The sequence below is a fragment of the Streptomyces sp. NPDC033270 genome (assembly GCF_055576575.1).
On record NZ_JBVIRA010000006.1, the window covers coordinates 1 to 55,013 of the forward strand.

At 73.1% G+C, this 55,013-nt stretch carries 56 protein-coding genes and 1 tRNA gene (1 of these 57 running past the window's edge); 40 read left to right on the forward strand and 17 right to left on the reverse strand.

Annotation, left to right across the window (positions count from 1 at the left end; genetic code table 11):
* The first annotated feature begins 162 nt into the window (after window positions 1–162).
* Together ACZ5XZ_RS11480 and ACZ5XZ_RS11485 are read left to right on the forward strand one after the other, a co-directional pair.
* Window positions 163–597 carry a hypothetical protein gene (locus ACZ5XZ_RS11480; RefSeq protein WP_468976636.1) on the forward strand — a complete coding sequence of 145 codons (435 nt, stop codon included), beginning with the start codon at window positions 163–165 and terminating at the stop codon, window positions 595–597.
* A gap of 16 nt (window positions 598–613) precedes the next feature.
* Complete coding sequence (locus ACZ5XZ_RS11485; RefSeq protein ID WP_468976637.1) at window positions 614–1,339, forward strand: helical backbone metal receptor; 726 nt, start codon at window positions 614–616, stop codon at window positions 1,337–1,339.
* Window positions 1,340–1,592: 253 nt separating this feature from the next.
* Here the strand turns inward: ACZ5XZ_RS11485 and ACZ5XZ_RS11490 are convergent, their stop codons facing one another.
* Window positions 1,593–1,865 (reverse strand): hypothetical protein, encoded by a 273-nt coding sequence (locus tag ACZ5XZ_RS11490; protein WP_468976639.1) that lies wholly within the window; start codon window positions 1,863–1,865, stop codon window positions 1,593–1,595.
* 197 nt (window positions 1,866–2,062) lie between these two features.
* Between ACZ5XZ_RS11490 and ACZ5XZ_RS11495 the strand changes: the two genes are divergently transcribed.
* The gene (locus ACZ5XZ_RS11495; RefSeq protein WP_468976641.1) at window positions 2,063–2,719 is read left to right on the forward strand and encodes a maleylpyruvate isomerase N-terminal domain-containing protein; all 657 of its coding nucleotides are present in this window, start codon (window positions 2,063–2,065) and stop codon (window positions 2,717–2,719) included.
* Window positions 2,720–2,755: 36 nt separating this feature from the next.
* Here the strand turns inward: ACZ5XZ_RS11495 and ACZ5XZ_RS11500 are convergent, their stop codons facing one another.
* Window positions 2,756–3,886, reverse strand: a complete 1,131-nt coding sequence (locus ACZ5XZ_RS11500; RefSeq protein ID WP_468976642.1) for a TDT family transporter — start codon at window positions 3,884–3,886, stop codon at window positions 2,756–2,758.
* An 86-nt stretch (window positions 3,887–3,972) separates the two neighbouring features.
* Between ACZ5XZ_RS11500 and ACZ5XZ_RS11505 the strand changes: the two genes are divergently transcribed.
* Both ACZ5XZ_RS11505 and ACZ5XZ_RS11510 read left to right on the forward strand, forming a co-directional pair.
* Entirely contained in the window at window positions 3,973–4,896 is a 924-nt protein-coding gene (locus ACZ5XZ_RS11505; RefSeq protein WP_468976643.1) for a LysR family transcriptional regulator, read from the forward strand.
* Between the two features lie 114 nt (window positions 4,897–5,010).
* A complete protein-coding gene (locus ACZ5XZ_RS11510) occupies window positions 5,011–5,370 on the forward strand; it encodes a hypothetical protein (protein ID WP_468976645.1) in 360 nt (119 codons plus the stop codon).
* A gap of 5 nt (window positions 5,371–5,375) precedes the next feature.
* Here ACZ5XZ_RS11510 and ACZ5XZ_RS11515 read toward each other — a convergent pair whose 3' ends face one another.
* The 3 genes from ACZ5XZ_RS11515 to ACZ5XZ_RS11525 all read right to left on the reverse strand — a co-directional run bounded on the left by ACZ5XZ_RS11515 (window position 5,376) and on the right by ACZ5XZ_RS11525 (window position 8,513).
* Window positions 5,376–6,074, reverse strand: a complete 699-nt coding sequence (locus ACZ5XZ_RS11515) for a gamma-glutamyl-gamma-aminobutyrate hydrolase family protein (RefSeq protein WP_468976647.1) — start codon at window positions 6,072–6,074, stop codon at window positions 5,376–5,378.
* 78 nt (window positions 6,075–6,152) lie between these two features.
* Window positions 6,153–7,640 (reverse strand): ethanolamine permease, encoded by a 1,488-nt coding sequence (gene eat, locus ACZ5XZ_RS11520; RefSeq protein WP_468976648.1) that lies wholly within the window; start codon window positions 7,638–7,640, stop codon window positions 6,153–6,155.
* A gap of 141 nt (window positions 7,641–7,781) precedes the next feature.
* A complete protein-coding gene (locus ACZ5XZ_RS11525; protein ID WP_468976650.1) occupies window positions 7,782–8,513 on the reverse strand; it encodes a FadR/GntR family transcriptional regulator in 732 nt (243 codons plus the stop codon).
* Window positions 8,514–8,586: 73 nt separating this feature from the next.
* Between ACZ5XZ_RS11525 and ACZ5XZ_RS11530 the strand changes: the two genes are divergently transcribed.
* From ACZ5XZ_RS11530 to ACZ5XZ_RS11545, 4 genes are all read left to right on the forward strand, one after another.
* Window positions 8,587–9,954 carry a glutamine synthetase family protein gene (locus tag ACZ5XZ_RS11530; RefSeq protein WP_468976651.1) on the forward strand — a complete coding sequence of 456 codons (1,368 nt, stop codon included), beginning with the start codon at window positions 8,587–8,589 and terminating at the stop codon, window positions 9,952–9,954.
* 11 nt (window positions 9,955–9,965) lie between these two features.
* A complete protein-coding gene (locus tag ACZ5XZ_RS11535) occupies window positions 9,966–11,342 on the forward strand; it encodes an aldehyde dehydrogenase family protein (protein WP_468976652.1) in 1,377 nt (458 codons plus the stop codon).
* Window positions 11,343–12,143 (forward strand): 3-oxoacyl-ACP reductase, encoded by an 801-nt coding sequence (locus tag ACZ5XZ_RS11540; RefSeq protein ID WP_468976654.1) that lies wholly within the window; start codon window positions 11,343–11,345, stop codon window positions 12,141–12,143.
* 113 nt (window positions 12,144–12,256) lie between these two features.
* Window positions 12,257–13,525: a haloacid dehalogenase-like hydrolase gene (locus ACZ5XZ_RS11545; protein ID WP_468976655.1), complete on the forward strand. Its 1,269-nt coding sequence runs from the start codon at window positions 12,257–12,259 to the stop codon at window positions 13,523–13,525.
* A 34-nt stretch (window positions 13,526–13,559) separates the two neighbouring features.
* Here ACZ5XZ_RS11545 and ACZ5XZ_RS11550 read toward each other — a convergent pair whose 3' ends face one another.
* Window positions 13,560–14,783 carry an amino acid deaminase/aldolase gene (locus ACZ5XZ_RS11550; protein ID WP_468976656.1) on the reverse strand — a complete coding sequence of 408 codons (1,224 nt, stop codon included), beginning with the start codon at window positions 14,781–14,783 and terminating at the stop codon, window positions 13,560–13,562.
* A gap of 247 nt (window positions 14,784–15,030) precedes the next feature.
* Between ACZ5XZ_RS11550 and ACZ5XZ_RS11555 the strand changes: the two genes are divergently transcribed.
* The 4 genes from ACZ5XZ_RS11555 to ACZ5XZ_RS11570 all read left to right on the forward strand — a co-directional run bounded on the left by ACZ5XZ_RS11555 (window position 15,031) and on the right by ACZ5XZ_RS11570 (window position 19,235).
* The gene (locus ACZ5XZ_RS11555; RefSeq protein WP_468976659.1) at window positions 15,031–16,401 is read left to right on the forward strand and encodes a hypothetical protein; all 1,371 of its coding nucleotides are present in this window, start codon (window positions 15,031–15,033) and stop codon (window positions 16,399–16,401) included.
* Window positions 16,398–17,558, forward strand: coding sequence for a type VII secretion-associated serine protease mycosin (gene mycP / locus ACZ5XZ_RS11560; RefSeq protein WP_468976660.1), 1,161 nt, complete (start codon window positions 16,398–16,400; stop codon window positions 17,556–17,558). Before ACZ5XZ_RS11555 ends, mycP begins: the two co-directional genes overlap by 4 nt.
* A 49-nt stretch (window positions 17,559–17,607) precedes the next feature.
* A complete protein-coding gene (locus tag ACZ5XZ_RS11565) occupies window positions 17,608–18,339 on the forward strand; it encodes an SseB family protein (RefSeq protein WP_468976662.1) in 732 nt (243 codons plus the stop codon).
* Window positions 18,340–18,452: 113 nt separating this feature from the next.
* The gene (locus ACZ5XZ_RS11570) at window positions 18,453–19,235 is read left to right on the forward strand and encodes an MIP family channel protein (RefSeq protein ID WP_468976663.1); all 783 of its coding nucleotides are present in this window, start codon (window positions 18,453–18,455) and stop codon (window positions 19,233–19,235) included.
* A gap of 85 nt (window positions 19,236–19,320) precedes the next feature.
* Here ACZ5XZ_RS11570 and ACZ5XZ_RS11575 read toward each other — a convergent pair whose 3' ends face one another.
* Window positions 19,321–19,701 carry a DUF1844 domain-containing protein gene (locus ACZ5XZ_RS11575; RefSeq protein ID WP_468976664.1) on the reverse strand — a complete coding sequence of 127 codons (381 nt, stop codon included), beginning with the start codon at window positions 19,699–19,701 and terminating at the stop codon, window positions 19,321–19,323.
* 344 nt (window positions 19,702–20,045) lie between these two features.
* Between ACZ5XZ_RS11575 and infC the strand changes: the two genes are divergently transcribed.
* The 8 genes from infC to ACZ5XZ_RS11615 all read left to right on the forward strand — a co-directional run bounded on the left by infC (window position 20,046) and on the right by ACZ5XZ_RS11615 (window position 29,373).
* Window positions 20,046–20,732: a translation initiation factor IF-3 gene (gene infC, locus ACZ5XZ_RS11580; protein ID WP_468976666.1), complete on the forward strand. Its 687-nt coding sequence runs from the start codon at window positions 20,046–20,048 to the stop codon at window positions 20,730–20,732.
* A gap of 121 nt (window positions 20,733–20,853) precedes the next feature.
* Window positions 20,854–21,048, forward strand: coding sequence for a 50S ribosomal protein L35 (gene rpmI / locus ACZ5XZ_RS11585; RefSeq protein WP_016576627.1), 195 nt, complete (start codon window positions 20,854–20,856; stop codon window positions 21,046–21,048).
* A 104-nt stretch (window positions 21,049–21,152) separates the two neighbouring features.
* Window positions 21,153–21,536: a 50S ribosomal protein L20 gene (rplT, locus tag ACZ5XZ_RS11590; protein ID WP_384428642.1), complete on the forward strand. Its 384-nt coding sequence runs from the start codon at window positions 21,153–21,155 to the stop codon at window positions 21,534–21,536.
* A gap of 131 nt (window positions 21,537–21,667) precedes the next feature.
* Window positions 21,668–22,522 carry a TrmH family RNA methyltransferase gene (locus tag ACZ5XZ_RS11595; protein WP_468976668.1) on the forward strand — a complete coding sequence of 285 codons (855 nt, stop codon included), beginning with the start codon at window positions 21,668–21,670 and terminating at the stop codon, window positions 22,520–22,522.
* 82 nt (window positions 22,523–22,604) lie between these two features.
* Entirely contained in the window at window positions 22,605–23,753 is a 1,149-nt protein-coding gene (locus ACZ5XZ_RS11600; protein ID WP_468976670.1) for a sensor histidine kinase, read from the forward strand.
* 237 nt (window positions 23,754–23,990) lie between these two features.
* Window positions 23,991–25,115, forward strand: coding sequence for a phenylalanine--tRNA ligase subunit alpha (gene pheS / locus ACZ5XZ_RS11605; protein ID WP_468976672.1), 1,125 nt, complete (start codon window positions 23,991–23,993; stop codon window positions 25,113–25,115).
* Complete coding sequence (gene pheT, locus ACZ5XZ_RS11610) at window positions 25,115–27,640, forward strand: phenylalanine--tRNA ligase subunit beta (RefSeq protein WP_468976674.1); 2,526 nt, start codon at window positions 25,115–25,117, stop codon at window positions 27,638–27,640. Before pheS ends, pheT begins: the two co-directional genes overlap by 1 nt.
* Window positions 27,641–28,122: 482 nt before the next feature.
* Window positions 28,123–29,373 (forward strand): PP2C family protein-serine/threonine phosphatase, encoded by a 1,251-nt coding sequence (locus tag ACZ5XZ_RS11615; protein ID WP_468976676.1) that lies wholly within the window; start codon window positions 28,123–28,125, stop codon window positions 29,371–29,373.
* A gap of 76 nt (window positions 29,374–29,449) precedes the next feature.
* Here ACZ5XZ_RS11615 and ACZ5XZ_RS11620 read toward each other — a convergent pair whose 3' ends face one another.
* On the reverse strand, window positions 29,450–30,385 hold the full coding sequence (locus tag ACZ5XZ_RS11620) for an oxidoreductase (RefSeq protein ID WP_468976678.1): 936 nt from the start codon (window positions 30,383–30,385) through the stop codon (window positions 29,450–29,452).
* 81 nt (window positions 30,386–30,466) lie between these two features.
* Between ACZ5XZ_RS11620 and ACZ5XZ_RS11625 the strand changes: the two genes are divergently transcribed.
* From ACZ5XZ_RS11625 to ACZ5XZ_RS11635, 3 genes are all read left to right on the forward strand, one after another.
* Window positions 30,467–31,144 (forward strand): TetR/AcrR family transcriptional regulator, encoded by a 678-nt coding sequence (locus tag ACZ5XZ_RS11625; protein WP_468976680.1) that lies wholly within the window; start codon window positions 30,467–30,469, stop codon window positions 31,142–31,144.
* Between the two features lie 95 nt (window positions 31,145–31,239).
* A complete protein-coding gene (locus ACZ5XZ_RS11630) occupies window positions 31,240–32,577 on the forward strand; it encodes a transcriptional regulator (RefSeq protein ID WP_468976682.1) in 1,338 nt (445 codons plus the stop codon).
* 48 nt (window positions 32,578–32,625) lie between these two features.
* Complete coding sequence (locus tag ACZ5XZ_RS11635; RefSeq protein ID WP_393488131.1) at window positions 32,626–33,156, forward strand: NUDIX domain-containing protein; 531 nt, start codon at window positions 32,626–32,628, stop codon at window positions 33,154–33,156.
* Between the two features lie 63 nt (window positions 33,157–33,219).
* Here ACZ5XZ_RS11635 and ACZ5XZ_RS11640 read toward each other — a convergent pair whose 3' ends face one another.
* Both ACZ5XZ_RS11640 and ACZ5XZ_RS11645 read right to left on the reverse strand, forming a co-directional pair.
* Window positions 33,220–33,477 carry a hypothetical protein gene (locus ACZ5XZ_RS11640; protein ID WP_468976685.1) on the reverse strand — a complete coding sequence of 86 codons (258 nt, stop codon included), beginning with the start codon at window positions 33,475–33,477 and terminating at the stop codon, window positions 33,220–33,222.
* 343 nt (window positions 33,478–33,820) lie between these two features.
* Window positions 33,821–34,690, reverse strand: coding sequence for a 3-hydroxybutyryl-CoA dehydrogenase (locus ACZ5XZ_RS11645; RefSeq protein ID WP_468976687.1), 870 nt, complete (start codon window positions 34,688–34,690; stop codon window positions 33,821–33,823).
* A gap of 159 nt (window positions 34,691–34,849) precedes the next feature.
* On the opposite strand from ACZ5XZ_RS11645, the gene ACZ5XZ_RS11650 reads away from it, so the two are divergent.
* Window positions 34,850–36,082, forward strand: a complete 1,233-nt coding sequence (locus ACZ5XZ_RS11650) for a glycoside hydrolase family 10-like protein (RefSeq protein ID WP_468976688.1) — start codon at window positions 34,850–34,852, stop codon at window positions 36,080–36,082.
* Between the two features lie 42 nt (window positions 36,083–36,124).
* Here ACZ5XZ_RS11650 and ACZ5XZ_RS11655 read toward each other — a convergent pair whose 3' ends face one another.
* Together ACZ5XZ_RS11655 and ACZ5XZ_RS11660 are read right to left on the reverse strand one after the other, a co-directional pair.
* Complete coding sequence (locus tag ACZ5XZ_RS11655) at window positions 36,125–36,334, reverse strand: DUF1918 domain-containing protein (protein WP_384428818.1); 210 nt, start codon at window positions 36,332–36,334, stop codon at window positions 36,125–36,127.
* Window positions 36,335–36,623: 289 nt separating this feature from the next.
* Window positions 36,624–37,610, reverse strand: coding sequence for a DMT family transporter (locus ACZ5XZ_RS11660; protein WP_468976690.1), 987 nt, complete (start codon window positions 37,608–37,610; stop codon window positions 36,624–36,626).
* On the opposite strand from ACZ5XZ_RS11660, the gene ACZ5XZ_RS11665 reads away from it, so the two are divergent.
* The 5 genes from ACZ5XZ_RS11665 to ACZ5XZ_RS11685 all read left to right on the forward strand — a co-directional run bounded on the left by ACZ5XZ_RS11665 (window position 37,609) and on the right by ACZ5XZ_RS11685 (window position 41,588).
* A complete protein-coding gene (locus ACZ5XZ_RS11665; protein ID WP_468976692.1) occupies window positions 37,609–39,117 on the forward strand; it encodes an aminotransferase-like domain-containing protein in 1,509 nt (502 codons plus the stop codon). The genes ACZ5XZ_RS11660 and ACZ5XZ_RS11665 overlap by 2 nt on opposite strands.
* Window positions 39,118–39,222: 105 nt before the next feature.
* Entirely contained in the window at window positions 39,223–39,675 is a 453-nt protein-coding gene (locus ACZ5XZ_RS11670) for a GNAT family N-acetyltransferase (RefSeq protein ID WP_468976693.1), read from the forward strand.
* 43 nt (window positions 39,676–39,718) lie between these two features.
* Window positions 39,719–40,288 carry a histidine phosphatase family protein gene (locus ACZ5XZ_RS11675; protein ID WP_468976695.1) on the forward strand — a complete coding sequence of 190 codons (570 nt, stop codon included), beginning with the start codon at window positions 39,719–39,721 and terminating at the stop codon, window positions 40,286–40,288.
* A gap of 167 nt (window positions 40,289–40,455) precedes the next feature.
* Window positions 40,456–41,208 carry a hypothetical protein gene (locus ACZ5XZ_RS11680; protein ID WP_468976698.1) on the forward strand — a complete coding sequence of 251 codons (753 nt, stop codon included), beginning with the start codon at window positions 40,456–40,458 and terminating at the stop codon, window positions 41,206–41,208.
* Between the two features lie 5 nt (window positions 41,209–41,213).
* The gene (locus ACZ5XZ_RS11685; RefSeq protein ID WP_468976701.1) at window positions 41,214–41,588 is read left to right on the forward strand and encodes a DUF4333 domain-containing protein; all 375 of its coding nucleotides are present in this window, start codon (window positions 41,214–41,216) and stop codon (window positions 41,586–41,588) included.
* Window positions 41,589–41,634: 46 nt separating this feature from the next.
* Here the strand turns inward: ACZ5XZ_RS11685 and ACZ5XZ_RS11690 are convergent, their stop codons facing one another.
* Complete coding sequence (locus ACZ5XZ_RS11690; RefSeq protein ID WP_468976702.1) at window positions 41,635–42,384, reverse strand: response regulator transcription factor; 750 nt, start codon at window positions 42,382–42,384, stop codon at window positions 41,635–41,637.
* A gap of 123 nt (window positions 42,385–42,507) precedes the next feature.
* Complete coding sequence (locus ACZ5XZ_RS11695; RefSeq protein WP_468976705.1) at window positions 42,508–43,596, reverse strand: class I SAM-dependent methyltransferase; 1,089 nt, start codon at window positions 43,594–43,596, stop codon at window positions 42,508–42,510.
* A gap of 147 nt (window positions 43,597–43,743) precedes the next feature.
* Here ACZ5XZ_RS11695 and ACZ5XZ_RS11700 point away from each other — a divergent pair, with 147 nt between their 5' ends.
* Complete coding sequence (locus ACZ5XZ_RS11700; RefSeq protein ID WP_468976707.1) at window positions 43,744–43,935, forward strand: DUF1059 domain-containing protein; 192 nt, start codon at window positions 43,744–43,746, stop codon at window positions 43,933–43,935.
* Between the two features lie 47 nt (window positions 43,936–43,982).
* Here ACZ5XZ_RS11700 and ACZ5XZ_RS11705 read toward each other — a convergent pair whose 3' ends face one another.
* Complete coding sequence (locus tag ACZ5XZ_RS11705; protein WP_468976709.1) at window positions 43,983–44,747, reverse strand: LysR substrate-binding domain-containing protein; 765 nt, start codon at window positions 44,745–44,747, stop codon at window positions 43,983–43,985.
* A 57-nt stretch (window positions 44,748–44,804) separates the two neighbouring features.
* Between ACZ5XZ_RS11705 and ACZ5XZ_RS11710 the strand changes: the two genes are divergently transcribed.
* On the forward strand, window positions 44,805–45,209 hold the full coding sequence (locus tag ACZ5XZ_RS11710; RefSeq protein ID WP_468976710.1) for a DUF5997 family protein: 405 nt from the start codon (window positions 44,805–44,807) through the stop codon (window positions 45,207–45,209).
* 76 nt (window positions 45,210–45,285) lie between these two features.
* On the opposite strand, the gene ACZ5XZ_RS11715 is transcribed toward ACZ5XZ_RS11710, so the two are convergent.
* Window positions 45,286–46,425 carry a PP2C family protein-serine/threonine phosphatase gene (locus tag ACZ5XZ_RS11715; RefSeq protein ID WP_468976712.1) on the reverse strand — a complete coding sequence of 380 codons (1,140 nt, stop codon included), beginning with the start codon at window positions 46,423–46,425 and terminating at the stop codon, window positions 45,286–45,288.
* A gap of 166 nt (window positions 46,426–46,591) precedes the next feature.
* Here ACZ5XZ_RS11715 and ACZ5XZ_RS11720 point away from each other — a divergent pair, with 166 nt between their 5' ends.
* The 8 genes from ACZ5XZ_RS11720 (at window position 46,592) to pstS (ending at window position 54,843) form a co-directional block, all read left to right on the forward strand.
* The gene (locus ACZ5XZ_RS11720) at window positions 46,592–46,936 is read left to right on the forward strand and encodes a hypothetical protein (protein WP_468976713.1); all 345 of its coding nucleotides are present in this window, start codon (window positions 46,592–46,594) and stop codon (window positions 46,934–46,936) included.
* A 928-nt stretch (window positions 46,937–47,864) separates the two neighbouring features.
* On the forward strand, window positions 47,865–48,188 hold the full coding sequence (locus ACZ5XZ_RS11725) for a hypothetical protein (protein ID WP_468976715.1): 324 nt from the start codon (window positions 47,865–47,867) through the stop codon (window positions 48,186–48,188).
* Between the two features lie 354 nt (window positions 48,189–48,542).
* A complete protein-coding gene (argC, locus tag ACZ5XZ_RS11730; RefSeq protein WP_468976717.1) occupies window positions 48,543–49,571 on the forward strand; it encodes an N-acetyl-gamma-glutamyl-phosphate reductase in 1,029 nt (342 codons plus the stop codon).
* 139 nt (window positions 49,572–49,710) lie between these two features.
* Window positions 49,711–50,865, forward strand: a complete 1,155-nt coding sequence (gene argJ, locus ACZ5XZ_RS11735; protein WP_468976718.1) for a bifunctional glutamate N-acetyltransferase/amino-acid acetyltransferase ArgJ — start codon at window positions 49,711–49,713, stop codon at window positions 50,863–50,865.
* A complete protein-coding gene (argB, locus tag ACZ5XZ_RS11740; protein ID WP_468976719.1) occupies window positions 50,862–51,791 on the forward strand; it encodes an acetylglutamate kinase in 930 nt (309 codons plus the stop codon). The genes argJ and argB overlap by 4 nt, the downstream gene beginning before the upstream one ends.
* 29 nt (window positions 51,792–51,820) lie before the next feature.
* A complete protein-coding gene (locus ACZ5XZ_RS11745) occupies window positions 51,821–53,026 on the forward strand; it encodes an acetylornithine transaminase (RefSeq protein WP_468977043.1) in 1,206 nt (401 codons plus the stop codon).
* 8 nt (window positions 53,027–53,034) lie between these two features.
* Complete coding sequence (locus tag ACZ5XZ_RS11750) at window positions 53,035–53,577, forward strand: arginine repressor (protein ID WP_384428863.1); 543 nt, start codon at window positions 53,035–53,037, stop codon at window positions 53,575–53,577.
* Between the two features lie 126 nt (window positions 53,578–53,703).
* Complete coding sequence (gene pstS, locus ACZ5XZ_RS11755) at window positions 53,704–54,843, forward strand: phosphate ABC transporter substrate-binding protein PstS (RefSeq protein WP_468976722.1); 1,140 nt, start codon at window positions 53,704–53,706, stop codon at window positions 54,841–54,843.
* Between the two features lie 109 nt (window positions 54,844–54,952).
* Here pstS and ACZ5XZ_RS11760 read toward each other — a convergent pair.
* Window positions 54,953–55,013: transfer RNA gene (locus tag ACZ5XZ_RS11760), tRNA-Pro, on the reverse strand (it continues 13 nt past the right edge of the window).

Below are 55,013 nucleotides of genomic sequence, written 5' to 3' on the forward strand. Positions count from 1 at the left end.
CCCCCCCCCCCCCCCCCCCCCCCCCCCCCCCCCCCCCCCCCCCCCCCCCCCCCCCCCCCCCCCCCCCCCCCCCCCCCCCCCCCCCCCCCCCCCCTTTCGCGGCTCACCCGGGCGGGTGCGGGTAGCGCGCGGGACGGCGGGGCGGGTGATTGGCTGGAGTGCGTGAAGCCCGCGCACGCAGCCGCCGCCGCCCTGATCGGCGCGGTCACCCTGGGGATCGCCGCGCCCGTCGCGTCGGCGCAGGTCGAGCCCGATCCGATGGTGGCCGGACAACGGGTGAGCATCAGTGACGGCAGGCACTGCGCGACGGCTTCGGCAGCGCGGGTGGCCTCGGCGCTCTTCGGCTCGGTGGTGCTGCGGCCGGGCGAGCGCGGGATGGCCGCCGACGCCACGGTCGCCGAACAGGCCAGGCCGGGGCGCTACCAGGTCACCATCGAATGTGCGCCGGGCGGAGCGAGGTTCACCGAAACCGTGACGGTGCAGGACAGTCGGGTGGAGGGAGTGAACGTGACACAGGCGGCCGGTGGCCTGGTGCTGTTCGTGCTGGCCGGCAGCGCGGCGTATCTGCTGCGCCGCAGGGCCGGCGGGCGCGCCTGAGCCGTACCGTGGACGGATGACCGTGCAGCGCGTGGTGTCCCTGGTGCCGTCCCTCACCGAGGCGGTGGCCGCCTGCGCGCCCGAGTTGCTGGTCGGGGTCACCGACTGGTGCAGCCACCCGGCCGGGCTGACGGCCGCCCGGGTCGGCGGCACCAAGAATCCCGACGCCCGGCGGATCGCCGCCCTGGCGCCCGACCTCGTGCTCGCCAACGAGGAGGAGAACCGCCCGCAGGACCTGGCCGCGCTGCGGGCCGCGGGCCTCGACGTCCTGGTCACCGAGGTACGGACCCTGGACCAGGGGCTGCGCGAGCTGGACCGCGTACTGGTCGCGGGCTGCGGGCTGGCCCGCCCCGACTGGCTCGACGCCGCAGAGGCCGTATGGCGCGACCTGCCGGCCCGTACGGCGCCGCGGACCGCGGTGGTGCCGATCTGGCGCCGGCCGTGGATGGTGCTCGGCCGGGACACCTTCGCCGGGGACCTGCTGGCCCGTCTCGGCGTGCGCAACCGCTACGCCGGCCACGCCGAGCGCTATCCGCGGATCGCGCTCGACGCGCTCCACGCCGGTCCGGCCGACCTCGTGGTCCTCCCCGACGAGCCGTACCGCTTCACCGCCGAGGACGGCCCCGAGGCGTTTCCCGGCCTGCCCGCCGCGCTGGTCAGCGGCCGCCATCTGACGTGGTACGGACCGTCGTTGACCGAGGCCCCGGCCGTACTGGCGACGGCCCTGGCCGCGGCGCGCTGAGCGACCGCGCCCAGGAACACACGGCGCGTGCCGCCCGCCCGGCGGGCAGGGGGGAGACACCTCTGCCCCACCGAGGGGTGTGCCGGCGGGGGTGACGCTGTGGCAGCGGGATCCCCCCCCCCCCCCCCCCGCACCCCCCCCCCCCCCCCCCCCCCCCCTACCCCCCCCCCCCCCCCCCCCCCCCCCCCCCCCCCCCCCCCCCCCCCCCCCCCGCCGCACCCCGGAGCGGCGTGCCGCGGGGTGCGACGCGGTGTCAGCGGCGGCCTCGCCCGCCGGAGCGCACCAGGGTGCCGTCGATGTCGCCCCCGGCGGTCTGCTTGAGCGTGGCGACCGTCTTGTGGTTGTCGATGAGGATGTTCGTGAGGCAGCCGTCCGAGGGGAACAGGAGGCTGAACGTCGGCGCGCAGTGCACGTCCTCGTTGAAGAACTCGTCGGCCCAGCCCTTGGCACTGGCCGTGCCCGACGCCGACATCAGCAGCGCACCGGCCCCGAGGGCGCCCGCGATCAAACGCATTGCCTTACCCATGACGGAACTTCCTTCCTGTCTGGACCCGGTCCGGTGCCGGGATCACCGCGCTAACGAACCGGCAACGAGTGGATTACGCTGCGTTACTCCGTCGTGGTGACGGCGCTGCCGGGCGCGTCTCGGGGAGCGGTGGAGCGGCACCCCCGACCGCCCGAATCCGTTTGTCCGCCGTTCGGGTACCGCACTACCTTGCCGGGGTGGATCTCTTCTCGCGCTCCTGGGCGGCGCTGCGCACCGCGGTCGCCGAACTCCCGGACAAGGACTTCGAGCGGCCGTCCGGCTGCACCGGCTGGCTCGTACGGGACCTGGTGTGCCACCTGGTCATCGACGCGCAGGATGTCCTGATCACCCTCGTCACCCCGACCGAGGCGGCACCGACCGTCGACGCCGTGACCTACTGGAAGGTCGGGGAGCAGCCGCCGACCGGCCAGGACCCGCTCGACGCGCTGATCGTCCGGCTGGCCGCCGCCTACGAGGAACCGCACCTGCTCAAGTTCCACCTCGACGACGTCGGCTCCGCCGCCGGCCGCGCCGCCGAACTCGCCGACGCCGGCGCCCGGGTGAGCACCCAGGACGAGGTCCTCACCGTGGGCGACTACCTCACCGCGTACGTCCTGGAGTGGACGCTGCACCACCTCGACCTGATCGCGCACCTCCCGGATGCGGCCCGGCCGCCCGCCCAGGCCCTGGCCCGGTCCCGCGCGCTGCTGGAAGAGATCGCCGGCGCCGCGTTCCCCGCGTCGTTCAGCGACCAGGACGCACTTGTGGTCGGCACCGGCCGCCGGGCGCCGACCGGCGAGGAGCGGGCCGCACTCGGCCAACTGGCCGCGAGGCTGCCGCTCTTCCTCGGCTGAACCGACGCGCCGCCCGGCGGCCGGGCGCGGAGCCGCTCAGCGCCCGGCCGCCGGCGGCGGCGCCAGCAGCCGGCCGTGTGCCAGGCCCGAGGCGGTGCGGGTGGCGGTCACCGCCACCGCCGTCACCAAGGCGGCGAACAGCGCCCCGGCCAGCCAGTCGAACACGCCCAGCCCGGTGTGCCGGGCCAGGCCCGCCGCGCCCGTGACGCAGGTCCCCAGGGGGAAGGTGAAGCCCCACCAGGTCATGGCGAAGCCCATGCCGTTGCGGAAGGCGCGGACCACCATCGCCGTCGCGATCGCCAGCCAGAGCAGCGCGAAGCCCATCACGGGCACGCCGTAGAGGACCGCGAAGGCGCTCATGGCGTGCGCGGAGGAGGCGTCCACGACTCCCGGGGCGACGTCGGCGAGGTTGTTCACGGCGGTGGTGGACTGGCCGAGCGGGCCGAGGACGAGGAACAGGGTCGGGGTGAGGGCGAGCGGCAGGGCGCCGTGGTGGAGCAGCCGGGACACCACCAGCGGCAGCACGAGCAGCGTGGCCAGCAGGGACATGCCGAAGAGCGCGTAGCAGCCGAGCAGCATCGCCACTCGCCACTGGCCGGGCGGCAGGTGGGGGACCAGCGCGGGCCCCAGCGCCGCCGAGACCATGGGGGCGACCAGCGGCAGGATCCACACCGGGGTGGCGCCGGCCGGCTCGATGCGGTGCCGGGTCACCATCAGGTACGGGATCACCGCGGCGCCCGTGAGGCCGACCAGCGTGCCCACGGTCCACAGGACGGCGTCGGCGGCCACCGCGGCCGGCTCGCCGACGACGTCCCGGCCGACCGCGAGCGTGCCGCCGCCGACCGCCAGCAGCGCCATGGCCAGGCAGCCGTAGAACGGGGCGACGGCCGGGTCGAGGAGGTGGCGCCTGGCCTGGTCCGGGTGCCGGCGCCAGTGCACGGCCCGGGCGGCCAGCAGGGTCAGCAGCACCGCCGCCGACAGTGCCCAGACGGCCTCGTAGGCACCGCGCAGGCCGGGCGCCGTGAACGGCAGGGCCGCGCCGGCGTTGGCGACGATGGCCGTGCCCATGACGGAGGCGTACCAGTTCGGGCCGAGGTGGCGGACCGACCCGGGGGTGCGGGGGGCGGCGGAGGTGGTACGGGAAGGTGCTTGCGCGAGTGTTGCCATGAGAAGAGCTTGACTGCTCCAAACAGCCCCCACCAGGGACATTGTCTCTATGAGGGCATAAGCTGGGGTTATGTGTTGGGGGATTGATGGGTGAGGTCCAGCCCGCCTCGTTGTCGCACCGGGTCCCGGACCTCGGTGCGCTGGAACTGCTGCTCGCCATCGCCCGGCTCGGCAGTCTGGGGCGGGCCGCCCGCGCGCGCGGGATCAGCCAGCCGGCCGCCAGCAGCCGCCTGCGCGCCATGGAGCGCCAGCTGGGGGTGGCGCTGGTCGAGCGGTCGCCGCGGGGCTCCCGGCTGACGGACGCCGGGGTGCTGGTGACGGACTGGGCGCGACGGGTGGTCGAGGCCGCCGAGGCGCTGGACGCGGGCGCCCAGGCGCTGCGCGGGCGGCGCGACTCCCGGCTGCGGGTCGCGGCGAGCATGACCATCGCCGAGTACCTGCTTCCGGGGTGGCTGATCTCGCTGCGTACGGAGCTGCCCGGGACGGCCGTCTCGCTGCTGGCGGGGAACTCCAGCGCGGTGGCCGAGCGGCTGGCGCGGGGCGAGGCGGATCTGGGCTTCGTGGAGGGGCTGGACGTGCCGGCGGGGCTGGACGGCGCGGTCATCGGGCACGACCGGCTGGTCGTCGTCGCCGCGCCGTCGCACCGCTGGGCGCGGCGCCGTACGGAGCTGACCGCCGCCGAGCTGGCCGCGACCCCGCTGATCCTGCGGGAGCGCGGCTCCGGCACCCGGCAGGTGCTGGACGCGGCGCTCGCCGAGCACGGCGGGCTGGCCGAACCGCTGCTGGAGCTCGCCTCGACCACCGCCGTGAAGGCGGCCGTGGTGAGCGAGGCGGCGCCGTCGGTGCTCAGCGAGCTGGCGGTCGGTGAGGAGCTGAGCGCCCGGCGACTGGTGGAGGTCCCGGTGCGGGGGCTGCGGCTCGGCCGTGACCTGCGTGCCGTGTGGCCGGCCGGGCAGCGACCGGTGGGGCCGGCCCGTCACCTGCTGGGGCTGACCCGCGCGACCTCCTGAGGCGGGCGGAACCAGCCGCCTCGGGCCCGCCCCTGCGTTAGTGTGTTCGAATCCTTGATCGCGTGCGCGCGACAGGGTCTGACCATGCGCCAACTACCACTAGGGGGACCACACATGAGGATGAGGACGACGGCCGGGATCATCGCCTCCACGGCTCTGCTCGGCACCGCGCTGGCCGGCGGGGTCGCCACGGCCGCCACGCCGGGCACCGCGCACCCGGCCGCCGCGGCCACCACCGCGACGGCCGCCTGCGTCAACGCCGAGGCGCAGGAGAACGTGAAGATCCGCAAGGAGCGCAAGCTGAACAGCACCGCGGTCGGGCTGTTCACCAAGGGCGCGAAGACCTGCATCCGCGGCAAGGCCACGGGGCAGTCGTACCGCCTCTGCGGACGTTCGGGCACCGACTGGATGAAGATCACCTTCCGGGGCAACACCGGCTGGATCCCCGGCGCCTGCGGGTCCCGGGAGGTCTGAGGCGCTCACGCCTCAGGGGACGCCCCGCGTGCCGCCGCCACCAGGGCCTCCATCACGCGGGTGTCGTCCCCGGCCTCCGGGTGCCACTGCACCGCCAGCGCGAAGCCGCGCGCGTCCGGCAGCTCCAGCGCCTCGATCGTGCCGTCCTCCGCGTACGCCGAGGCCAGCAGCCCGCGCCCGAGCCGGTCCACCGCCTGGTGGTGGTAGGTCGGTACCGCCACCGGCTCGGGCAGCGTGCGGCCCAGCAGCGTCCCGGGGACCGGCTTGATGTCGTGCCGCCCGAAGACCCCGGGCGGCCCGGCGTGCCCATCGAGGTGCTGGACGAGGGTGCCGCCCAGCGCCACGTTCAGCAGCTGCAGCCCGCGGCAGATGCCCAGCAGCGGTACGCCGCCCGCCAACGCGGCCTCGATCAGGGCGAGTTCCCAGGCGTCCCGGTCCAGGGCGGGCGGACCGGTCCTCGGGTGCGGCTCCGCTCCGTACCGCGCCGGCGCCACGTCCGCGCCGCCGGCGATCACCAGCCCGTCCAGCCGTGCCACCGCGGCGGCGGCGGTCGCCGGATCGCCCGGCGGCAGCAGGGCGGCCAGCCCGCCCGAGCGCTGCACCAGCTTCGGATAGCCGGCCGGCACCAGCGCGGCCGGCTGGGTCCACACGCCCCAGCGGGCCTCTTCCTGGTAGGTGCTGATGCCGATGAGGGGCTGGGACATGGGGTGGGGTCCTCCGTGCGTGCGGGTGGGGATCGGATCGCCGGCGCCGGACCGGATGCCCGGCCGGCACCGGGTGTCTCAGTCGCGTGCGAGCTCGGCCTCGGCCGCCGCCAGCGCCGCGAACTCCTCCTCGGGCGCCGCGGCGACCAGCCGGTGCCGGGAGTAGAACGCGAAGTACGCCAGCGCCACGACGTAGACGCCGAGCGCGATGAAGGCGGCGTCCTTGTCGACCAGGAACGTCGCCACCAGCGCCGAGCAGGCCAGGACGAAGGCGACGGAGGAGGTCAGCATGCCGCCCGGGGTCCGGTAGGGGCGGGGCAGACCGGGCTCGCGGCGGCGCAGCACGATGTGCGAGAGCGCCATCAGGGCGTAGGAGATGGTGGCGCCGAAGACCGCGACGTTCAGCATCCGGGCGCCGTCGCCGGTGGCCGCGGCCAGCGCGAACCCCAGCGCGCCGGGCACCAGCAGGCCCAGGTACGGGGCCTTGCGGCGGCTGGTGAGGGAGAGGAAGCGGGGCAGGTAGCCGGCCCGGGAGAGCGCGAACAGCTGCCGGGACCCGGCGAAGATCAGGGAGAAGAAGGACGCCACCAGGCCCGCCAGGCCGGCGTAGTTGACGATCCGGCCCACGGTCGTGGGCTTGCCGTCCGGCTGCAGCGCCTGGACCAGCGGATCGCCCACCGACTGGATCGCGGCCGAGCCGCGCGCGCCGGTCGCGGCGACGAAGGTGATCAGCGCGAGCAGCAGCAGGATGCCCATCGCGGCGGCCATCGCCCTGGGCAGCGACCGGGCCGGGTCCTTGGTCTCCTCCGCCGCCAGCGGTACGCCCTCGATGCCGAGGAAGAACCACATGCCGAACGGGAAGGCCGCCCAGATCCCGAGAATGCCGAACGGGAGCCAGGAGTTGGCGCCGAAGGCACCGGCCTCGACGGGGATGTCGTTGAGCGCGTCCACATGGAAGTCGGTGAGGGCGGCGAGCGCGAAGACGACGATCGCGGCGACCGCGACCGCGGTGACGATCAGGCTGAAGCGCAGCGCCTCACCGACGCCCCACAGGTGGATGCCGATGAACAGCACGAAGCAGGCGAGGTAGACCGGCCAACTCGAGTGCAGTCCGAACAGGCCGAGCGATTCGACGTAGTCACCGATGAAGATGGAGATCGCGGCGGGCGCCAGGACGTATTCGATCAGGATGGCGGTGCCGGTGAGGAAGCCGCCCCAGGTGCCCAGTGCCCGCCGGGCGAAGCCGTAGCCGCCGCCCGCGGTGGGCAGGATCGAGGCCAGCTCCGCCAGCGCGAAGACCAGACAGGTGTACATCAGGCCCATCAGGACGGCGGCGATCGCCAGACCGCCGAAGCCGCCGTGCGCCAGTCCGTTGTTCCAGCCCGAGAAGTCGCCGGAGACGACGTAGGCGACGCCCAGGCCGGTCAGCAGCAGTGGTCCCGCGCTGCCGCGGCGCAGCGTGCGCCGCTCCAGATAGGTCTCGTCGGGCGATGCGCCGCCGCCCGGTGTGCTGCCGTCCGCTGAAGCGGTGGGCGGTGCGGTCTGCGATTCCGTGCTGTCGGCCATGAGCCGCTCCTGCCTCGCCGAAGGGGAAAATCGAGCAAAGGTTCAGCGGCATACCTTTGCCCTGGGTGCCGCTCCGGCGCAAGACCCGTGCGTAAAAGAATGGTTAACAGGGGAGCTCGCGGGGGTCCGGCGCGGCCGGGCTCAGGCCGCCGGGCCGCTCAGGAAGCCGCGCAGCAGCGCCGCGGTCCCGCAGCAGTGCTCCCGCATCACCTCGCGCGCGCCGTCCGCGTCGCCCTCCAGCACCGCCTCCACCAGCGCGCCGTGCTGGGTCTGGGAGTGCTCCAGATTGCGCACCAGCAGCGGAATGCAGTCCAGCAGGTCGTTCACGCTCGCCCGCACCGCGGCGTACTGGGCCGCCAGCGACGGCGAGCCGGACAGCTCCGCGAGCGTCAGATGCAGCAGGGTGTCGCGCCGGCGGTAGTCCGCCAGCGGCGCGTCCTGGGTCGCGGCCAGGGCCTGGCGCAGCCGGTCGGCCTGCTCACCGGTGAGCCCGTGGGTCGCGCACAGACCCGCCGCGCCCACCTCCAGCACCTCGCGGAACCGCAGGGTGTCCTCGACGTCGATCTTCTCGATCCGGCGCCGCAGCTCGGCCTCGCCCTGGTGCTCCTTGCGGGCACGCACGAACGTGCCGCCGTAGCGCCCGCGCCGGCTCTCCACCAGGTCCTCGTCCTGCAGCACCTTGAGCACCTCGCGCAGGGTGACCCGGCTGATCTGCAGCCGCTCCGCCAACTCCCGCTCCGCGGGCAGCCGTTCGCCCTGGGGCACCAGGCCGAGCCGGACGATCTGGAGTATCTGCTCCAGCGCCTCCTCGAAACCGTTGCCCGCCCGCACCGGCCGCAGCACAGGTGCCAGCCGATCAGCCGCATCGTCCATCGAAACCCCTTCCCAAGCAAAGGTTCGTGTGCATACCTTATGACCTCCGGATGCAGTGACAGGAGGCAACACCGTGGCAGACCGCACGCCCCCACTCTCCGTCGAGGAGCTCAGAGTCCTCGTCGACGCCGGGGAGATCGACACTGTCGTCCTCGCCTTCACCGACATGCAGGGCCGGCTCCAGGGCAAGCGGTTCGCGGCCCGATACTTCCTCGACACCGTCCTGGAGCACGGCACGGAGGGCTGCAACTACCTCCTCGCCGTCGACGTCGACCTCAACACCGTCGACGGCTACCAGATGTCCTCCTGGGAACGCGGCTACGGCGACTTCGCCATGCACGGCGACACCGCCACCCTGCGCCGCACCCCCTGGAACCCCGGCACCGCCCTGATCACCGCCGACCTGGCCTGGCACGACGGCTCGCCGGTCGTCGCCTCGCCCCGGCAGATCCTGCGCCGCCAGCTCGACCGCCTGGCCGAGCGCGGCTGGCGCGCCTTCGCCGGCACCGAGCTGGAGTTCATGCTCTTCAAGGACACCTACGAGGACGCCTGGTCCCGCGGCTACCGCCAGATGACCCCGGCCAACCAGTACAACGCCGACTACTCCGTCCTCGGCACCGGCCGCGTCGAGCCCGTGCTGCGCCGCATCCGCAACGAGATGGGCGCGGCCGGGATGACCGTGGAGTCCGCCAAGGGCGAGTGCAACCTCGGCCAGCACGAGATCGTGTTCGTCTACGACGAGGCGCTGACCACCTGCGACCAGCACTCCATCTACAAGACCGGTGCCAAGGAGATCGCCGCCCAGGAAGGCATGGCGCTCACCTTCATGGCGAAGTACGACGAGCGCGAGGGCAACTCCTGTCATATCCACCTCTCGCTCCAGGACGAGCAGGGGCGGCCCGTACTCGCCGACGACTCCGGCCCCTACGGCATGTCCCGCACCATGCAGCACTTCCTCGCCGGCCAGATCGCCGCGATGCGTGACTTCACGCTCTTCTACGCGCCCAACATCAACTCCTACAAGCGCTTCCGCCCCGGCTCCTTCGCCCCCACCGCCGTCGCCTGGGGCCCCGACAACCGCACCTGCGCGCTGCGGGTCGTCGGCCACGGCCGGGCGCACCGCCTGGAGAACCGCCTGCCCGGCGGCGATGTGAACCCCTATCTCGCGGTCGCCGCCATGGTCGCGGCCGGCCTGTACGGCATAGAACACCAGCTGGAGCTCCCCGAGGCGACCACCGGCAACGCCTACGCCGGTGATGCCGCCCATGTCCCCACCACGCTGCGCGAGGCCGCCGAGCGGTGGGAGAACAGCCCGATCGCCCGGGAGGCCTTCGGCGACGAGGTCGTCGACCACTACCGCCACATGGCCCGCGTCGAACAGGACGCCTACGACGCCGCCGTCACGGACTGGGAGCGCTTCCGCTCCTTCGAGCGCATGTAAGGAACCACGCTGTGTCCAATGGTCCGCACGAGCTGAAGATCCTCAACCCGGCCACCGAGGAGGTGGTGGCCACCGTCCCCACCACCTCCCCCGAAGAGGTCGACGCCGCCGTCCGCCGGGCGGCCGCGGCCCAGGAGGCCTGGGCCGCCGTCGCACCCGGCGACCGGGCCCGCCTGCTGCGCCGCTTCGCCGACGTCGTCGACGCCCATATCGACCCGCTCGCCGCACTCGAACTCCGCGAGGCCGGCCACCCGCTGGGCAACGCCCGGTGGGAGGCGGGCAACGTCCGCGATCTGCTGCACTACGCCGCCGGGGGAGTGGAGCGCCTGACCGGCACCCAGATCCCGGTCGCCGGCGGGGTGAACATCACCGTCCAGGAGCCGCTCGGCGTGGTCGCGGTCATCGCGCCCTGGAACTTCCCGATGCCGATCGCGGCCTGGGGCGCCGCCCCGGCCCTCGCGGCCGGCAACGCCGTCCTGCTCAAGCCCGCCGAGACCACCCCGCTGACCGCGCTCCGGCTCGCCGAGCTGGCCCTGGAGGCCGGGCTGCCCGAGGGCCTCTTCCAGGTCCTGCCCGGCGAGGGGCCCGTCACCGGCACCGCGCTGGTCGACCACCCCGGCGTCGCCAAGGTCGTCTTCACCGGCTCCACCGCCACCGGCCGGCAGATCGCCGCCCGCTGCGCGGCGCAGACCAAGCGGCTCACCCTCGAACTCGGCGGCAAGAGCCCCAACATCGTCTTCGCCGACGCCGACATCGAGGCCGCCGCGGCCGCCGCCCCCGGCTCCTTCCTCGACAACACCGGCCAGGACTGCTGCGCCCGCAGCCGCATCCTGGTCCAGCGCGGCGTCTACGACCGCTTCATGGAGCTGCTGGAGCCCGCCGTCAAGGCCTTCGTGGTCGGCGACCCGGCCGACCCCGCCACCCAGATGGGCCCGCTGATCTCCGCCGCCCAGCGCGAGCGGGTCCGGTCCTACGTCCCCGAGGACGCCCCGGCCGCGATCCGCGGCGAGGCGCCCGCCGGCAAGGGCTTCTGGTACCCGGCCACCGTCCTGGAGGGCCGCCCCGAGGACCGCAGCGCCGTCGAGGAGATCTTCGGGCCGGTCGCCGTGGTCCTGCCCTTCGACGACGAGGCCGAGGCGGTGCGGCTCGCCAACGCCACCGACTACGGCCTGTCCGGTTCGCTGTGGACCCGCGACGTCGGCCGTGCGCTGCGCGTCTCGCGCGCCGTCGCGGCCGGCAACCTCTCCGTCAACTCCCACAGCAGCGTGCGCTACTGGACCCCCTTCGGCGGGTTCAAGCAGTCCGGCCTCGGCCGTGAGCTGGGCCCGGACGCGCTCGCCGCCTTCACCGAGACCAAGAACATCTTCATCAGCACAGAGGAGCGCTAAGTGACCGACCAGACCGCAGTGTGCCGCCGCCTCGTCGGCCGTACCGCCGTGATCACCGGGGCCGGCAGCGGCATCGGCCTGGCCACCGCCCGCCGGCTCGCCTCCGAAGGCGCCAACGTCGTCTGCGCCGACATCGACGAGACGGCCGGCAAGGCCGCCGCCGAAGAGGTCGGCGGCACCTTCGTCCAGGTCGACGTGACCGACTCCGAGCAGGTCGAGGCGCTCTACAAGACCGCCTTCGACACCTACGGCTCGGTCGACATCACCTTCAACAACGCCGGCATCTCGCCGCCCGACGACGACTCGATCCTCACCACCGGCCTCGACGCCTGGAAGCGCGTCCAGGAGGTCAACCTGACCTCGGTCTACCTGTGCTGCAAGCACGCGCTGCCCTACATGCAGAGCCAGTTCGAGCGGACCGGGCGCGGCGGCTCCATCATCAACACCGCCTCCTTCGTCGCCGTCATGGGCGCCGCCACCTCCCAGATCAGCTACACCGCCTCCAAGGGCGGCGTGCTGGCGATGTCCCGTGAACTGGGCGTGCAGTTCGCCCGCGAGGGCATCCGGGTCAACGCCCTGTGCCCGGGGCCGGTCAACACCCCGCTGCTCAAGGAGCTGTTCGCCAAGGACCCCGAGCGCGCCGCGCGCCGCCTGGTGCACGTCCCCGTCGGGCGGTTCGCCGAGCCCGAGGAGATCGCCGCCGCGGTCGCCTTCCTCGCCAGTGACGACTCCTCGTTCGTCAACGCCGCCGAATTCCTGGTCGACGGGGGCATCGCGGGCGCGTACGTCACCCCGCTGTAAGCCGCCTGTTGTTCACTTCCGGGTAAGCGCCATGGTGGCCGGACGTCGCTCGACGCCCGGCCGCCATGCGCTAGCGTCCGCCTTCGGTTCTTCGTTCGACAGGAGTGCGTTCCATGCTCAACAAGCGTCGCTGGCTGGCAGCCGGTGCTGCCCTCGCCGTCGCCGGAGGCGGCGTCGCGGTCGCCCAGACAGCCACCGCCGGGCCGGCCCCGCGCCACTGCCCCACCCTCCATGTGTCCAAGGGCTGGTACGGCGACAACCACGCCAAGCTGCAGAAGATGATCGACGAGCGCGGCAGCTGCTCCGGAAGCGGGGGCGCGCGACCGGTCGCGACCTTCGACTGGGACAACACCGTCGTCAAGAACGACATCTCCGACGCCACGCTGGCCTGGATGCTCCGGCACGACAAGGTGCTGCGCCCGGCGAGCTGGAAGGCCACCAACAAGTGGCTGACCGACGACGCCGCCCGCGCGCTCACCAAGGCCTGCGGCACCTCCGTGCCCGCCGGCCGCCCGCTGCCGACGTCGACCGACACCGGCTGCACCGACGAGATCCTCGACGTCTACCAGGACGCCGAGACCTCCACCGGCAAGAAGGCCTTCGAGGGGGAGTGGAACCACCGGCGCACCGTCCCCGAGTACGTCTGGATCACCCAGCTCTTCGCCGGCCACAGCCCCGAGCGGCTGACCGGCTTCGCCCGTGCCGCGCGCGCCGAGAACCTCGCCGCGCCGATCGGCACGGAGCAGAAGGTCGGCACGCACACGATGGAGGGCTACGTCCGCTACTACACGCAGCAGCGCGACCTCATCGGCACCCTCAAGAAGGCCGGCTTCGACGTCTACATCGTCTCCGCCTCGGCGGAGCCGCTGGTACGCGCCTGGGCGCCCGGCGTGGGCATCGACCGCGACCACGTCATCGGCATCCGCAACCTCGTCCGCGACGGCAGGCTCACCACCGGCGTCCAGGGCTGCGGCGACGTCAAGGACACCAACGGCGAGGTCCTGACGTACATGGACGGCAAGCGCTGCTGGATCAACCAGGAGATCTTCCACGTCAAGGGAGCCAAGGCCTGGCGGCAGCAGGACCGGGCGCACCGCCCCGCCTTCGCCGCGGGCGACGCCGAGACCGATGTGACCTTCGTCGGCGACGCCACCGCGGGACACCTGGCCATCAACCGCAACAAACCCGAGCTGATGTGCCGGGCCTACGACAACAGCGACCACCGCTGGCTGGTCAACCCGATGTTCATCGAGCCCAAGAAGCGCCAGGCCGACCCGTACCCGTGCGCCACCGCCGGCTACACCCGGCCGGACGGCACGCTCGGTCCGGTCCACCGCGCCGACGGCTCGGTGATCCCCGACCAGCAGGACACCGTGTACTGACCGCACCGCTCCGTACCGGGGAGGGCCGCGCCGGTCACAGAAAGGCGTGGCCCTCCCCGCGGTACGTCGGCACCGTGTCCACCACCTTGTCCCCGTCGACCAGTTGCAGCCGGCTGAACCGCTCGCACAGCTCACCGGCCTTGGCATGCCGGAACCACACCTTGTCGCCGATCGCCAGCCGGTCCGCGGCCGCCCCCAGCAGCGGCGTCTGCACCTCGCCGGGCCCCTCCTGCGGGTCGTAGCGCAGCCCGGCGGGCAGATGCGGCACCGGCAGCCGGTCCGTGCCCGCCACCCCCGACGCCGGATAGCCCCCGCCCAGCACCGTCACCACGCCGGGACCGGGCCGGCGCACCACCGGCTGGGCGAACAGCGCCGCCGGACGCCCGCTGAACGAACGGAAGTTGTCGAACAGCCGCGGCACATACAGCCCCGATCCGGCCGCGATCTCGGTGACGGCCGCCTCCGCCGCCGTGTGCTGCACACTGCCGGTCCCACCGCCGTTGACGAACTCCAGCCGCGGGGCCACCGCCCGCACCGCCCGTACGGCCTCCCAGCGGCGCCGCGCCAGCTCCTTGCGCGCCGCCGCCTGCATCACCCGGACCGTCCGCGAGAACACCGGCTTGCCGGCGACCTCGTCGCCCACACCCGCCACATGCCCCTCGTACGCCATCAGCCCCACCAGCCGGAACCCGGGACGCCGCGCCACCGTCCGGGCCAGCGCGGCCAGTTGGGCCGGTGCCCGCAGCGGCGAGCGCCGCGCGCCGACCCGCACCCCGCCGCCCAGCAGCCGGAAGGAGGTGTCCAGCTCCAGGCACACCCGCACCTCCTCGCCGCCGCGGGCGCCGTCCGCACGTGCCGCGTCGATCAGATCGAGCTGCGCCGGATCGTCGACCATCACCGTCACCGCGCCGGTGAGCGCGGCATCGGCGGTCAGTTCGGCGAAGCCGGCCCGGTCCACCGACGGGTACGCCAGCAGTACGTCCGTGAAGCCCGAGCGCGCCAGCCACAGCGATTCGGCCAGCGTGAAGCTCATGATCCCGGCGAACCCCTCCCGCGCCAGCACCCGTTCCAGCAGGGCCCGGCAGCGCACCGACTTGCTCGCCACGCGGATCGGCTTCCCCTTCGAGCGGCGCACCAGATCCGCGGCGTTGGCGTCGAAGGCCTGCAGATCGACGACGGCCAGCGGTGCGTCGAGGTGTGCGGTGGCCCGGTCGTAACGGGCTTTGTCGCCATAGGTGTCGGCGGTGTGCTGGGACATGGCCCGCAGCCTGCCAGACGGGTCTACCACTGGGTAGGGGAGAGATCGCGACAGAGCGGACATGGCGGCGACTTGGGGTGCCCCCTGCTCATGCAGAGCGTGGGGGAGGGGTTGGAGCGCCGACGGCGCCAGCCCTTAGAGTGGCCCGACACCGCAACCAGCAGGTCAGCGGCGTGTTGTCCGGATACCAGCCACCCTGCCCCGATTGCGGATCGGGTCCGGGGACACGGCGCAAGGGGGAGCGCGGGTGAGCACCGACGCCGATTTCGCCGATGCGCGGCACATCCCGCCCATACCCCAGCGGCTGCCCCAGCAGCCCCCGGCGACCGCGGCGCCCCCGCCGCACACCGACCCCCGTACGACCGTGCTGCGCCGGGTCCCGAGCCCGCCGCCCGCCCCGCCCACCAGGGCGCAGGCCGCGCAGCCCCCCGCCGACCCCACACCGCCCCAGCGGCCCACGCCCCCCGCCGTCCCGCCGCGCCCCACCGCGCCACCACCGGCGCCGCCCACCGCGCAGCCCCCGCGCCCGCACCCCGCGCCCGGCTCCCCGGCACCCGCCGCACCGCCGCCGCCCCGGCGGCCGGACACCTTCCGGGACACCGCCGCCTTCCACCTGGCCAACAGCCAGGAGCTGTGGAACGGCAACGGCGAGCCCGGCGCCGGCGCCCCGCCGCGGGCCCGCAAGCCCGCCTCCGCCACCCCGTCCGCGGCGCCCGGCAGCGAGCCGCCGACGCCCGCGGCCGAGCGTCCGCCGCAGCCGCCCTGGCCCTCGAGGCCCCTGCCGCACCAGACGGCCGGGGCCGTGCCCGGCATGCCCGCCCGGCCCCGGCCGCGGCCCTCGGCCGGCCGCCGCCCCGGCGCCCGGCTGGCCGCCGCCGCGGCCTGCCTCGTCCTCGGCATCGGCCTCATCGGCGGTGCGGCGGCCGGCAGTTGGCTCACCGACGACTCCGCCGACGCCCCGCCCACCCCCGAGGCCGCCTTCGCCGCGGGCCGCGACGTCTGGCGCAACACCCCCGTCGACACCCTCTTCCCGCGCACCGTCGAGGGCCTGGGCGTCGGCCCCGGCGGCGCCGACCGGACCTGGACCCGGATCGCCGTCGCCCCCGACAGCGGCTGCACCGGCGCCTACGACCGCCCGCTCGCCCAGGCGCTCGCCGGGGCGGGCTGCGTCCGCCTGCTGCGCGCCACGTACCTCGACGCCACCCGCTCCAGCGTCATCACGGTCGGCGCGCAGACCGCCAAGGCCGACGCGGCCGGCATGATCGCCCTCAACACCCGCTTCAGCACCAGGAGCCTGGGCAGCCGCACGGACCTGATGCCGCTGCCGTACGCCGCCAAGGGCACCCCGGCCGAGGGCTTCGGGCGCGCCCAGCGGGCCAGTTGGACCGTCCGGGTGCTCACCGACATCCCGGTGGTCGTCTTCGCCGTCTCCGGCTTCGCCGACGGCCGGACGGTATCCGCACCGCAGTCCGCCGAGGCCGCGGTCCGGCCGGGCGCCACCACCGCACCGGCCGAGTCGGGCCTCGGCCACGACGCCAAGGACCTCGCGGACCGCATCGCGGCCGACTTCCGCACCGCGTCCGGCATCTCCCCGCACACCACGGAGTCCTCGCCATGACGAAGACCACGCTGCGCGGCGCCGCCGTCGCGCTGGCCTCCGCCGCGCTCGCCGTGCTGCCCTCCGTGCCCGCCCGGGCCGATGTGATCCGCGCCCAGGAGTGGGGCCTGCAGGCCGTCCACGCCCAGCAGGCCTGGCGTACGACCAAGGGCGCGGGCGTCACCGTCGCCGTCCTGGACACCGGCGTCGACGCCAACCACCCCGACCTGGAGGGCCAGGTCCTGCCCGAGAAGGACCTGATCGGCTTCGGCGCCGGCCCGGGGGACGCGGCATGGGCCCGGCACGGCACCGGAATGGCCAGCGTCATCGCGGGCCGGGGCCATGGCCAGGGCCGCCAGGACGGTGTGCTCGGGGTCGCCCCCGAAGCCAGGATCCTCCCGGTCCGGGTGATCCTGGAGGACAACGATCCGCAGCGCGGGCGGGCCCGCACGGAGAAGGCCGGCGCGCTCGCCGACGGCATCCGCTGGGCCGCCGACCACGGCGCCGACGTGATCAGCATGTCGCTCGGCGACGACAGCGAGTCCGCACACCCCGAACCGCGCGAGGACGCCGCCATCCAGTACGCCCTCGGCAAGGGCATCCCCGTCGTCGCCTCCGCGGGCAACGGCGGAGAGAAGGGCAACCGCGTCTCCTACCCCGCCGCCTACCCGGGCGTCATCGCCGCCACCGCCGTCAACTACCGGCGCGAACGTGCCGACTTCTCCACCCGCCACTGGTACGCGACGGTCAGCGCGCCCGGCGACGAGATCGCCATGGCCGGCAACGGCAGCGCCTACGTCTCGGGCTGGGGCACCAGCCCCGCCGCGGCCTTCGTCTCCGGCGCGATCGCGCTGATCCGCTCCGCCCACCCCGACCTGAGCCCCGCCCAGATCCGCTGCCTGCTCACCGCCACCGCCCAGGACTCCCCCGAGGGGGGCCGCGACGACGACTACGGCGCCGGCCTGATCGACCCCGCCGCCGCCCTCAAGGCCGCCCCCGCCCTCAAGCCCGCCCCTCAGAAGCCGTCCCCCGCCGCCTACGCCCCTCGCTACTTCGGCCCCGGCCCCACCAAGGACGACCCCACCGCCGGCCCCGTCGACTGGGTGCCCTGGACCGCCGGCGCCATCGGCCTGGCCCTCGTCGCCGCCGCGGCCCTCATCTGGCGAACCCGCGCCTGAGGCCCCCGGCCCGCAACGGCGCGGCAAGCCGGCAGATACGCTCGCCGACGTGCAGAAGAACATCCCCGATCCCGGCTTCTCCGACGACGACGGCTCGGCCGACCCCGCGCTGGCGGCCGCCCTGGCGGCGTACGACGACGACCGGAGCGCCGAGCCGCAGCTCCTCGCGGCGCTGGCCGGCGCCCGCGTACTCGTCCCGGTCGTCGCCCTCCTCGGCGAGGTCGAAACCGGCCCGGACGGCCTGCGCCGGGAGAAGACCAGCGACATGGCGGTCCCCACCCTGCAGGCCCCGGACGGCCGCCGCGCCCTGCCCGCCTTCACGTCGATGGAGACGCTCCGGCGCTGGCGCCCGGACGCCCGCCCGGTGGCGGTCCCGCTCCGGCAGGCGCTGCTGGCCGCCTCCCACGAACAGGCCGACACCCTCGTCATCGACCTGGCGGGCCCGGTCACCTACCAGCTCACCGGCCCCGCGCTGCGCGCCCTGGCGGAGGGCCGTACGACCGCCGACCCGCTCGCCGACCCGGCCGTCACCGACGCTCTGCGCGCCCTGCTCGCCGCCGAGCCCGCCGTGCTCGTCGCCCGTCTCGCGCCGTCCGACGAGACCGACGGCACGCTCGCGCTCGGCCTCGCCGCCGGGGCACCGACCGCCGAGGTCGCCCAGCGCCTGGCGCGGTCGCTGGCCACCGACGAGGTGCTGCGCGCCCGGCTCGTACGGGGCCTGGACCTGGCCCTTCTGCCGCCCGGCGGCACGACGGCCGGCGAAGCCCTCTTCCGGCGCTGATCCGCGCCCCGGGGCCCGGCATCCCGCCCGGGCCCGGGGCAGCCCAACGGGCGAGGTGGTCTCCAGGGCCGCACAATGCGAGGAGAGCTCAAGATCCACGCGAGGAGAGCCCCATGGAGAAATCCGAGACGGAGGCGGCGACCTCCACGATTCTGACCCGCGTCGTCGTGGCCGAGTTCCTCGGCACGCTGCTTCTGGTGTTCTTCGGCGTCGGCTCGGTGGTGCTGGCCGGCGAGTACATCGGCACCTTCGGCATCGCCCTGGCCTTCGGCTTCACGATGCTGGCACTGGCCTACGCCCTCGGCCCGATCTCGGGGTGCCACATCAACCCCGCGGTGACGCTCGGCATGCTGCTGGCCCGCCGCATCACGGTGCGTACGGCCGTCGAGTACTGGATCGCCCAGATCGTGGGCGCCATCGTCGGCTCCGCGGTGCTCTTCCTGGTCGCCACGCAGATTCCGGGCCTGCAGACCCACGGGGCCTTCGGCACGAACGGCTGGGGCGACCGCTCGGCGGTGCACATCAACCTCGGCGGCGCCTTCGTCATCGAGATCGTGATGACCTTCCTGTTCGTCTTCGTGGTGCTGTCGGCCACCCACAAGGTGGCCGTGCTCGGCTTCGGCGGACTGGCGATCGGCCTGGCGCTGGCCATCGTCCACCTCGTCGGCATCCCGCTGACCGGCACCTCGGTGAACCCGGCGCGGTCCATCGGCCCGGCCCTGTTCGCCGGCGGCGCGGCCATCACCCAGCTGTGGCTGTTCATCGTCGCGCCGCTGATCGGCGGCGCCCTGGCGGCCGTGGTCCATCAGGTCACCCATCCGCCCCACGAGCCGTTCATCGTCGCCGACGAGGGCATGCCCGCCGACGCCGCGACCGGCCCCGGCGGGCGACCCTGAGACCTGACGCCACCCGCGCCCGTACACAGCAAGGGCCCCGGCCGTCTCCCGGCCGGGGCCCTTGCTGTGTACGGAATTCCGCGGCTCAGCCGTAAACGGGGCCGGTGAACTTCTCGCCGGGACCCTGCCCCGGCTCGTCCGGCACGACCGACGCCTCGCGGAACGCCAGCTGCAGCGACTTCAGCCCGTCCCGCAGGGGGGCCGCGTGGTACGAGCCGATCTCGGTGGCGCTGGCGGTGACCAGCCCGGCGAGCGCCTGGATGAGCTTGCGCGCCTCGTCGAGGTCCTTGTGCGCCCCGCCGTCCTCGGCGAGCCCCAGGTTGACCGCCGCCGAACTCATCAGATGCACCGCGACCGTGGTGATCACCTCGACCGCCGGCACCTCCGCGATGTCACGGGTCATGGCGTCGAAGTCGGGTTGCGCGGCGCTCGCGGCGTCGGGCTGCTGCGGGGTCTGGTCGCTCATGTCTTCGGGCTTCTTCCTGCTGAGGGGTCGGCTCCAGCCTATGGGCAGTGCCCGAGGGCCCCGCGTCCGGGAGTGTCATCAAGGGCGCGGAGCGCTCCCGCGCCACCACCGGCGCCCGCACAGGAGTGGGGGCCACCCCTTGACTCGTGTATTCTGGTGTTCCGACCGGCCGGACACGCATGTGACCGGCCCACAAGTGGAGGCTCCGTTCTCCCACCCGGCCGACCTCAGGTTGGCGGGTCAACGGTCCGGCTGCGCCCCGCGGAGACTTCGCGGCGGTGCTCCAGATCTATGTGGAGCCCCGCCTGTGTCCCGTCCGGGGCGTTTTGCATGTACCGGCGCGGTTGGTCACACCGAACAGACGTTACGCGGCAGTCCGCCAGGCCGTCGCGTGGTGCTACCGAGGAGGATCCATCAGCGCCGAGCCCCGCATCAACGACCGGATTCGCGTCCCCGAGGTGCGACTCGTCGGTCCCAGTGGCGAGCAGGTCGGCATTGTGCCGCTTGCCAAGGCCCTGGAGCTTGCGCAGGAGTACGACCTCGACCTGGTCGAGGTGGCGGCGAACGCCCGTCCGCCGGTCTGCAAGCTCATGGACTACGGAAAGTTCAAGTACGAGTCGGCCATGAAGGCCCGTGAGGCGCGCAAGAACCAGGCGCACACGGTCATCAAGGAGATGAAGCTCCGGCCGAAGATCGACCCGCACGACTATGACACCAAGAAGGGTCACGTCGTCCGGTTCCTCAAGCAGGGTGACAAGGTCAAGATCACGATCATGTTCCGTGGTCGCGAGCAGTCCCGCCCCGAGCTGGGCTTCCGGCTGCTGCAGCGGCTCGCGTCCGATGTGGAGGAGCTCGGCTTCATCGAGTCGAACCCGAAGCAGGACGGCCGAAACATGATCATGGTCCTCGGTCCGCACAAGAAGAAGACCGAGGCGATGGCCGAGGCCCGTGAGGCGCAGGCCGCCCGCAAGGCGGAGCGCCAGGGCGGAGTTCCCGCGGAGGAGCCCGCCGAGGAGCCCGCCGAGGCGTGATCTCTGGGCGAGCCCCGGATTCATGCCGGGGCACCCGCCCCGGATACCAACCGATACATCTGACGCTCCCGCTAGCCGGTCCGTGCCGGTGGGAGCGCCACTGACGAGGAGAGAACGGCGCATGCCGAAGAACAAGACGCACAGCGGTGCCAGCAAGCGCTTCAAGGTCACCGGCTCCGGCAAGGTGCTCCGCGAGCGCGCCGGCAAGCGCCACCTGCTCGAGCACAAGTCGTCCCGCGTGACGCGTCGCCTCACCGGCAACGCCGAGATGGCCCCGGGCGACGCCGCGAAGATCAAGAAGCTTCTCGGCAAGTGAGCCGCCGCGCCCCATGCGACGACCGGGGCGCGCGACTTCGACCGGGACACAATCGACTTGGGTCGTGTGACGACAACCACGACCCCGCTACAAGGAGTTAACAAGTGGCACGCGTCAAGCGGGCAGTCAACGCCCACAAGAAGCGTCGGGCGATCCTCGAGCAGGCCAGCGGCTACCGCGGCCAGCGCTCCCGCCTGTACCGCAAGGCGAAGGAGCAGGTCACCCACTCCCTCGTCTACAACTACAACGACCGCAAGAAGCGCAAGGGCGACTTCCGTCAGCTGTGGATCCAGCGCATCAACGCCGCTGCCCGCCAGAACGGCATGACCTACAACCGCTTCATCCAGGGTCTGAAGGCCGCCAACATCGAGGTCGACCGCAAGATCCTCGCGGACCTCGCGGTCAACGACATGAACGCGTTCGCCGCGCTCGTCGAGGCCGCTCAGAAGGCGCTTCCGAGCGACGTCAACGCCCCGAAGGCTGCCTGAACCCCAGCCTGACGACGTGGTGACGCGGACCCGCAGGCCCCGGCCTGCGGGTCCGTCGCATTTTCCGGACCGGGCGCCGACGGACCGGCCCGGCCCCGCACGCACCGAACAACAGAAGTGAGCCGCCGCCCATGGGCACCCCCGAGCTGATCTCCCCGCGTTCCCCGCGCGTCACCGCCGCCCGGCGGCTGGCCCGCCGCGCCTTCCGCGGCAAGGAGCGCCGGTTCATCGCCGAGGGCCCGCAGGCTGTACGGGAGGCCATCGCGCACCGCGTCGACGGCGCGCCCACCCTCATCGAGCTGTTCGCCACCGCCGAGGCCGCCGAGCGGCACGCCGAGATCGTCGAGGCGGCCCACACGGCCGGCGTACGGGTGCACCTCGCCGACGACCGGACCGTCGCGGACATCTCCCAGACCGTCACCCCGCAGGGCCTGCTCGGCGTCTGCCGGTTCCTGGACTCGCCGTTCGAGGAGATCCTCGCCGCCCGCCCGCAGCTGATCGCGGTCCTCGCCAACGTCCGCGACCCCGGCAACGCCGGTACGGTGCTGCGGTGCGCGGACGCCGCCGGCGCGGACGCGGTCGTGCTGACCGACGCCTCGGTGGACCTGTACAACCCCAAGTCGGTACGCGCCTCGGTCGGTTCGCTCTTCCACCTGCCGGTGGCGGTCGGCGTACCGGTCCAGCGGGTGGTGGAGGGGCTGCGGACCGCCGGTGTACGGATCCTGGCCGCCGACGGCGCGGGCGACCGCGACCTGGACGCCGAGCTGGACGCCGGCTCCATGGGCGGGCCCACCGCCTGGGTCTTCGGCAACGAGGCCTGGGGCCTGCCCGAGGAGACCCGGGCGCTCGCGGACGCCGTCGTACGGGTTCCCATCCACGGCAAGGCGGAGAGCCTCAACCTCGCCACCGCCGCCGCGGTCTGCCTCTACGCCTCCGCCCGCGCCCAGCGCAGCCCCGGCGGCTGCCGCGCGGTGTCACCCGCCTGAGGGGCGTAGCGCGGATCGTCCCGGCACATCCGAGGCGAGCTAGTAGTCTTGCGTGCCGGGGGCCCGGGAGGGGGTAACGGGGATGGGTGTGAGGACTTCCGGCATCACAGTCGCCACTGACAGCGGTCCGGCCGACGGAGCCGGGCGCCTACCGTCGCCCGCCACCGGGCCGGAAGCGTACGGGGCGGGACTCGACCCCGACGATCTGCCCGACGGCCTGGTCGTCTCCGACGAGACCGGCCGGGTCGTCTGCTTCAACGCCGCGGCCGCCAGGATCACCGGAATCGCCTCCGAGGACGCGCTCGGCCGCCCCCTCGAACAGGCCCTGCCGCTGCAGGACGTCGAGGGCCGTCGCTGGTGGCGGATCACCGACCCCTATGGCGGGCTCGCCATCCGACGGGGCCAGCCCGAGCGCAATCTGCTGCTCGGCGGCCGTGAGGTGCTGGTCTCCGCCCGCTACGTCCGCAGCCGGCCCACCGGGCCCGTGCAGCGGTTGGTGATCGCGCTGCGCGGCACCGAGGCCCGGCGGCGCACGGAGTTGAGCCACGCCGAGCTGATCGCCACCGTCGCCCATGAACTGCGCTCGCCGCTGACCTCCGTCAAGGGCTTCACCGCCACCCTCCTCCAAAAGTGGGAACGTTTCACCGACGACCAGAAGCGGCTGATGCTGGAGACGGTGGACGCCGACGCCAACCGCGTCACCCGTCTGATCGCCGAACTGCTGGACATCTCCCGGATCGACTCCGGGCGGCTGGAGGTCCGGCGGCAGCGCGTCGACATGATCGCCGCGGTCCGCCGGCACGTCCAGGCGCAGACCACCGCGGGCCAGCGGCCGGACCGCTTCCTGATCCGGATGAGGGGGCCGCTGCCGGACCTGTGGGCGGACCCGGACAAGGTCGACCAGGTGCTCGGCAATCTGCTGGAAAATGCGGTGCGCCACGGCGAGGGAACCGTCACCATCGAGGTCGGACCAGCGACGGACGCGACCAGCACGGAGGGGACGAGCGTCACCGTGAGCGATGAGGGCCCCGGTATCCCGGAGGAGTCGATGAGCCGCGTCTTCACCCGCTTCTGGCGGGGCAGCAAGCGCGGCGGCACGGGCCTGGGCCTGTACATCGTCAAGGGCATCGTCGAGGCGCACGGCGGCACGATCACGGTCGGCCGGGCCCCGGCCGGCGGCGCGCAGTTCCGATTCAGCCTGCCCGTCGCGACGCCGGCCTTTATGAATTAGAGCTGCCGCGAAGCGTCGTGCAAGGGTGGTGGCGGGCGACGGGCGGGACAGAGCGTTCCGCGGCGGGCGCCTCGCAGGGGCTCGGGCCGGTCGCGCTGCCCGTCCCCCTTAGACTTGACCTTTGGCACCTTTGGCGCACAGGCATCGCGGGCACAGCGCGGGCTCGGCATCCGACCTTTGTGATCGAGGAGCCGAGGCGAAGCGAGCCAAGCCAGTCCACCGGAAGCACGGGAAGAGATGTCCGCACCCAATAAGTCGTACGACCCTGTCGAGGTCGAAGCCCTGAAACCGGAAGAGATCGCCGCCCGGCTGGACGAGGCGCTGGCCGCCATCGCCGCCGCGGGCGACCTCGACGCGCTCGCCCAGGCGAAGATCGCGCACACCGGTGGCACCTCGCCGCTCGCCCTCGCCAACCGCGAGATCGGCGCCCTGCCCCCCCAGGCCAAGGCGGAGGCCGGCAAGCGCGTCGGCCAGGCCCGCGGCCGGGTGAACCAGGCGCTCAAGGCCCGTCAGGAGGAGCTGGAGGCGGAGCGCGACGCGCGGGTGCTCGTCGAGGAGGCGGTGGATGTCACGCTGCCCTACGACCGCACCCCGGCCGGCGCCCGGCACCCGCTCACCACGTTCATGGAGCGGGTCGCCGACGTCTTCGTCGCGATGGGCTACGAGATCGCCGAGGGCCCCGAGGTCGAGGCGGAGTGGTTCAACTTCGACGCCCTGAACTTCGTGCCCGACCACCCGGCGCGCCAGATGCAGGACACCTTCTTCGTCCAGGGCAACGGCACCGAGGGCGATGAGAGCGGCGTCGTGCTGCGCACCCACACCTCGCCGGTGCAGGCCCGTACGCTCGTCGACCGCGAGCCGCCCGTGTACGTCGTCTGCCCGGGGCGGGTCTACCGCACCGACGAGCTGGACGCCACGCACTCCCCGGTCTTCCACCAGATCGAGCTGCTCGCCGTCGACGAGGGCCTGACCATGGCCGACCTCAAGGGCACCCTCGACCACATGGTCCGGGCGCTGTTCGGCCCCGACATGAAGACCCGGCTGCGGCCGAACTACTTCCCGTTCACCGAGCCGTCCGCCGAGATGGACATGGTCTGCTACGTCTGCCGTGGCGAGTCCGTGGGCAACCCCGACCGCCCGTGCCGCACCTGCTCCAGCGAGGGCTGGATCGAGCTGGGCGGCTGCGGAATGGTCAACCCCAAGGTGCTCGTCGCCTGCGGCGTCGACCCCGAGAAGTACAGCGGCTTCGCCTTCGGGTTCGGCATCGACCGGATGCTGATGTTCCGGCACAACGTGGAAGACATGCGCGACATGTTCGAGGGCGACGTCCGGTTCACCCGGCCGTTCGGGATGGAGATCTGATGCGGGTCCCGCTTTCTTGGCTGCGGGAGTACGTCGACCTGCCGGCGACGGAGTCCGGCCGTGACGTCCAGGCCAAGCTCATCGCCGTCGGCCTGGAGGTCGAGACCGTCGAGCGGCTCGGCGAGGGCCTCAAGGGCCCGCTCGTCGTCGGCCAGGTGCTGACCATCGAGGAGTTGGAGGGCTTCAAGAAGCCGATCCGCTTCTGCACCGTCGACGTCGGCGACGCCAACGGCACCGGCGAGCCGCAGGAGATCGTCTGCGGCGCCCGCAACTTCTCGGTGGGCGACAAGGTCGTGGTGGTCCTCCCGGGCGCCGTGCTGCCCGGCGACTTCAAGATCGCCGCGCGCAAGACGTACGGCAAGAAGTCGCACGGCATGATCTGCTCCGGCGACGAGCTGGGCATGGGCGACGACGGCTCCGGCGGCATCATCGTGCTGCCGCCGGAGTACGAGGTGGGCACCGACGCCATCGAGCTGCTGGAGCTCGTCGACGAGGTGCTGGACATCGCCGTCACCCCCGACCGCGGCTACTGCCTGTCGATGCGCGGCGTGGCCCGCGAGGCCGCCACCGCCTACGGACTGCCGCTGCGCGACCCGGCCCTGCTGGACGTGCCGCCGCCGAACTCCGCCGGCTACCCGGTCAAGGTCTCCGACCCCATGGGCTGCGACCGCTTCACGGCCCGCACGGTCACCGGCCTGGAGCCCGAGGCGCGTTCCCCGATCTGGCTGCAGCGTCGGCTGCAGAAGGCCGGGATGCGCCCGATCTCGCTCGCCGTCGACATCACCAACTACGTGATGCTGGAGCTCGGCCAGCCTCTGCACGCCTACGACCGCGCCGCCGTGGACGGTCCGATCGGCGTCCGGCGCGCCACCCCCGGCGAGCAGCTGACCACCCTGGACGGCACCAAGCGGGTGCTGGACGCCGAGGACCTGGTCATCACCGACAACCGCGGCCCCATCGGCCTCGCGGGTGTCATGGGCGGCGCCAACACGGAGATCGCGGGCCCGGTCACCGACCCGGAGACCGGACAGCCGCGCGGCACCACCGACATCGTGATCGAGGCCGCGCACTTCGACGCGATCACCATCGCCCGTACGGCCCGCCGGCACAGGCTCTCCTCGGAAGCCGCCAAGCGCTTCGAGCGCGGCGTCGACCCGGAGGCCGCGTCCGCCGCGGCGCAGCGGACCGTCGACCTGCTGGTGCTGCTCGGCGGCGGTACCGCCGAGGAAGGCGTCACCGAGGTCGTCTCGCCTCGCGGGCCGCGCACGATCACCATCCCCGCCGACCACCCGGACAAGGTCGCCGGCGTCGCCTACGGCCGGGAGACCGTCGTCCGCCGCCTCCAGCAGGTCGGCTGCGACGTCTACGGCCAGGACGAGCTGGTCGTGACCGTGCCGTCCTGGCGGCCCGACCTCGGCGACCCCAACGACCTGGCCGAAGAGGTCATCCGGCTGGAGGGCTACGAGAACCTGCCCTCCACGCTCCCGAAGCCGCCGGCCGGCCGCGGGCTGACCGAGCGTCAGCGGCTGCACCGCCGGGTCGGCCGGGCGCTGGCCGGTGCCGGCTACGTCGAGGCCCTGAACTACCCCTTCACCGGCTCGCACGTCCTCGATCAGCTCGGCATCGAGGCGGACGACCCGCGGCGCGCGGCGGTCACCCTCGTCAACCCGCTGTCCGACGAGGAGCCCGACCTTCGTACGACCCTGATCCCGGGGCTGCTCGGCGCGCTGCGCCGCAACTACGGCCGGGGCACGCACGATCTCGCGCTCTTCGAGACCGGGCCGGTCTTCCGGGCGACCGGGGACGAGAAGCCGGCCAGCCGGCTGGTCGTCGACCGCCGGCCGACCGACGACGAGATCGCCTCGCTGGACGCCTCCCTGCCGCAGCAGCCGCGGCGCGCCGCCGTGGTGCTCGCCGGAGACCGTGAGCAGGCCGGCTGGTGGGGCGAGGGGCGCCCCGGGACCTGGGCGGACGCCATCGAGGCGGGCCGTACGGTCGCGCGGGAGGCGGGCGTCGAGCTGATCGTCCGTCAGGACCAGCACGCGCCGTTCCACCCGGGCCGGTGCGCGGCGCTCCTCGCCCTCGTCGACGGCGAGGAGGTCCTCGTCGGCAACGCCGGTGAGCTGCACCCGCGCGTCATCAAGTCGCTCGCGCTGCCGGAGCGTACGTGCGCGATGGAGATCGACCTGGACCGCCTGGAGCGGGCCGGTGCCGGCCCGCTGCGCGCGCCGAAGATCTCGGCGTTCCCGGTCGCGACCCAGGACGTCGCGCTGGTCGTCGACGCCTCGGTCCCGGCGGCGGACGTCGAGAGCGCGCTGCGCGACGGTGCGGGCGAGCTGCTGGAGTCGCTGCGGCTCTTCGACGTCTTCACCGGCGAGCAGCTCGGTGCGGGCAAGAAGTCGCTGGCGTACGCGCTGCGCTTCCGGGCCGCGGACCGGACGCTGACGGCGGAGGAGGCCACGGCCGCCCGCGACGCGGCGGTGGCCGTGGCCGTGGAGCGGACGGGTGCGGTGCTGCGCGGCTGAGCGGTCCGCCTGCCTGTGCCGAGGGGCGAGGGCGCGGAGGGTGTGAGCCTTCCGCGCCCTCGTCCCTTCGGCGTACGGGGGTTGGGTCTCCGGTGGGTGGGCGATGTGGTGCCTGTGGGGGACCGGCGGGGGCGAGGAGACCCCTCGGGCCCCTGCACGATCACCCAATCGAGTGGTTATTTACCTATCGTCGCGGGATGGGCACACAACGTCGCGAGAATCGACGAGGTCGATGAGGCCCGCGTGACCGCTGCAGGCGGGCCGAACCGATCGGCGCAACACCTGCAAGGGGCCACCGGCTAGGGCTTGTCCGATGGGTCAGGGTCGGGAAAGGCCGCGGCGTCTGGTGCGGCGCATCACAAGGCGCCGGAGCGTCTCGACGGCGGAGCTCTCGGGACGTTTCGGCAACGCCGCGAGGTGCCGTGCCAGACGCCGTGGACCCGGCCATGACCCATCGGACAGGCCCTAGGGGGACCAACGGCATGATCCGAACGTGGACGCGGGGCGCGGCGCGCGCCGGCGCGGCCCGTGTCCGGCGGGCCACGGTCTTCGTCCTGCCGGGCCTGTGGGTGCTCGGCGTGGTGGGCTGGGAGCTCTCCCACCCGACCAGCGGTCAGCTGCTGCAACTCCTCGCCGCCGCACCGGCCATCGCCTGCGCGGGCACCGGCCGCCGCCAGTGCGTCCTGCTGGGCGGAGGGTGCGCGCTTCTCGCCCTCGTGCCGTTCGGCGGCGAGGGACCCGGGGCCGGGCCGGGCACCCGCGCGCTGACCTGCGGTGCGATTCTCGCGGTGATCGGCGCCAGCTATCTGACGGCCGGCCGACGGCTGCGGCTGGTGCGGGAGCTGGAGCGCACCCGCGAGGTCGCCGCGGCCGCGCAGCGGGTGCTGCTGCGGCCGCTGCCGCCGCGGATCGACGGGCTGGCGCTGGCGGCCGATCACCTCTCGGTGAGCGAGGGCGCGGTGGTCGGCGGGGACCTGTACGAGGTCGCGGGGACCCGGCACGGCGTCCGGGCGGTGATCGGGGATGTGCGCGGGCACGGCCTGGCGGCCATGGGCATGGTCGCGGCGATGCTCGGCAGCTTCCGCGAGGTGGTGCACGACGAGGCCGAACTGTCGGGTGTGCTGCGCCGGTTGGAGCTGTCGCACCAGCGGCATCTGCGGGAGCGGGGGCGCGTCGAGCAGCCGGGGGGCGGTGCGGAGCCGGCGAGCCCGCTGGCGGAGGAGTTCGTGACGCTGTTGCTGGTGCAGGTCGCGCAGGACGGGTCGGTCACGGCGCTGAACTGCGGGCATCCCTGGCCGTATCGGATCGACTGCGGGGCTCTCGCGCCGGTCGCCCTGGTCGCCCCGGCCGATCCGATGCCGCCGCTGGGGCTGTTTCCGCTGCCGGAGGAGCTGGCCGCGGTGCGGTGCGGCCGGCTGGAGCCCGGTGCGGCGCTCTTTTTGCACACCGACGGGGCGGTGGACGCCCGGGACGCGGCGGGGGAGTTCTTCCCGCTGGCGGAGGCGTTGCGCGGCAGCGTCGAGGCGGCCGAGTCGCCCTGCGGCCCCGTGCCGTCCGGAGTGGTGGACGAGGTGCGGGAGGCGCTGCTGCGCCATGCCGGCGGGCGGCTGACGGACGATGTGGCGCTGCTGATGCTCTGCAACGACCGGGTAGGGCTGCCGGCCCGGGCGGCCGGGGCGGGGCGGCGTTCGCTGTCGCTCGGCGGGCGAGGGACCGGCAGGGGCGCCTCCTAGGGGTGTCCGGGTCAGGGCCGGACCTGCCCTGTGCCCCGCCGGTCCGGTCCGGGCCGGGCGCTCCTCGTGACCCCGGTCAGCGCCCGTCTTCCGCGGCGGCCTCCTTGCCGCTCAGCGACGGGAAGCCGACGCCGGTCAGCTCCTCGGAGGCCTCCCACAGGCGCTTGGCCCCCTGCGGGTCGCTGGCCGCGGCCGACCTGCTGACCATCGTCGGACCGCCGCGCATCTCGCCGAACCCGTCGGGGCCCAGATAGGCGGCACCGGGCAGGTCCTGGGTGGCGGCGTACAGCGTCGGGAGGGCGCCGGCCCTGTTGTCCTGGGCGATCACCCTGTTGCCGATCCGCATCAGGGCGCGCCGGACCGCGCTGGCGTCGTGGCTCTGCAGATGGGTGGCGGCGTAGCCGGGGTGCGCGGCGAGGGCGCGGACGGGGGAGCCCGCCGCGGTCAGGCGGCGCTGCAGTTCCAGGGTGAACAGCAGATTGGCCAGTTTGGACTGGGAGTACGCCCGGTAGGGGGTGTATTCACCGGTCAGGTCCAGGTTCTCGAAGTGGACGCGGGTGCCGGGGGCCTTGTGTGCCATGGACGCCACCGTGACCACGCGGTCGGTGACGTGCGGCAGCAGCAGGTTGGTCAGCGCGAAGTGGCCGAGGTGGTTGGTGCCGAACTGCGTCTCGAAGCCGTCCTTGGTGCGGGACTCCGGGACCCCCATCACTCCGGCGTTGTTGATCAGCAGGTCCAGTCCGCCCTGCCAGGACTCGGCGAACGCGCGCACGGAGGCGAGGTCGGCGAGGTCGAGGCGGCGCACTTCGAGCGTGCCCTTGGTGCCCTTGACGGTGGCGGCGGCCTCCTCGCCGCGCCTGACGTCCCGTACGGCGAGCACGACATGCGCGCCGGCCCGGGCGAGGGCGTCGACGGTGGCGAGGCCGAGCCCGCTGTTGGCGCCGGTGACCACGGCGGTGCGGCCGGTCTGGTCGGGGAGGCGGGTGGCGTTCCAGGTGGGTGTGTGAGCCATGCTCTCAATGTAGGCAGCGTCAACAATGCTGTCAATGACAACAATGTAGCCAGTGAATACATCGGCGCTAGGATGGCGGCCATGCAGACTCGTCGCTACCACCACGGAGACCTTCGCGCCGCGCTGCTGGACCGCGCCGAGCAGACGCTCCGCGAGAAGGGTCCGGGAGCCCTGTCCCTGCGGGAACTCGCCCGTGACCTCGGCGTCAGCCACGCCGCGCCGAGCCGGCACTTCAAGGACAAGCAGGCGCTGCTGGACGCGCTGGCGCTCACCGGGTTCGAACGCCTGGAAGCGGCCCTGACCGCGTCCCAGGCGGCGGCCGGCGGGTCGTTCGCCGAGCGGCTCGGCGCGCTCGCCCGCGCCTACGTGGACTTCGCCACCGCCAACGCGGCCCTCCTCGACCTCATGTACACGGTCAAGCACGAGCCGGAGGCGTCCGAGGCGCTGATCGCGGCCGCGCACCGGCTCGCGGCGATGGCCGTGGAGCTGGCCGCGGACGGACAGCGCAGCGGCGACGTACGGGAGGGGCCCGTCGAACGGATCGCGATGCCGCTCTTCACCACCCTGCACGGCTTCGCCGGGTTCGCCGCCGGCGGCGTGCTCTCCGCGGACGAGGTCGCCTCCGGTCTCGACGACGTGATCGGGTACATGCTGCGGGGCTGTGCGGCGGACGGACGCGAGGTCACCTGGTCCGAAGGGGCGCCCGGCCTGTACTGCCTGGGGCCGCGCCCGCCCCGGGGCCCTTCACACCCCGTGTGAAGCGGGGTTCACTACGCTCGACTGGTGGAGTGGTGAAGTCGACAAGGCCATGAGCGGGGAGCCGCCACGACGGGCCCGCTCACCGGGAGGCCGTTGTGGAGCCCAATACCCTGCTCGATGCGATTCTCGACGAGGCCGGCATCTCGCACGCCGGGCTGGCCGCCCGGATCAACCGCCTGGGGCGGCAGCGCGGGCTGGCGCTGAGGTACGAACACACCGCGGTCGCCCGGTGGTTGAAGGGCCAGCGGCCGCGCGGACAGGTACCGGACCTGATCTGCGAGGTCCTCGGCGAACGGCTGCACCGGCCGGTCGGACTCGACGACATCGGGCTGAGCCGCCCGGGACACCACAGCGCCCCCGAGACCCCGCTGTCCGGCTTCGTCGAGCGGGCCACCGCGCTGTGGCGGTCCGACGAGCAGCAGCGGCCGCATGTGCTCGCCGCCCCCGCGCTCACCGGCACCTCGGCGGTCATCCCCGTATGGGAGTGGGAGAACCCGCCCGAGGACTGCGATGTCTCACGCGACGGGCTGACCCGGGTGGGCCTCGCCGACATCGAGATGCTGCGCGCCGCACGCAGCCATTACGAGCAGATGTACCGCAAGGCGGGCGGTATCGCGACCAGAGCGCGCATCGTGGGATTCCTCAACGCCGAGGCGGCGCCGCTGCTGCGCGGCAGCTACAGCGACGCGACGGGGCGTCAGCTCCACCGGGCGACCGGCGGGCTGGTCGCCGTCGCCGGCATCTGCGCCTACGACTCCGACGCCCTCGGGCTGGCCCAGCGCTACTTCCACCAGGCACTGCGGCTGGCGAAGGCCAGCGGGGACCGCGGCCTCGGCGCGTACGTCATCGCGCTGCTGGTCAACCAGTCCCTCTTCGTACGGGAGTACCGCCAGGCGGTCGCCTTCGCGGAGGCCGCGCTGCGCGCCGCCGGCCCGCAGATCACCCCCGCGCTCTCCGCGGACCTCTATGCGATGCAAGCCAAGTCCTACGCCCGGCTGGGCGACGGCGCCAGCGCACTGGCGTGCATCCGGCGCGCGGAGGCGGCCGCGGAGCGCATCCGGCCCGGGCTGGAGCCGGCCGAGACGGGCTATGTGCAGCCAGGCCTGGTGAACGTACAAGTGGCGGAGGCCCTCCTCAGCCTCGGTGACCTGCGGGCCGCCCGGGAGCAGGCGGACGCCGCCGTCGACACCCCCGCACACGACCGCGGCCGGGTCCACCGGCTGGCCATGCTCACCCATATCGAGCTGCGCCAGGGCGATGCGGACCGGGCCGTGGCCAACGCGGCCCAGATGACGGAGCAGGCCCGGGGCATGGAGTCGCAACGGCTGCGGGACCGGCTGCGGGCGGTACGCGAGCATCTGGCGGAGACCGGGAGCTCCGCGACGGACGAGGCGGCCGAACTCATCGACGAGGTGCTGCGCGTTCCGCTCTGACCGGGCACGTGTCACCTTGCCGGTCCAACAGCGGAAGGTGGCAGTTACGTGCGGTGGAACAATCTCAGCGAGAAGCCCGTCTATGCGAACCCGTGGTTCCGGGTCAATCTGGCCGATGTGGCGTTGCCCGACGGTCGACACCTGGACCACTTCCTGATCCGGATGCGGCCGGTCGCCGTCGCCACGGTGGTCAACGCCGCCCACGAGGTGCTGCTGCTGTGGCGGCACCGGTTCATCACCGACACCTGGGGATGGGAGCTGGCGGCCGGGGTCGTCGAGGACGGCGAGGACGTCGCGGCCGCGGCCGCGCGGGAGATGGAGGAGGAGACCGGGTGGCGCCCCGGCCCGCTCCGGCACCTGCTCACCGTGGAGCCGTCCAACGGCCTCACCGACGCCCGGCATCACATCTACTGGTCCGATGAGGGGGAGTACCTCGGCCTGCCGCAGGACGACTTCGAGTCCGAGCGGCGCGAGTGGGTGCCGCTCAAGCTGGTGCCCGACATGGTGGGCCGAGGGGAGGTGCCGGCCGCCGGTATGGCCGCGGCCCTGCTGATGCTGCACCACATCCACCTGGGCTGACGGCGATCGGGCCGACCGGCCGCGGACGGACGGGGCGATCTGGCCGTCCGTCCGCGGCGGGGCTCATCGGCCGAGCGCCTGCCACAGGGCGATCACCAGTGCCGCGAGTCCCGTGAGTGCGGCGAGGGACGGCAGTGGCCAGCGGGTGCTCTCCAGCCGCGTGACGCGGGCGGTCAGTTCGTCCGCGTCACGCGCGCTCTGCTCGGAGCGCTGCGCCTGCAGCGCGAGTTGGCCGTCGACCCGGGCGGTGCGTACGTCGAGCAGACGCCTCAGCTCCGCTAAGTCGGCGGTGGTCAGGTCGGGTTCGGGGTGGGCGGTCACGGTCCGCTCCTCATTCCTTCGGTCAGCGACTTCGTCGTGCGTACGCGCCTCAGTCAACTGCGCTGCGCCGAAGGGCGGGAGCGTGTGCGGTGGGCAGATGCGGGTCTGCACTTCACACCCCGTGTGAAGTGACCGCGGGTGACGGCGCGACGGCATGCGCACGGGGTGTGAACCACGCACTCCCGCCGGGCCCCCGCACACGCTTCCGTGTCCGCCCGCGGGGGAGTTGACTCGAACTCCCCACGGGGAACCGAAGCCGGCGGATGGGCGCCCGCCGGCCCGGAGTCCGCCCGCCGGAACTCCCCCGGGCGGCGGGCGGGCACTCCCCCCGAGCGTCGGGTTCTCAGTACGAGTAGAACCCCGACCCCGACTTCCGCCCCAGCCGGCCCGCGTCGACCATGCGCTGCAGCAGCGGGGGAGCGGCGTACAGGGGTTCCTTGTACTCGTGGTACATGGAGTCGGCGACCGAGACCACGGTGTCCAGGCCGATCAGGTCGGACAGCCTCAGCGGGCCCATGGGGTGGGCGCAGCCCATCTCCATGCCGTTGTCGATGTCCTCGCGGCTGGCGATGCCCGACTCGAACATCCGGATCGCGGAGAGCAGATACGGGATGAGCAGGGCGTTGACGACGAAGCCGGAGCGGTCCTGGGCGCGGATGGCGTGCTTGCCCAGCACGTCCTGCACCAGGGCCTCGGCGCGCTTGATGGTCTCCTCGCCGGTGGTGAGGGCGGGGATGAGCTCCACCAGCTTCTGCACCGGGGCCGGGTTGAAGAAGTGGATGCCGATGACCTGGTCGGGGCGGGAGGTGGCGACCGCCAGCTTCACCAGCGGGATCGACGAGGTGTTGGACGCCAGGATCGCGTCCGGCCGGGTGATCACCTGATCGAGAACCTGGAAGATCTCGGTCTTGACCTGTTCGTTCTCCACGACGGCCTCGATGACGAGATCGCGGTCGGCGAACTCACCGAGGTCGGTGGTGAAGCTGAGCCGGTCGAGTGTCGCGTCGCGCTCCGCGACGGTGATCTTGCCGCGCTCGGCGGCCTTGCCGAGGGAGTTGGTCAAGCGGGTGCGGCCCAGCTCCAGAGCCTCGCCGGTGGTCTCGGCGACCATGACGTCCAGCCCGGCGCGGGCGCACACCTCGGCGATGCCTGCGCCCATCTGGCCGCAACCGACCACTCCGACGCGTGCAATGTCGGCAAATGAGTCCGTCACCTCGTGCCTTTCGCTGTTCTTCAGGACCGGCGGTACGCCGTAAGGGTCCGACGCCCGCCTCGGCCCCGACGTTACTCCGCGCGGTGCTGTGCTAAGGCCGCCGGGGCGGGCATTCTGAGCCCTCAGGACAGGATGAAACGGACAAGCTGGGGACTTTTGATGAGACGGATCACACGAAGGGGCTTCGCGGTGGCCGCGCTCGGCGCGGCCTCCTCGCTGCTGGCGCCGGGTGCGGCGGCGGCGCCCTCGGCAGGTGCGCCGCGGCGCGAGATGCGGGGCATGTGGCTGGCGACCGTCGGCAACCTGGACTGGCCCTCCAGCGCGAGACTCTCCCCGGCCGAGCAACAGCGTGAGCTGCGCGCCCACTTCGACTCGGCCGTCAAACACCGGCTCAACACGGTCTTCTTCCAGGTGCGCGCCACCGCGGACGCGCTGTGGCCCTCCCCGTACGAGCCGTGGGCCCAGTCCCTGACCGGGCAGCAGGGCCGCGACCCCGGGTGGGACCCGCTGGACTTCGCGGTCCGCGAGGCGCACCGCCGCGGGCTCGAACTGCACGCGTGGTGCAACCCGTACCGGATCGCCCACCACACCGATCCGCAGCGGCTGGCGGCCGGCCACCCGGCCCGCCGGAACGGGTGGTGGACGGTCGCGTACGGCGGCAAGCTCTACTACAACCCCGGGCTGCCGGAGGTCCGCGGCTTCGTCCAGGACGCGATGCTGGACGCGGTCGCCCGCTACCCCGTCGACGGACTGCACTTCGACGACTACTTCTATCCGTATCCGGTCGCCGGCGCGCGCTTCGACGACGACGAGGCGTACGACACCTACGGCGGCGACTTCGACCGCCGGGCCGACTGGCGGCGGGACAACATCGACCGGCTGGTGTACGAGACGGCGCAGCGGATCGAGGAGGGGACAGCGCGGACCGGGCGCCGGGTGCGGTTCGGCGTCAGCCCGTTCGCGGTCTGGCGCAATCAGAGCACCGACCCGCGGGGCTCCCGTACGCGGGCCGGGGTGGAGACCTACGACGACATGTACGCCGACACCCGCCGATGGGTGCGCGAGGGCTGGCTGGACTACATCGTGCCGCAGGTCTACTGGCCGCTCGGGACCCAGGGCGCCGACTACGCCGAACTGGTGCCCTGGTGGTCACGGACCGTCGAGGGCACCGGCGTCGACCTCTACATCGGCGAGGCGCTCTACAAGGCCGGCACCAGCGAGCCGGCGGCCTGGAAGGACCCGGCTGAACTCTCCCGGCACCTCACCTTCGCCCGCGCCCACCCGCAGGTCGGCGGGCATGTCTACTTCTCGGCGAAGGACGTGGCCAGGGACCGGACGGGGGCGCTGGCCAGGGTCGTACACGATCACTACGGCAGCCCGACACGGCCGTAGCGGCCTGCCGCCACGGCCGTCGCGGAATCCGTATGCGGTGCCTTACCGGCCGGGGTCGATGTCGGAGGTCTTCGCGTGCCGGACGACCGAGTCGGGGCCGGGCGACATGATCGCTTCGTGTCCGTCCTCGGCACGGACACGGTACGGCGGATCGCCGTTCGTCCCCAGTACCTCGATGATCTCGACGACCCGGTCGTGATGTCCCACGGTCCTGCCGTGCACCACCAGCCGGTCGCCCTTGGTCGCGTGCATCAGGGGTCCTCCACGCTTCGGGCGGCCATGCGACCCGTACGGCCGACGACGCGACGGCCGAGCGGTTGAACGGCCAACGATTCCAACGGTTGACGGGCCTGACGCGGCCCGGACGGCGGTACGCGCCATCGCGGCAAGTTTACGTCCGGAGGCGGGGGGCGCACCTTGGAAGGGCGCCCGTGCATCTCCCCTCCGCCCACCCCCCAAAGGGGGGTGGGCGGGCCAGGAGAAGCAGGTGGGCGGCGCCCCCGGGGCCGGCGTTCGCGTCGTGCCTCCCGGTGGGCGGCAGCTATCCCCGCGCCCTCTGGGTGACCGCGATGCAGGCCAGGACCGCCAGCGCGGCGGCGGGTGCGGCCGGCGGCAGCTGCTCGCCGAGCAGCAGGACGGACCACACCAAGGTCAGCAGCGGCTGGGCGAGCTGGAGCTGGCTCGCCTTGGCGATGCCGATCGCGGCCATTCCCCGGTACCAGACGACCATTCCGAGGAACTGCGAGCCGATCGCCAGCCACAGCAGCCCGCCGACCGCGTGCGCGGTCAGCCGCAGCGGCTCGGTGGACAGCGCGACCGCCGTGCCCACGACCGTCAGCGGGAGCGCCAGCACCAGCGCCCAGCCCATGACCTGCCAGCCCGGCATGTGGCGGGCCAGCCGGCCGCCCTCGGTGTAGCCGGCCGCGCACACCAGCAGCGCCGCGAACAGGAACAGATCGCCGCGACTCGGCGCCCCGCCGCTCTGCTGGACCGTGAAGCCCAGGACGACGGCGGCGCCGATCAGCGACGCGATCCAGAAGGTGCGGGAGGGCCGGGCGCCGGTCCGTATGACGGAGCCGGCGGCGGTGGCCAAGGGCAGCAGGCCGATCACCACGGCCGCATGAGAGGTGGTGGAGGTCTCCAGGGCGAGTGTGGTCAGCAGGGGGAAGCCGAGGACCACACCGCCCGTGACGACCGCGATGCCCGCCCAGTGGCGGCGCTCGGGAACGCGCACCCTGAACACCACGAGCGCTCCGCCGGCCAGCGCGGTGGCCAGCACGCTGCGCAGCATCACCACCGTCCAGGGGCCCATGCCCTCCAGTGCCCAGGCGGTCGCGGGGAAGGTGAACGAGAAGGCGGCGACGCCGAGGGCGGCGAGCAGGACGCCACGGGTGCCCACGGCGACGTCGGCGGTGGGGGCTGCCGCACGGGCGCCGGCGGACGCGCGGGGCGGGGCACCCTGGCCGGCGGCGGGCGAGGCGTCGACCGCTATCGCGGTCGGAGTAGTAGCGCTATCATGTGCTCTCATGCAAGAGCGTAGCAGTGGGGCTGAGCTGGCCGCGACCCTTCGCAGGGAGCTGGACCGCTACTCTCCAGGTGAAAAGCTGCCATCGAGCCGGGTACTCGTGGAGCGGCATCGGGTCAGTCCGGTGACCGTCTCCCGGGCGCTCGCCGAACTGGCCGCCGAGGGCCTGGTCGTCACCCGTCCCGGCGCCGGGGCCTTCCGGGCCCGGCCCCGCGCCGAGGCGCCGCGGCCGCTCGACACCTCCTGGCAGGAGATCGCGCTGAGCGCGGAACCGGCCGCCGACCAGGTGCCGCGCAGCGTCGACGCCTCCGGCGTGCTGGCCACGCTCGCCACACCGGCCCCCGGAGTGATCGAACTCAACGGCGGCTACCTCCATCCCGGTCTGCAGCCCGAACGCGCCCTGGCCGCCGCACTGGCCCGGGCCGGTCGCCGGCCGGGCGCCTGGGGGCGGCCGCCCGTCGAGGGCGTACCGGAGCTGCGCGCCTGGTTCGCGCGGGAGATCGGCGGCCCCGGCGGCGCCCTCGCCGCGAGCGACGTCCTGGTCACCGCGGGCGGCCAGAACGCGCTGACCGCCGCGCTGCGCGCGCTCGCCGCGCCCGGCGCTCCGGTGCTCGTCGAGTCCCCGACCTACCCGGGCATGCTCGCCGTCGCCCGCGCCTCGGGTGTGCGGCCGGTGCCCGTGCCGATGGACGCGGACGGGGTGCGTACGGACCTGCTCGCCGACGCCTTCCGCGCCAGCGGCGCACGGCTCTTCGTCTGCCAGCCGCTGTTCCAGAACCCGACCGGGACGGTGCTCGCGGGGGAGCGGCGGCGCGAGGTGCTGCGGGTGGCCCGCGCGGCCGGCGCGTTCGTCATCGAGGACGACTTCGCGCGGCTGCTGGGCCACGGCGACGCCCCCGCGCTCCCGCCGACGCTGATGGCGGAGGACCGCGACGGCACGGTCGTGCACATCCGCTCCCTGACCAAGATCACCTCGCCCAACCTCCGGGTGGGCGTCCTCGCCGCCCGCGGCCCGGTCCTCGACCGGCTGCGCGCCGTCCAGGTCGTCGACAACTTCTTCGTTCCGGGACCGCTGCAGGAGGCCGCCCTGGAACTCGTCGGATCGCCCGCCTGGTCCCGCCATCTGCGGCTGGTCGCGGGCGAGTTGACCGCCCGCCGCAACGCGCTGACCGCAGCCCTGCGCACGCGGCTGCCCGCGCTGGTCGAGCACGGGCCCGGACCCGGGACGGAGTACGGCAGGGACCGGGGACGGCCCGGCGGCCTGCACATCCCGCCGGGCGGATTCCACCTCTGGCTGCGACTGCCGGACGGCATTGACGAGGCGGCGCTGACCGGCGCGGCGCTGCGGGCCGGCGTCGCCGTCGCGGCCGGCCGGCCGTACTTCCCCGCCGAGCCGCCGGCCGGGCATCTGCGCATCAGCTTCGCGGCCGCGGCCGGCACCGGCGAACTCACGGAGGGCGTCCGCAGGCTGCGCACGGCCTGCGAGGAGGTGGGGGTGCCGGCGAGCTGAGGGGCGCGGGCGAGCCGCGGCGGCGCGGCGGGAGGGCCGGGCGCTGCACCGCTTGCCGCGTCAAGAGGTTCGACGGGGCCCCGGCTCTTCTGCGAACCTCCCGGCATGAACGATCACGCCCTCGACGGCTACGAGCTCAGCTCCGACCCGGCCCGCCTCGCCGCCGACCTGGTCCACCACTGGCTGTCCACCGACACCTACTGGGCCCAGGGCCGCCCCCGGGAGCTGCACGACCGCGCCGTCGCGGGCTCGCTCAACTTCGGCCTGTACGAGTCCGGGTCCGGCCGCCAGGTCGCCTACGCCCGGGTCGTCACCGACCACGCCACCTTCGCCTGGCTGTGCGACGTCTACGTCTGCCGCGACGACCGCGGCCGGGGCCTGGGCACGGCCCTGGTGGAGGCGATAGCCGAGCACCTGGCACCCTGCGGGCTGGGCCGGCTGACGCTCGCCACCAAGGACGCCCACGGCGTGTACGAGAAGGTCGGCTTCCGGCCGCTGGTGGCGCCGGAGCAGTGGATGACGCTCGGGCTGGTCGATCCCGGTCCTATCGTGATCTGACCAACAGGAGCCTGCGGGGCGGCACTGCTCTTACCATCGGCGAATGAGCGTTCGACTCAAGCTGCTCGCCGCGGCCCGCAGCTCCTCGCTGCTCGCGACGCGGTTCGACGACGACCGCCCGCTCGACGCCGCCGGATGGCACGCGGCCGAGCGGGCCGCCCCCGTGCTGTGCCGCCTGGCCGCCGCCGAACTGCGCTACTGCTCGCCGTCGGCCCGCTGCCGGGAGACCGGCGAGGCGCTGGGCCTCGGCCCGCTCGCCCAACCGGCGCTCCGGGACTGCGACATGGGGCGCTGGCGCGGCCGCACCCTGGGCGAGGTGACCGCCGCCGAGCCCCGCGCGGTGGAGACCTGGCTCGCCGACCCGGGCTCCGCCCCGCACGGCGGGGAGTCGCTGGTGGCCTTCATCACCCGCGTCGGCGGCTGGCTGGACACCCGGCCGGCCGAGGACGCCGACGGCCTGCTCGCGGTCGCCGAGCCCGGCGTGGTCCGCGCCGCCCTGGTCTACGCGCTCCAGGCGCCGCCGTACTCGTACTGGCGCATCGACGTCCAGCCGCTGTCGGTGACCACCCTCACCCGCCGCTCCGGCGGGTGGGACCTCCAGTTGGAGGCCTGAGCCGCGCGCCACCCGGAAAGCCCATCCCGCCGGCTCGGCCGCTTCGGGCGGGCGCGCCCGTGTGACCTGCGGGAAGAGCGCCCGGAGTGCCGTTGCCCCGGTGCGCGGCCCCGCGGGCGGCGCACCATCGAGGTGCGCACTCCCCGGCCTGGCGCTTGTCTCGTTCTATGCACATACGTCATATTCCTCTGTATGCGCTGGCGGCCGGCGCGCTGGCGGTGACCCTCCTGCTCTTCGGCGGTGGCGACGGTGGGGGCGCGGACGCCGCCACCGGGGCCGTCACCGATGCGGTGAGCAAGGCGGTGAAGGGCGCGGTCAAGAGCGCCACACCCGCCTCGGACACCTCGCACCCGGTGGTCGTCGAGCCCGCCATCGTGGCGCCCGGCGCCGCCTTCACCGTCTACGACGGCGGCAACTGCCGGGGCGAGTCGGCCGAGGCCGGCTTCGGCGGCGCGGACATCCCGGCCGTCCCGCTGTCCCCCCTCGACGGCCGGTCCGGCGGCACCGCGACCATGCCGCAGGGCATCGCGCCCGGTACGTACCCCGTCACCGTCACCTGCGGCGGGGCGGGCAGCGGAGCGAGCCCCGCGGCGCGCGGCGCGTCCGGCGACCAGCAGAGCGGCGCCGACGGCCGGCAGGCCTTCTCCGGCACCGTGACCGTCTCCGACGGCGCCGAGGTCTCCGGTGGCGCCGAGGCCTCCGGCGCCAGCGGTGTCTCCGGCGGCAGCGAGGCCTACGGCGGTACCGAGGCCTACGGCGGTGCTGACGACGTCGTTCCGCAGGGCGGCTCGCACACCGGCCTCGGCGGCGCGGCCCACAGTGGCCCGCTCACCACGGCGCTGGGCGGTGCGCTGCTGCTGGGCGCGGCCGGCTGGGGAGCCCTCGCCCACCGCCGGCGCCCCCGCGGCCCCCGAGGCTGACGGCGGTGCATGCACCCCCGCAGCGGCGCGGCGCCACCCTCGGCCTGGTCATCGGCATCGTCACCTGCCTCCTGGCGGCCGGCGCCCTCGCCCTGGCCGCCGCCCGGATGCGCGACCGCGAAACCACCAGCGAGGTCGACGGCGGCACCCACACCGTGCTGCGCACCGAGATAGCCAGAAGCGTCAGCGGCCAGCTCACCCTGCCGTTCCGCCACGGGCCCGACGCGGTGCGGTGCTTCGGCGACCTCCGGCCCGTGCCGTCCGCGGCGGTGCGCTGCACCGCGCACTTCCCCCTCGGCCCCGACCGGCAGCTGACCGTCGAGGTCACCCGGGTCCAGCACGACCGGGTCACCTACCGTCGGCACGCCGTCCCCCGCTGACGGTCCGGCGCCGCCGGACGACCGGACCGGTGCGCGCTCGCGCCGTCTACCGCCCGAGCCGCACCGCCGTGGCCCCCCGCGCCAGCCATGCGTTCGCCGCCTCGACCCGGCTGCTCACCCGCAGCTTCGCGTAGGCGTGCTCCAGGTGTTTGTCGACGGTGCGCGGGCTGATCGCGAGGCGGCGGGCGATCTGCTGGTTGCTCAGCCCGCGGGCCAGCAGGGTCAGGACGGCGGATTCCCGGCGGGTGATCAGGGGCGGGACGGCGCGTGGCGGGGCGAGCCGGTCCATGGCGTGGCTGAGCCGGGTGCGCAGCAGGGCGGCGGCCGCCACGTCGTCGTCGGAGAAGTCGCTGCCGTTGCGGCTGATCGCCATGCACACCTTGCGCGGCACCCCCTCGGCGTAGCCGGCCGGGAACGACATCGCGAGCTGCTGCTCGGCGCCGAACGGCCGGTAGACGTCGGTGTAGACGGCGAGGGCGTGGAACTCGCTGGAGGTCTGCAGCGTGGAGCGGCGCATCGGCGTACCGGGCCCCGTCGTGGTGTGCCGCACCAGCGAGTCGGTCGCCGCCTCACGGGCGAAGGCGTCCCGCACGTCCGGGCTCAGCAGGTCGGCGGGGAGGGTCAGCGGCCGGTCGGCGGCGCCGGCGCGGGGCGACCAGATGATGCTGTCGCCGGGGACCGCGGAGAGCATCACCGGAAGCAGCGCCGGGACGAGGGTCTCCTCGTCGACGGCATCGATCAGCAGGTCCACGACGGCGAGAATGCGTCGCAGCCCGGCCTCCGCGGCCGCATTCATATCTCCAGCGTACGAGCGGGTAGGGGGCAGTCAAGGCAGGGCCGCGGGGCGGGGCGGCGCCGCGGCCCTGGGGGAAGACACCCGGCCGGCCGGGGGAAGACCGGCCGGGCGCGTCAGGCGCTACTAACGCCCGACGGCATAGACGCGGTTGACCGGGCTCTCCGCCGCCAGCCGCCAGTGGTGGAGTCCGGCGTCGTCCGCGATGTCCCGCAGGGCCTGCTCGCCCGCGTGGTTCCCCAGCGCCTGCGGACCGTGCTGGGCCAGCGCGGACGGCAGGCACACGGCGACCGAGGCGGCGGTGATGGCCCGGCCGACCGGGTTGGCGTTCTCCGCCACGTTCGCCGAGGCGTTCGGCTCGACGATCATGCAGGTCCCGCCGTCGGCGAGCGCGTGCTCGGCGTGCCGCAGCGCGCCGCCGGGGTCGCCGATGTCGTGCAGGCAGTCGAAGAACGTGATCAGATCGAAGTCCTCGCCCGGGAAGTCCTGGGCGGCGGCGACCTCGAAGTCGACCCGGCCGTCCAGCCCCTGCTCGGCCGCGATGCCGCGGGCCGCTTCGATCGACGGCCGGTGGAAGTCGAAGCCCTGGAAGTGCGACCGGGGGAAGGCCTGCGCCATGAGCGTCGTGGAGTAGCCGTAGCCGCATCCGACGTCCGCGACGAGGGCGCCGCGCTCCAGCTTCTGCACCACGCCGTCCAGCGCGGTCAGCCACTCCGGCACCAGAGCGGCTCGGTAGCCGGGCCGGAAGAACTTCGCGGTGCCGTCGAACAGCGCCGGGCCGTGTTCCTCCCACCCCACGCCCTCACCGGTGCGGAACGCCTCCATCAGGCTGTCCTCGGTGGCGTAGAGGGCCTGCAGCATGGTGAAGAAACCGGCGGCGTAGGTGGGCGCTTGCGGGTCCGCGAGGACCGCGGCGTGCTCGTCGGGCAGCTCGTAGGTGTCGGTGGCGGGCCTATGCGTGACGTACTCGCCGGCCACCTGGGCGGCGAGCCATTCGTGGACATAGCGCTCCACGAGCCCGGTGCGCTCCGCGAGCTGTGCGGAGGTGAGCGGACCGGCGCCGGCCAGGGCCGAGTACAGGCCCAGCCGGTCGCCGAGCGAGGTGCACAGACCGGAGACCGCGGCCCCGCCGTCGGTGATCACACGCTCCAGGAACTCCTGCACACGCCCCTCGTCCACAGTGCTCCCGCGGCCGGCCCCGGAGGCCCTCGCCATCCCTCCCACCTCCTTGCCTTCTCCCTCTTTTCTCACTACCGCTCATCTCCCACTGCAGCAGCACGGTCACCCTTCGCGCCATACGGGATTCGCCGTATGCGGAGGGCGGGAGCCACGGGCCGAGACTGGGAGGGGAGGAGGTGCATCATGCGCAAGAAGATCGACTGCCGGGACTTCCCGAGCGAGACGAACTGCAGCCTCGTCATCTCCGGTGAGGAGGAAGAGGTGGTCCGCGCCGCCAGCGAGCACGCGGTCTCCGTCCACGGCCACACCGACGGCCCCGAACTGCGCGAGCAGATCAGGTCGACGCTGAAGAACGAGATGCCGCAGCACGCGTGAGGCGCGGCCGGCGGCGGGGGCCCAAGACCGGCATCAAGGCCCAGGGCCTACGAGCGGCGGCGCGGCTTGCCGCGCTTGCCGCCGCCCCGCGAACCGCCGGCAGTGCCGCGCGAGGTCTTCCCGGCCGACTTGCCGGCCGCGGGCTTGCGCCGCGCGCCGCCGGTGTCGGGGCGCTTGGCCTTCGGCTGTGCGGGAGCCGGGCGGCGCCCCCGCGAGCTGTTGACGGTCCGCCCGCGGACGATGCCGATGAAGTCCTCCACCAGGTCGGTGGTCTCCTCCTGCGGCCACGACAGCGCCACGCGCGAGGCGGGAGCGTCCAGGACCGGACGGTAGGTCAGGTCCTTGCGGTGGTGCAGCCGGGCCAGCGACTGCGGGACGACGAGCACACCCACTCCGGCCGCCACCAGCGCGATGGCGTCCGCCGTCGTGGCGGGGCGCTCGATCGCGGGTCGCCCGGGCAGGCGCTCCCAGTCGAGGGTGTCGTCGAGCGGGTGCAGCACGATCTCGTCGGCCAGGTCCTCGGCCGCCACCTCGTCGACCGCCGCCACGATGTGGTCCTTGGGGACCACGACCACCGTCGTCTCGGTGTAGAGGGGGATCGCACTGAGGTCGTCCCGGTCGACCGGCAGCCGTACGAGACCCGCGTCGGCGCCGCCGCCCCGCAGGACCTCGCACGCCTCGGCGGCGGGCACCCCGATGAGGGTCAAGGGGATGTCGGGCAGCCGCTCGTTCCAGACCCGCACCCACTTCGTGGGCGTCACTCCCGGGACGTAGGCGAGCCGGAACGAGGGGGATTCTTCCGAGCCGGTCACCGCACCAGGCTACCGGTCGTGGTCAGAGGTAGCGCACACGCTCGATACCCTTGACACATGACGTCGCACAAGACCGCCCAGACGATGAAGCCCGCGACCGCGGCGAAGAAGCTGGGCGTGTACCTCGAGGCCACCCCCGCCGAGTTCCAGGAGGGTGTCGTCTCGCGCACCGAACTGAACGCACTGCAGGCCGATCCGCCCGAGTGGCTGCAGGAGCTGCGACGCAACGGCCCGCACCCCCGGCCGGTGGTCGCCGCGAAGCTGGGCGTGTCCATCTCGGGTCTCGCCCGCGGCGGGATCACCGAGCCGCTCACCACGGAGCAGATCGAGGCGCTCAAGAAGGAGAGCCCCGACTGGCTGCAGAAGGAGCGCGCCACCCAGGCCGAGGTCCGCAAGGAAGCCGTGCGCATCAAGGAGAAGAACGCGGCCCGGCCCGCCGAGCCCGACGCCCCGCGTTCCTGACCCCGCCTGCCCGCACACCACCGGCCCGCTCACCGGCGAGGCCGGGCCCGCCGCCGATCCGCGGGAGCCGGGCGGGCTATCGGGGCGCTTCGTCGTCGAGCCGGTCGACGACCAGCAGCGCCGCATCGTCCGCCAGGTGGCCCCTGGTGTGCTGGACCAGCCCTTGGTGCAGGTACTCCAGGAACTCCGGCGGAGGGCAGGCGGGCACCGCTTCCATGGCCTCGGGGAGGGCGAAGAAGCCGTTGTCGCGGTCGCGGGCCTCGATCACGCCGTCGGTGTGCAGCAGCAGACGGTCGCCGGCGGTGAACGGATGGCTCTCCGCCTTGGCGGGAGGGCCCGTGATGAACTCCTCCAGCCCCAGGGGCGGCAGCGGCGAGGCGGGCATCAGCGCCCGCACCTTGCCCTGCCGCAGCACCAGCGGCGGCGGATGGCCGCGGTTGACCAGCTGGACGACCGGCATGTCGGGCACCTGGGCGATCAGCGCGGTGACGAACCCCTCGGCCAGCGACTCCGCATCGCCCGCACCGGGCTCGGCCTTCTCCCGTTGCAGTGCGGCCGCGCAGTGGTTCATGACCTCCACCAGGTCGTCCTCGTAGTGCACGGCCTCCCGGAACGCGCCCAGCACGGCGGCGGCGCCCCGCACGGCGGGCAGCCCCTTGCCCCGTACGTCCCCCACGATCATCCGGACCCCGTACCGGGTCTGCACGGCCTCGTAGAGGTCTCCGCCGATCTGCGCCCCGGTCTCCGCCGCGAGGTACATGCCGGCCGCCCGTACGGGGCCCAGCCGGGCGGGGACCGGACGCATCAGGACCTCCTGCGCCGCCGCGGCGATCCGGCGGACCTGGTCGAGTTCGCCGGTCCGGCGCGCGTGCATGGCGCTGCTGGTCGCGATGCTGGCCGCGGACACCAGGAAGATGGCCAGGAAGTTGGTGTAGACCTGCTGGCTGCCCCATGCCTGGTTGTGGGTGGCGGTGGCCACACTGACGGCCAGCGCGACACCCGCCGCCGAGATCGTCCCCTTGGGCCCCATCGTCACCGCGGCCAGCGCCGGCGTCGCGGTGAGCAGCGGGCCCGTGTACAGAAAGTGCGCGGGCGAGAACTCGATGCCCACCACGAGCAGGGCGAGCGCGAAGGGCACACACTGCGCGACGGCGAACAGGGCCCGGCCGTGACCGCCGGATTCCGGTCGAGAAGGTGCGCGGAAGACAGACCGCATGGGTACAGCCTGCCTCGCCGAGGTGGAGTGCTCTACTCAGCGCTCATGCGGCCCCGGTCCCCGCTGCGACGGTGTGCCACTGAGCGCTTTGGCGGGCCCGCTGGGCCGGATACGCACTCAGCGGTCGGTGGCGGCCGATCCGCGGCGTCCCCTACGGTCGTCCGTGATGATCAGATGGGCCGAGCCGCGCAGGCTCGGTGTCCCCGCTCCCGAGGCCCGGCTGCGCTTCGAGACGGAGCAGCGCAAGACCACGGGCGGGCCGGGGCGCAGGTTGCTCATGGTCGACGGAGAACCCGCCTCCGGCCTGCCGGTCGACCACTACCGGCACTGGGGCCTGACGCACTTCCTCCTCGACGGCCACCACAAACTGGAGGCCGCGGCCACAGCCGGCCGACCGGTGCGGCTCCTTTCGCTCCTGGCCCTGGGTGAGGGCCTGGCCGAATCCGAAGACTGTGCCCGGCTGCCCGCCCTGCGCACGCAACCCCGTTCGGCCCGACCGGCCAGTACCTGAGCCGGCCCCGAAGGCCACACCTGCCGGTGGACCACAGCACACACTCGGGCCACCCGGACCGCTGACGGGCCGACTGAAGCGCTCAGCCTCACTGGGGTGCGTGTGACTGAGTTCTTCAGATGGCCCGTGAGCGGTTGAGTTGGCCCGGCTGAGCGTCGCAGTTGGCCGGTGCGTGTTCAGCCGTGGGTGAGAAGCTGTTTCCGACCCTCGGTGCTTAGGACGGTGTCAGCGCTCGCCGGTGGAGTCTCGGGTGCTCTCGATGGTGGGGTTAGCGGCCCCAGTGCCTGGTCCGGCTGGGGCCGACACCGCCAGGGACGCCGCCTTCGCCAGGTGTTGGCTACGTCGTGGCTGAAATCGGGGGGTGACCACTCGGGTGAGCGATGGGGAATGAGTCGTGACTCTGGTGCAGGTGCCCGGGGTCCGCTGCCTGCGGATGGGCTGGCTGCGAGGGAAAAGGCGTCAGACAGGTGGAACGCGGGACGGGAGTGACGCCTGGTAGCCGCTGGGCGGGCCCCTGGCTTTTGCCGGACGGAAGCGATGACGCGATCTTTTCGCTACCCCGGTGGGTTTCCGGCCGTCGCGTGGTGTTCGAGTGAGGTCGGACGCGGCTGCGGACAGGCTGCTCCTGCGGGCGCCCGTTGCCCGTCCGCCGCGCATCGCGGCGGCTTTCACAGGGGTGGGCGGCTGGGCAGGCTGTCGCGCGGGGGTGACCTTCCGCCGGTCGTGGCGCGCGTCCAGGCCCATCGTTTGTGTCGACTCCGCGAGAGGGCCCCTCATGTCAGTCCGAAAGTCTTCTCTTCCCATGCTCTTGGGCGCTTCGTTGCTGGTCGCCGGTGCGCTATCGACGTCGGCCACTACGGCCAGCGCAGCCCCGGCGCCGGGGGCGGCGAAAGTCTGTTCCATCGAGGACTTCCGCACGGATGACGGTATGAAGCAGATGAGCTCAAAGGTTGAGTTGTGCGCGTTCTCTGACGGTGAGAAGTTGCAGTGGGGACTGGCATCGGCGAGGTGCTTCATCGCAACCCGGATCTCGCCGTGGAGGGAGCTCCCCGAGTGCAGCGTGATGTCGTCGTATCTACTCAGCGTGTCCAAGGACGGCGTCCCGTTGGACGTAAAGGAGCTGCGCTACGCGGGACCTGGCACCTACCGCTTCACTCCGCACCTGCAAGTCAAAGGCCAGTCGTCGAGCGGTGACGTCGACACCTGGGTCGATGGTAAGCCCACGTACACGCTGAACCTCACCACGCGGTAGGAAACGACGAGCCCGTCCTGTCGGGGACAGTACCCACAACGGATGCGGGAGCGGCTAGAGGTAACGCCCTCCGGAGCTGATCGGCCTCCTTGGAGTAGCCCATCACTGGGCGATGCAGACAGGCACCGCCCAGTGATGAGCGCGCTGCCACACTCAGCGGGTGAGGCTCCCGCATTGATCTTCGAGGTCAGCCTCCGCTACCCAGCGGGCCACCTCTGATGCTCAGCCGGGCCGACTCAACCGCTCACGGGCCATCTGAAGAACTCAGTCGCAGTGCCGCCGAGCGGCCCAATCTAAGGGCATTGCATAAAACTGCTGCATTCCGTATAGTCATGCCATCAAGGAGGAGGGTCCATGACGGTACGAGCGGCAGTGGCCGGTGCGAGCGGTTATGCGGGGGGTGAGGTGCTGCGCCTGCTTCTGGGGCACCCGGAGGTCGAGATCGGCGCGCTGACCGGGCACTCCAACGCGGGGCAGCGCCTGGGTTCGCTGCAGCCGCATCTGCTTCCGCTGGCCGACAGGGAGCTGAAGCCCACCTCCGCCGAGGTGCTGGCCGGCCATGACGTCGTCTTCCTCGCGCTGCCGCACGGCCAGTCCGCCGCGGTCGCCGAGGAGCTCGGGCCGGACGTCCTCGTCGTCGACATGGGCGCCGACTTCCGGCTCAAGGACGCGGCGGACTGGCAGCGGTTCTACGGCAGTGAGCACGCCGGCACCTGGCCCTACGGCCTCCCCGAACTGCCGGGTTGCCGTGCTGCGCTGGAGGGGTCGAAGCGCATCGCGGTGCCCGGTTGCTACCCGACCGCCGTCTCGCTCGCGCTCTTCCCCGCGTACGCCGCCGGGCTCGTCGAGGCCGAGGCCGTGGTCGTCGCCGCGTCCGGCACCTCCGGCGCCGGCAAGGCCGCCAAGCCGCATCTGCTCGGCTCGGAGGTCATGGGCTCGATGTCCCCGTACGGCGTGGGCGGAGTGCACCGGCACACCCCCGAGATGATCCAGAACCTCGGCGCGGTCGCGGGGGAGCCGGTCACCGTCTCCTTCACCCCGACCCTGGCGCCGATGCCGCGCGGCATCCTCGCCACCTGCTCGGCGAAGGCGAAGCCCGGCGTGGACGCCGCCGTCGTACGGGCCGCGTACGACAAGGCCTTCGCCGACGAGCCGTTCGTCCGGCTGCTCCCCGAGGGGCAGTGGCCGGCGACCGCCGCCGTCTACGGCTCCAACGCCGCGCAGATCCAGGTGGCGTACGACGAGGCGGCCGGCCGGGTCATCGTGATCAGCGCCATCGACAACCTCACCAAGGGCACCGCGGGCGGCGCCCTGCAGTCCATGAACATCGCCCTCGGTCTCGACGAGACCACCGGACTTTCGACGATCGGAGTCGCGCCGTGAGCTGGGGGCACCTCCCGGCGGTAGCTGGGGGAGGTCGCGCAGCCGCCGGGCCGCAGACGACGACGATGGCCGCACCGCTGCGCTGCGCGGGCGACGGCGACATCAGCCGCTTCGGCGGCGGAGCGAACAAGGAGACACAGTGAGTGTGACGGCAGCCAAGGGATTCACGGCGGCGGGCATCGCCGCCGGGATCAAGGACAACGGCAACCCGGACCTCGCCCTCGTGGTGAACAACGGGCCGCGACAGGCCGCCGCCGGCGTCTTCACCTCCAACCGCGTCAAGGCCGCCCCGGTCGTCTGGTCCGAGCAGGTCCTCAAGGGCGGCACGGTCTCCGCCGTCATCCTCAACTCCGGTGGCGCCAACGCCTGTACGGGCCCGCTCGGCTTCCAGGACACCCACGCCACCGCGGAGAAGGTCGCCGAGGTGCTCGACGGGCACAGCGCCGGCGAGGTGGCCGTCGCCTCCACGGGGCTGATCGGCATCCGGCTCCCGATGGACAAGCTGCTGGCCGGAGTCGAGCGGGCCGCCGCCGAACTGAGCGAGCACGGCGGCGAGAAGGCCGCCATCGCCATCAAGACGACCGACAGCGTGCACAAGACCGCCGTGGCCCAGGGCGACGGCTGGACCGTCGGCGGCATGGCCAAGGGCGCCGGCATGCTCGCCCCGGGCCTGGCCACCATGCTCGTCGTGCTCACCACCGACGCCGATGTGCCCTCCGCCGGCCTCGACGCGGCGCTGCGGGCCGCCACCCGCACCACCTTCGACCGGGTCGACTCCGACGGCTGCATGTCCACCAACGACACCGTCCTGCTGCTGGCCTCCGGCGCCTCCGGTGTCGTACCGGACCAGGACGCCTTCGCCGAGGCCGTGCGCACGGTCTGCGACGACCTCGCCCGCCAGCTCATCGGGGACGCCGAGGGCGCCAGCAAGGACATCCGCATCGAGGTGGTCAACGCCGCCAGCGAGGACGACGCCGTCGAGGTCGGCCGCTCCATCGCCCGCAACAACCTCCTCAAGTGCGCCCTCCACGGCGAGGACCCCAACTGGGGCCGGGTGCTCTCCGCCATCGGCACCACCTCCGCGGTCTTCGAGCCCGACCAGCTCAACGTCGCCATCAACGACGTCTGGGTCTGCAAGAACGGCTCGGTGGGCGAGGACCGCGACCTGGTCGACATGCGCTACCGGGAGGTGCGGATCACCGCCGACCTCGCCGCCGGCGCCGAGTCCGCGGTCATCTGGGCCAACGACCTCACCGCCGACTACGTCCACGAGAACAGCGCGTACTCGTCATGAGTGCCCGCAAACACACCGCGCTGCCCAAGGCCCGCACCCTCATCGAGGCGCTGCCCTGGCTGACCCGGCACCACGGCAAGACCGTCGTCATCAAGTTCGGCGGCAACGCGATGGTCGACGAGGACCTCAAGCGGGCCTTCGCCCAGGACGTGGTCTTCCTGCGGCACGCCGGCCTACGCCCGGTCGTGGTGCACGGCGGCGGCCCGCAGATCAGCGCCCAGCTGGACCTGCTCGGCCTGGAGTCGGAGTTCAAGGGCGGTCTTCGGGTCACCACGCCCGAGGCGATGAACGTCGTACGGATGGTGCTCGCCGGCCAGGTGCAGCGCGAGCTCGTCGGCCTGCTCAACGAGCACGGCCCGCTCGCCGTCGGCATGACCGGCGAGGACGCCCATCTGATGACCGCGACCAAGCACTACGCCGACATAGACGGCGAGCGGGTGGACATCGGCCGGGTCGGCGAGATCACCGCCATCGACCCCGGCGCGGTGCACGCCCTGCTGGAGGACGGCCGGATCCCGGTGATCTCCTCCATCGCCCGCAGCAGCGACGACGAGGACCTCGCCGCCGGCCCATCCGGCATCTTCAACGTCAACGCCGACACCGCCGCGGCCGCGCTGGCCGCCGCGCTCGGCGCCGAGACGCTGATGGTGCTCACCGACGTGGAGGGCCTCTACGAGGACTGGCCGCACAGCGACGAGGTGATCTCCCGCCTGACCGCCAGCGAACTGGAGCAGCTGCTGCCCGACCTGGCCAGCGGCATGGTTCCCAAGATGCGGGGCTGTCTGCACGCCGTCCGCAACGGGGTGCACACCGCCCGGGTCATCGACGGGCGGGTCCAGCACTCGATCCTGCTGGAGATCTTCACCGATGAAGGAATCGGCACGATGGTCGTGCCGGACACGAACACGATCGAGGGGGCGACGTGACCCGGACGGCACACGACCAGGGGGCGGCGGTGACCAACGAGGGCCTCACCCGGCGCTGGCAGGGCGCCATGATGGACAACTTCGGCACCCCCCGCATCCCGCTCGTACGCGGTGAGGGCGCCAAGGTGTGGGACGCCGACGGCAAGGAGTACCTCGACTTCCTCGGCGGCATCGCGGTCAACGCGCTCGGCCACGCCCACCCGGCCGTACTCCGTGCGGTCTGTGACCAGATCGCCACGCTCGGCCATGTCTCGAACTTCTTCGTCGCCGAGCCCACCGTGACGCTCGCCGAGCGGCTGCTCGCGCTGGCCGGACGCCCGGGCCGGGTCTACTTCTCCAACTCCGGCGCCGAGGCCAACGAAGCCGCCTTCAAGATCGGCCGGCTGACCGGGCGCACCCACATGGTCTCCACGGTCGGCGGCTTCCACGGCCGCACGATGGGCGCCCTGGCCCTCACCGGCCAGCCCGCCAAACAGGCCCCGTTCGCCCCGCTGCCCGGCGAGGTCGACTACGTCCCGTACGGGGACGCCGACGCCCTGCGCTCCGCCGTGACCACCGACACCGCCTTCGTCATCCTGGAACCCGTCCAGGGCGAGAACGGCGTCGTCGTCCCGCCGCCCGGCTACCTCCGGGCCGCCCGCGAGATCACCGCCGCCACCGGCACCCTGCTGGTTCTGGACGAGATCCAGACCGGTATCGGCCGGACCGGGCACTGGCTGGAGTCCCGGGCCCAGGGCGTCGAGGCGGACATCGTCACGCTCGCCAAGGGCCTCGGCGGCGGTCTGCCGATCGGCGCCACGCTGGCGTTCGGCCCGGCCGCCGACCTGCTCACGCCCGGGTCGCACGGCTCGACGTTCAGCGGCAACCCCGTCGTCTGCGCCGGTGCCCTCGCCGTCCTCGACACCATCGAGAAGGAAGGTGTCCTGGAGAACGTCACACGGGTCGGCGAACGGCTGCGCAAGGGGATCGAGGCTCTGGGGCACCCATTGGTCGGCCAGGTCCGCGGCGTGGGCCTGCTCCTCGGTATCGTCTTGACGGAGTCCCTCGCGCCCCAGGTGCAGCAGGCGGCTCAGGACGCGGGTCTCCTGGTGAACGCGGTCGCGCCGGACGTCATCCGGCTCGCCCCGCCGCTCATCGTCTCGGACGAGGAAGCGGAGGTGTTCCTCCGGAGGCTCCCCGCCGTCCTCAACACGGCCCACCAAGGGGCCGACGGGGAACAACGATCCGGAGACTGACGAAACCGATGACCGAGCCGCAGGACAACGAGGTGCACAACGGCGGCCAGGCCGTGCCGCAGACCCGTACCGCCCGCCACCGCCGGATCGTGGACATCCTCAACCGGCTGCCGGTGCGCTCCCAGAGCCAGCTCGCGAAGCTGCTCGCCGACGACGGTCTGTCCGTCACCCAGGCGACCCTCTCGCGCGACCTGGACGAGCTGGGCGCGGTGAAGATCCGCAACACCGGTGGTGAGCTGATCTACGCGGTGCCCAGTGAGGGCGGCGACCGCACGCCGCGGGCGCCGCTGGGCGAGTCGGCCAAGGAGGAGCGGATGCGCCGCCTCTCCGGCGAACTCCTCATCTCCGCCGAGGCCTCCGCCAACCTCGTGGTCCTGCGCACCCCGCCGGGTGCCGCGCAGTTCCTGGCCTCCGCCATCGACCAGGCCGAACTGCACGACATCCTCGGCACCATCGCCGGCGACGACACCCTGATGCTCATCAGCCGCGATCCGGCGGGCGGCCAGGCGCTCGCGGACCATCTGCTGAGGCTGGCGCAGAAGGCGCACTGACCTCGGCCGACCCTCACCCGGCCGCACAAATCACCCTTAGTGTCAAAAAGTGTGCATATAGTGACGGAGGTCTCATCACCCTCGACTGCGCCGGCCGCGCCCGGTGGCAGGAAGGAGCGCCGGAGAGTGAAGCCTCTGTGCAAGGGCGGGCCGCGCGGCAGGGCGATCGGGGCCCTGGTGGCCTGCGGCGCCCTGGCCCTGACGGCCTGCAGTGGGAACGCCGCCTCCAGCCCCTCCACCGCCTCGCCCGGCACCGCCACCAAGACCTCCGCCGGCACCTCCGGGATCGCCTGCGGCGCGGCGGCCAGTCTGCGGGCCTCCGGCTCGACGGCGCAGCAGTACGCCATGAAGTACTGGATCAAGAACTACACCCGGGCCTGCCCCGACACCAAGATCGACTACACCGGCAACGGCTCGGGAGCCGGCCAGGACGAGTTCCTCCAGGGCAAGACCGCCTTCGCGGGCTCGGACTCGCCGCTGTCCGGCGCGCAGATCGACCAGTCGGAGAAGGTCTGCCCCGGCGGTCACGCCGTCCACCTGCCGATGGTCGGCGGACCGATCGCGGTCGGCTACCACCTGCCCGGGGTCGACCGGCTGGTCCTCGACGCCCCCACGCTCGCCAAGATCTTCAACGGGCAGATCACCACCTGGAACGATCCGGCGATCGCCCGGCTCAACGAGGGCGTCAAGCTGCCGTCGACCCCCATCCGGCAGTTCCACCGCTCCGACTCCTCCGGTACGACGGACAACTTCACCGCCTACCTCGGCGCCGTCGCCCCGGACGCCTGGCCCTACGGGCACAGCAAGGAGTGGCAGGGCAAGGGCGGCACGGGCGTCGAGGGCTCCTCGGACCTCGCCGCCCAGGTGCAGCGGACCGCGGGCGCGATCGGCTACTTCGAGCTGCCGTACGCGGTCGCCCGCATGATCCGCACGGTCTCCCTCGACACCGGCGCGCCGGCTCCCGTCGACGCCAATGTGATCTCGGCGTCCCAGGCGATCGCCGGCGCCGAGCCCGCCGGCGACTCCGACCTCGTCCTCAAGCTCGACTACACGACCAAGGCCCCGGGCGCCTACCCGATCGACGTGGTCACCTACGAGATCGTCTGCAACAAGGGCAACAAGCCCTCGACCTGGCCCGCCACCAAGGCGTTCCTGACCTATGTCGCCAGCCAGAAGGGCCAGGAGAACCTGACCTTCCAGGGCTATGCCACCCTCCCGGCCAAGGTCGTCGAGAAGGTCCGCACCGAGATCGGCGGTCTGTCGTGACCCGCGGCTGACGAGCCGCGACGGGTTCTGGCCGCCCACCCCGCCGGGCGGCACGGCAAAGGGTCCGTCGGACGGGAGAACTTCCCGTCCAACGGACCCTTTCGCACCGTCGGGACGACAGGATTTGAACCTGCGACCCCTTGACCCCCAGTCAAGTGCGCTACCAAGCT

Coding starts and splice junctions, on each gene's coding strand:
- ACZ5XZ_RS11620 (WP_468976678.1), bottom strand. CDS start 30,385: ATGGCTCACACACCCACCTGGAACGCCACCCGCCTCCCCGACCAGACC.
- ACZ5XZ_RS11690 (WP_468976702.1), bottom strand. CDS start 42,384: ATGAATGCGGCCGCGGAGGCCGGGCTGCGACGCATTCTCGCCGTCGTG.
- ACZ5XZ_RS11715 (WP_468976712.1), bottom strand. CDS start 46,425: ATGCGGTCTGTCTTCCGCGCACCTTCTCGACCGGAATCCGGCGGTCAC.
- ACZ5XZ_RS11505 (WP_468976643.1), top strand. CDS start 3,973: ATGGGTGAGGTCCAGCCCGCCTCGTTGTCGCACCGGGTCCCGGACCTC.
- ACZ5XZ_RS11485 (WP_468976637.1), top strand. CDS start 614: ATGACCGTGCAGCGCGTGGTGTCCCTGGTGCCGTCCCTCACCGAGGCG.
- rpmI (WP_016576627.1), top strand. CDS start 20,854: ATGCCGAAGAACAAGACGCACAGCGGTGCCAGCAAGCGCTTCAAGGTC.
- ACZ5XZ_RS11490 (WP_468976639.1), bottom strand. CDS start 1,865: ATGGGTAAGGCAATGCGTTTGATCGCGGGCGCCCTCGGGGCCGGTGCG.
- argB (WP_468976719.1), top strand. CDS start 50,862: ATGAGTGCCCGCAAACACACCGCGCTGCCCAAGGCCCGCACCCTCATC.
- ACZ5XZ_RS11625 (WP_468976680.1), top strand. CDS start 30,467: ATGCAGACTCGTCGCTACCACCACGGAGACCTTCGCGCCGCGCTGCTG.
- mycP (WP_468976660.1), top strand. CDS start 16,398: ATGACGAAGACCACGCTGCGCGGCGCCGCCGTCGCGCTGGCCTCCGCC.
- ACZ5XZ_RS11720 (WP_468976713.1), top strand. CDS start 46,592: ATGATCAGATGGGCCGAGCCGCGCAGGCTCGGTGTCCCCGCTCCCGAG.
- eat (WP_468976648.1), bottom strand. CDS start 7,640: ATGGCCGACAGCACGGAATCGCAGACCGCACCGCCCACCGCTTCAGCG.
- ACZ5XZ_RS11500 (WP_468976642.1), bottom strand. CDS start 3,886: ATGGCAACACTCGCGCAAGCACCTTCCCGTACCACCTCCGCCGCCCCC.
- ACZ5XZ_RS11595 (WP_468976668.1), top strand. CDS start 21,668: ATGGGCACCCCCGAGCTGATCTCCCCGCGTTCCCCGCGCGTCACCGCC.
- ACZ5XZ_RS11550 (WP_468976656.1), bottom strand. CDS start 14,783: ATGTCCCAGCACACCGCCGACACCTATGGCGACAAAGCCCGTTACGAC.
- ACZ5XZ_RS11570 (WP_468976663.1), top strand. CDS start 18,453: ATGGAGAAATCCGAGACGGAGGCGGCGACCTCCACGATTCTGACCCGC.
- ACZ5XZ_RS11650 (WP_468976688.1), top strand. CDS start 34,850: ATGAGACGGATCACACGAAGGGGCTTCGCGGTGGCCGCGCTCGGCGCG.
- argC (WP_468976717.1), top strand. CDS start 48,543: ATGACGGTACGAGCGGCAGTGGCCGGTGCGAGCGGTTATGCGGGGGGT.
- ACZ5XZ_RS11665 (WP_468976692.1), top strand. CDS start 37,609: ATGCAAGAGCGTAGCAGTGGGGCTGAGCTGGCCGCGACCCTTCGCAGG.
- ACZ5XZ_RS11515 (WP_468976647.1), bottom strand. CDS start 6,074: ATGTCCCAGCCCCTCATCGGCATCAGCACCTACCAGGAAGAGGCCCGC.
- ACZ5XZ_RS11600 (WP_468976670.1), top strand. CDS start 22,605: ATGGGTGTGAGGACTTCCGGCATCACAGTCGCCACTGACAGCGGTCCG.
- ACZ5XZ_RS11700 (WP_468976707.1), top strand. CDS start 43,744: ATGCGCAAGAAGATCGACTGCCGGGACTTCCCGAGCGAGACGAACTGC.
- ACZ5XZ_RS11655 (WP_384428818.1), bottom strand. CDS start 36,334: ATGCACGCGACCAAGGGCGACCGGCTGGTGGTGCACGGCAGGACCGTG.
- ACZ5XZ_RS11525 (WP_468976650.1), bottom strand. CDS start 8,513: ATGGACGATGCGGCTGATCGGCTGGCACCTGTGCTGCGGCCGGTGCGG.
- pheS (WP_468976672.1), top strand. CDS start 23,991: ATGTCCGCACCCAATAAGTCGTACGACCCTGTCGAGGTCGAAGCCCTG.
- pheT (WP_468976674.1), top strand. CDS start 25,115: ATGCGGGTCCCGCTTTCTTGGCTGCGGGAGTACGTCGACCTGCCGGCG.
- ACZ5XZ_RS11695 (WP_468976705.1), bottom strand. CDS start 43,596: ATGGCGAGGGCCTCCGGGGCCGGCCGCGGGAGCACTGTGGACGAGGGG.
- ACZ5XZ_RS11575 (WP_468976664.1), bottom strand. CDS start 19,701: ATGAGCGACCAGACCCCGCAGCAGCCCGACGCCGCGAGCGCCGCGCAA.
- ACZ5XZ_RS11545 (WP_468976655.1), top strand. CDS start 12,257: ATGCTCAACAAGCGTCGCTGGCTGGCAGCCGGTGCTGCCCTCGCCGTC.
- ACZ5XZ_RS11670 (WP_468976693.1), top strand. CDS start 39,223: ATGAACGATCACGCCCTCGACGGCTACGAGCTCAGCTCCGACCCGGCC.
- ACZ5XZ_RS11725 (WP_468976715.1), top strand. CDS start 47,865: ATGAAGCAGATGAGCTCAAAGGTTGAGTTGTGCGCGTTCTCTGACGGT.
- ACZ5XZ_RS11750 (WP_384428863.1), top strand. CDS start 53,035: ATGACCGAGCCGCAGGACAACGAGGTGCACAACGGCGGCCAGGCCGTG.
- ACZ5XZ_RS11615 (WP_468976676.1), top strand. CDS start 28,123: ATGATCCGAACGTGGACGCGGGGCGCGGCGCGCGCCGGCGCGGCCCGT.
- ACZ5XZ_RS11510 (WP_468976645.1), top strand. CDS start 5,011: ATGAGGATGAGGACGACGGCCGGGATCATCGCCTCCACGGCTCTGCTC.
- ACZ5XZ_RS11660 (WP_468976690.1), bottom strand. CDS start 37,610: ATGAGAGCACATGATAGCGCTACTACTCCGACCGCGATAGCGGTCGAC.
- ACZ5XZ_RS11675 (WP_468976695.1), top strand. CDS start 39,719: ATGAGCGTTCGACTCAAGCTGCTCGCCGCGGCCCGCAGCTCCTCGCTG.
- ACZ5XZ_RS11680 (WP_468976698.1), top strand. CDS start 40,456: ATGCACATACGTCATATTCCTCTGTATGCGCTGGCGGCCGGCGCGCTG.
- ACZ5XZ_RS11710 (WP_468976710.1), top strand. CDS start 44,805: ATGACGTCGCACAAGACCGCCCAGACGATGAAGCCCGCGACCGCGGCG.